The 56,199-nt window shown below is 67.6% G+C and carries 53 protein-coding genes (2 of these 53 running past the window's edge); 24 read left to right on the forward strand and 29 right to left on the reverse strand.

Annotation, left to right across the window (positions count from 1 at the left end; genetic code table 11):
• Positions 1-1,010, forward strand: the 3' portion of a protein-coding gene (locus tag MEU52_RS01880) for a COX15/CtaA family protein (protein WP_238121655.1). 115 nt of this gene lie to the left of the window's left edge; 1,010 of the gene's 1,125 nt are visible here — the last part of the coding sequence; its start codon lies beyond the left edge, outside the window; it ends in the stop codon at positions 1,008-1,010.
• Here MEU52_RS01880 and MEU52_RS01885 read toward each other — a convergent pair.
• Together MEU52_RS01885 and MEU52_RS01890 are read right to left on the reverse strand one after the other, a co-directional pair.
• Positions 995-1,693, reverse strand: a complete 699-nt coding sequence (locus MEU52_RS01885; RefSeq protein ID WP_238121654.1) for an LrgB family protein — start codon at positions 1,691-1,693, stop codon at positions 995-997. The genes MEU52_RS01880 and MEU52_RS01885 overlap by 16 nt on opposite strands.
• On the reverse strand, positions 1,680-2,114 hold the full coding sequence (locus MEU52_RS01890; protein ID WP_238122019.1) for a CidA/LrgA family protein: 435 nt from the start codon (positions 2,112-2,114) through the stop codon (positions 1,680-1,682). Before MEU52_RS01890 ends, MEU52_RS01885 begins: the two co-directional genes overlap by 14 nt.
• Positions 2,115-2,223: 109 nt before the next feature.
• Between MEU52_RS01890 and MEU52_RS01895 the strand changes: the two genes are divergently transcribed.
• Complete coding sequence (locus tag MEU52_RS01895) at positions 2,224-3,141, forward strand: LysR family transcriptional regulator (RefSeq protein WP_238121653.1); 918 nt, start codon at positions 2,224-2,226, stop codon at positions 3,139-3,141.
• 110 nt (positions 3,142-3,251) lie between these two features.
• Here MEU52_RS01895 and greA read toward each other — a convergent pair whose 3' ends face one another.
• A complete protein-coding gene (gene greA, locus MEU52_RS01900; RefSeq protein ID WP_238121652.1) occupies positions 3,252-3,725 on the reverse strand; it encodes a transcription elongation factor GreA in 474 nt (157 codons plus the stop codon).
• A gap of 214 nt (positions 3,726-3,939) precedes the next feature.
• Positions 3,940-7,305 carry a carbamoyl-phosphate synthase large subunit gene (gene carB, locus MEU52_RS01905; protein WP_238121651.1) on the reverse strand — a complete coding sequence of 1,122 codons (3,366 nt, stop codon included), beginning with the start codon at positions 7,303-7,305 and terminating at the stop codon, positions 3,940-3,942.
• A 269-nt stretch (positions 7,306-7,574) separates the two neighbouring features.
• Between carB and MEU52_RS01910 the strand changes: the two genes are divergently transcribed.
• Positions 7,575-8,021 (forward strand): GtrA family protein, encoded by a 447-nt coding sequence (locus MEU52_RS01910; protein ID WP_238121650.1) that lies wholly within the window; start codon positions 7,575-7,577, stop codon positions 8,019-8,021.
• A 6-nt stretch (positions 8,022-8,027) separates the two neighbouring features.
• Here the strand turns inward: MEU52_RS01910 and MEU52_RS01915 are convergent, their stop codons facing one another.
• Both MEU52_RS01915 and MEU52_RS01920 read right to left on the reverse strand, forming a co-directional pair.
• Complete coding sequence (locus tag MEU52_RS01915) at positions 8,028-8,738, reverse strand: hypothetical protein (RefSeq protein ID WP_238124995.1); 711 nt, start codon at positions 8,736-8,738, stop codon at positions 8,028-8,030.
• Positions 8,739-8,859: 121 nt separating this feature from the next.
• The gene (locus MEU52_RS01920) at positions 8,860-9,414 is read right to left on the reverse strand and encodes a DUF2478 domain-containing protein (RefSeq protein WP_238121648.1); all 555 of its coding nucleotides are present in this window, start codon (positions 9,412-9,414) and stop codon (positions 8,860-8,862) included.
• A 238-nt stretch (positions 9,415-9,652) separates the two neighbouring features.
• Here MEU52_RS01920 and MEU52_RS01925 point away from each other — a divergent pair, with 238 nt between their 5' ends.
• Complete coding sequence (locus MEU52_RS01925) at positions 9,653-10,078, forward strand: DUF930 domain-containing protein (RefSeq protein WP_238121647.1); 426 nt, start codon at positions 9,653-9,655, stop codon at positions 10,076-10,078.
• A gap of 21 nt (positions 10,079-10,099) precedes the next feature.
• Here the strand turns inward: MEU52_RS01925 and MEU52_RS01930 are convergent, their stop codons facing one another.
• The 3 genes from MEU52_RS01930 to MEU52_RS01940 all read right to left on the reverse strand — a co-directional run bounded on the left by MEU52_RS01930 (position 10,100) and on the right by MEU52_RS01940 (position 14,511).
• Entirely contained in the window at positions 10,100-10,729 is a 630-nt protein-coding gene (locus MEU52_RS01930; protein ID WP_238121646.1) for a trimeric intracellular cation channel family protein, read from the reverse strand.
• A gap of 243 nt (positions 10,730-10,972) precedes the next feature.
• Complete coding sequence (uvrB, locus tag MEU52_RS01935) at positions 10,973-13,786, reverse strand: excinuclease ABC subunit UvrB (protein WP_238121645.1); 2,814 nt, start codon at positions 13,784-13,786, stop codon at positions 10,973-10,975.
• A 71-nt stretch (positions 13,787-13,857) separates the two neighbouring features.
• Positions 13,858-14,511, reverse strand: a complete 654-nt coding sequence (locus MEU52_RS01940) for a hypothetical protein (RefSeq protein ID WP_238121644.1) — start codon at positions 14,509-14,511, stop codon at positions 13,858-13,860.
• A gap of 213 nt (positions 14,512-14,724) precedes the next feature.
• Here MEU52_RS01940 and MEU52_RS01945 point away from each other — a divergent pair, with 213 nt between their 5' ends.
• Complete coding sequence (locus tag MEU52_RS01945) at positions 14,725-15,087, forward strand: DMT family protein (RefSeq protein ID WP_238121643.1); 363 nt, start codon at positions 14,725-14,727, stop codon at positions 15,085-15,087.
• 4 nt (positions 15,088-15,091) lie between these two features.
• Here MEU52_RS01945 and MEU52_RS01950 read toward each other — a convergent pair whose 3' ends face one another.
• The 4 genes from MEU52_RS01950 to MEU52_RS01965 form a co-directional block, all read right to left on the reverse strand.
• Complete coding sequence (locus MEU52_RS01950; protein WP_238121642.1) at positions 15,092-16,498, reverse strand: 8-oxoguanine deaminase; 1,407 nt, start codon at positions 16,496-16,498, stop codon at positions 15,092-15,094.
• 82 nt (positions 16,499-16,580) lie between these two features.
• Positions 16,581-17,825: a PQQ-dependent sugar dehydrogenase gene (locus tag MEU52_RS01955; RefSeq protein WP_443265817.1), complete on the reverse strand. Its 1,245-nt coding sequence runs from the start codon at positions 17,823-17,825 to the stop codon at positions 16,581-16,583.
• Positions 17,797-18,219, reverse strand: coding sequence for a hypothetical protein (locus MEU52_RS01960; RefSeq protein WP_238121640.1), 423 nt, complete (start codon positions 18,217-18,219; stop codon positions 17,797-17,799). The genes MEU52_RS01955 and MEU52_RS01960 overlap by 29 nt, the downstream gene beginning before the upstream one ends.
• Positions 18,220-18,384: 165 nt before the next feature.
• A complete protein-coding gene (locus tag MEU52_RS01965) occupies positions 18,385-19,008 on the reverse strand; it encodes a glutathione S-transferase family protein (protein ID WP_238121639.1) in 624 nt (207 codons plus the stop codon).
• Between the two features lie 304 nt (positions 19,009-19,312).
• Here MEU52_RS01965 and MEU52_RS01970 point away from each other — a divergent pair, with 304 nt between their 5' ends.
• From MEU52_RS01970 to msrP, 5 genes are all read left to right on the forward strand, one after another.
• Positions 19,313-20,515, forward strand: a complete 1,203-nt coding sequence (locus MEU52_RS01970) for a pyridoxal phosphate-dependent aminotransferase (protein WP_238121638.1) — start codon at positions 19,313-19,315, stop codon at positions 20,513-20,515.
• A gap of 137 nt (positions 20,516-20,652) precedes the next feature.
• On the forward strand, positions 20,653-21,120 hold the full coding sequence (locus tag MEU52_RS01975) for a DUF992 domain-containing protein (RefSeq protein WP_238121637.1): 468 nt from the start codon (positions 20,653-20,655) through the stop codon (positions 21,118-21,120).
• 236 nt (positions 21,121-21,356) lie between these two features.
• Positions 21,357-21,869 carry a DUF992 domain-containing protein gene (locus MEU52_RS01980; protein ID WP_238121636.1) on the forward strand — a complete coding sequence of 171 codons (513 nt, stop codon included), beginning with the start codon at positions 21,357-21,359 and terminating at the stop codon, positions 21,867-21,869.
• Positions 21,870-21,905: 36 nt separating this feature from the next.
• Positions 21,906-22,532, forward strand: a complete 627-nt coding sequence (locus MEU52_RS01985; RefSeq protein ID WP_238121635.1) for a DUF992 domain-containing protein — start codon at positions 21,906-21,908, stop codon at positions 22,530-22,532.
• A gap of 141 nt (positions 22,533-22,673) precedes the next feature.
• Positions 22,674-23,639: a protein-methionine-sulfoxide reductase catalytic subunit MsrP gene (msrP, locus tag MEU52_RS01990; RefSeq protein WP_238121634.1), complete on the forward strand. Its 966-nt coding sequence runs from the start codon at positions 22,674-22,676 to the stop codon at positions 23,637-23,639.
• On the opposite strand, the gene MEU52_RS01995 is transcribed toward msrP, so the two are convergent.
• A complete protein-coding gene (locus tag MEU52_RS01995; protein WP_443265820.1) occupies positions 23,636-24,934 on the reverse strand; it encodes an ornithine decarboxylase in 1,299 nt (432 codons plus the stop codon). The genes msrP and MEU52_RS01995 overlap by 4 nt on opposite strands.
• Before the next feature lie 249 nt (positions 24,935-25,183).
• On the opposite strand from MEU52_RS01995, the gene MEU52_RS02000 reads away from it, so the two are divergent.
• The 4 genes from MEU52_RS02000 (at position 25,184) to MEU52_RS02015 (ending at position 28,062) form a co-directional block, all read left to right on the forward strand.
• Positions 25,184-25,711, forward strand: coding sequence for a hypothetical protein (locus MEU52_RS02000; protein WP_238121633.1), 528 nt, complete (start codon positions 25,184-25,186; stop codon positions 25,709-25,711).
• A 161-nt stretch (positions 25,712-25,872) separates the two neighbouring features.
• Entirely contained in the window at positions 25,873-26,511 is a 639-nt protein-coding gene (locus MEU52_RS02005; protein WP_238121632.1) for a ribonuclease T2, read from the forward strand.
• 25 nt (positions 26,512-26,536) lie between these two features.
• Positions 26,537-27,385, forward strand: a complete 849-nt coding sequence (locus MEU52_RS02010; protein WP_238121631.1) for a 23S rRNA (adenine(2030)-N(6))-methyltransferase RlmJ — start codon at positions 26,537-26,539, stop codon at positions 27,383-27,385.
• A gap of 80 nt (positions 27,386-27,465) precedes the next feature.
• Positions 27,466-28,062, forward strand: coding sequence for a glutathione S-transferase N-terminal domain-containing protein (locus MEU52_RS02015; RefSeq protein WP_238121630.1), 597 nt, complete (start codon positions 27,466-27,468; stop codon positions 28,060-28,062).
• Between the two features lie 71 nt (positions 28,063-28,133).
• Here the strand turns inward: MEU52_RS02015 and MEU52_RS02020 are convergent, their stop codons facing one another.
• Positions 28,134-29,549: an aspartate aminotransferase family protein gene (locus MEU52_RS02020; protein ID WP_238121629.1), complete on the reverse strand. Its 1,416-nt coding sequence runs from the start codon at positions 29,547-29,549 to the stop codon at positions 28,134-28,136.
• A gap of 358 nt (positions 29,550-29,907) precedes the next feature.
• On the opposite strand from MEU52_RS02020, the gene MEU52_RS02025 reads away from it, so the two are divergent.
• Positions 29,908-30,828 carry a hypothetical protein gene (locus MEU52_RS02025; protein WP_238121628.1) on the forward strand — a complete coding sequence of 307 codons (921 nt, stop codon included), beginning with the start codon at positions 29,908-29,910 and terminating at the stop codon, positions 30,826-30,828.
• A gap of 93 nt (positions 30,829-30,921) precedes the next feature.
• Positions 30,922-31,560, forward strand: a complete 639-nt coding sequence (gene tmpT / locus MEU52_RS02030; protein WP_238121627.1) for a thiopurine S-methyltransferase — start codon at positions 30,922-30,924, stop codon at positions 31,558-31,560.
• Positions 31,561-31,598: 38 nt separating this feature from the next.
• On the opposite strand, the gene MEU52_RS02035 is transcribed toward tmpT, so the two are convergent.
• The 12 genes from MEU52_RS02035 to MEU52_RS02090 form a co-directional block, all read right to left on the reverse strand.
• The gene (locus MEU52_RS02035; RefSeq protein WP_238121626.1) at positions 31,599-33,083 is read right to left on the reverse strand and encodes an aldehyde dehydrogenase; all 1,485 of its coding nucleotides are present in this window, start codon (positions 33,081-33,083) and stop codon (positions 31,599-31,601) included.
• A gap of 152 nt (positions 33,084-33,235) precedes the next feature.
• Positions 33,236-33,445: a DNA gyrase inhibitor YacG gene (yacG, locus tag MEU52_RS02040; RefSeq protein ID WP_238121625.1), complete on the reverse strand. Its 210-nt coding sequence runs from the start codon at positions 33,443-33,445 to the stop codon at positions 33,236-33,238.
• A complete protein-coding gene (locus tag MEU52_RS02045; protein ID WP_238121624.1) occupies positions 33,442-34,062 on the reverse strand; it encodes a Maf-like protein in 621 nt (206 codons plus the stop codon). Before MEU52_RS02045 ends, yacG begins: the two co-directional genes overlap by 4 nt.
• A gap of 134 nt (positions 34,063-34,196) precedes the next feature.
• Complete coding sequence (locus MEU52_RS21910) at positions 34,197-36,146, reverse strand: sensor histidine kinase (protein ID WP_238121623.1); 1,950 nt, start codon at positions 36,144-36,146, stop codon at positions 34,197-34,199.
• Positions 36,147-36,374: 228 nt separating this feature from the next.
• Entirely contained in the window at positions 36,375-38,513 is a 2,139-nt protein-coding gene (locus MEU52_RS02055) for an EAL domain-containing protein (RefSeq protein ID WP_238121622.1), read from the reverse strand.
• Between the two features lie 248 nt (positions 38,514-38,761).
• Complete coding sequence (locus tag MEU52_RS02060) at positions 38,762-39,946, reverse strand: vWA domain-containing protein (RefSeq protein ID WP_238121621.1); 1,185 nt, start codon at positions 39,944-39,946, stop codon at positions 38,762-38,764.
• Positions 39,947-39,965: 19 nt separating this feature from the next.
• A complete protein-coding gene (locus tag MEU52_RS02065) occupies positions 39,966-40,883 on the reverse strand; it encodes an AAA family ATPase (protein ID WP_238121620.1) in 918 nt (305 codons plus the stop codon).
• Positions 40,884-40,973: 90 nt separating this feature from the next.
• Positions 40,974-41,774: an FAD binding domain-containing protein gene (locus MEU52_RS02070; protein ID WP_238121619.1), complete on the reverse strand. Its 801-nt coding sequence runs from the start codon at positions 41,772-41,774 to the stop codon at positions 40,974-40,976.
• A 9-nt stretch (positions 41,775-41,783) separates the two neighbouring features.
• Entirely contained in the window at positions 41,784-44,153 is a 2,370-nt protein-coding gene (locus tag MEU52_RS02075) for a xanthine dehydrogenase family protein molybdopterin-binding subunit (RefSeq protein WP_238121618.1), read from the reverse strand.
• A gap of 101 nt (positions 44,154-44,254) precedes the next feature.
• A complete protein-coding gene (locus MEU52_RS02080) occupies positions 44,255-44,812 on the reverse strand; it encodes a (2Fe-2S)-binding protein (RefSeq protein WP_238121617.1) in 558 nt (185 codons plus the stop codon).
• A 151-nt stretch (positions 44,813-44,963) separates the two neighbouring features.
• On the reverse strand, positions 44,964-46,019 hold the full coding sequence (locus MEU52_RS02085) for a bile acid:sodium symporter family protein (RefSeq protein WP_238121616.1): 1,056 nt from the start codon (positions 46,017-46,019) through the stop codon (positions 44,964-44,966).
• 25 nt (positions 46,020-46,044) lie between these two features.
• Positions 46,045-46,509, reverse strand: a complete 465-nt coding sequence (locus tag MEU52_RS02090) for an SRPBCC family protein (RefSeq protein ID WP_238121615.1) — start codon at positions 46,507-46,509, stop codon at positions 46,045-46,047.
• A 206-nt stretch (positions 46,510-46,715) separates the two neighbouring features.
• Between MEU52_RS02090 and MEU52_RS02095 the strand changes: the two genes are divergently transcribed.
• The 6 genes from MEU52_RS02095 (at position 46,716) to MEU52_RS02120 (ending at position 52,413) form a co-directional block, all read left to right on the forward strand.
• Entirely contained in the window at positions 46,716-47,633 is a 918-nt protein-coding gene (locus MEU52_RS02095) for an ABC transporter permease subunit (RefSeq protein ID WP_238121614.1), read from the forward strand.
• Positions 47,633-49,120, forward strand: a complete 1,488-nt coding sequence (gene livM / locus MEU52_RS02100; RefSeq protein ID WP_443265828.1) for a high-affinity branched-chain amino acid ABC transporter permease LivM — start codon at positions 47,633-47,635, stop codon at positions 49,118-49,120. The genes MEU52_RS02095 and livM overlap by 1 nt, the downstream gene beginning before the upstream one ends.
• Positions 49,120-50,043, forward strand: a complete 924-nt coding sequence (locus MEU52_RS02105) for an ABC transporter ATP-binding protein (RefSeq protein WP_238121612.1) — start codon at positions 49,120-49,122, stop codon at positions 50,041-50,043. Before livM ends, MEU52_RS02105 begins: the two co-directional genes overlap by 1 nt.
• Entirely contained in the window at positions 50,040-50,762 is a 723-nt protein-coding gene (locus MEU52_RS02110; RefSeq protein WP_238121611.1) for an ABC transporter ATP-binding protein, read from the forward strand. Before MEU52_RS02105 ends, MEU52_RS02110 begins: the two co-directional genes overlap by 4 nt.
• Position 50,763: 1 nt before the next feature.
• On the forward strand, positions 50,764-51,222 hold the full coding sequence (locus MEU52_RS02115; RefSeq protein WP_238121609.1) for a DUF6867 family protein: 459 nt from the start codon (positions 50,764-50,766) through the stop codon (positions 51,220-51,222).
• 90 nt (positions 51,223-51,312) lie between these two features.
• A complete protein-coding gene (locus MEU52_RS02120; protein WP_238121607.1) occupies positions 51,313-52,413 on the forward strand; it encodes a branched-chain amino acid ABC transporter substrate-binding protein in 1,101 nt (366 codons plus the stop codon).
• Positions 52,414-52,478: 65 nt separating this feature from the next.
• Here the strand turns inward: MEU52_RS02120 and MEU52_RS02125 are convergent, their stop codons facing one another.
• Positions 52,479-53,210, reverse strand: coding sequence for a cytochrome c biogenesis CcdA family protein (locus MEU52_RS02125; RefSeq protein ID WP_238121605.1), 732 nt, complete (start codon positions 53,208-53,210; stop codon positions 52,479-52,481).
• A 205-nt stretch (positions 53,211-53,415) separates the two neighbouring features.
• On the opposite strand from MEU52_RS02125, the gene MEU52_RS02130 reads away from it, so the two are divergent.
• Positions 53,416-54,429, forward strand: a complete 1,014-nt coding sequence (locus tag MEU52_RS02130) for a P1 family peptidase (protein ID WP_238121604.1) — start codon at positions 53,416-53,418, stop codon at positions 54,427-54,429.
• 10 nt (positions 54,430-54,439) lie between these two features.
• A complete protein-coding gene (locus tag MEU52_RS02135; RefSeq protein WP_238121603.1) occupies positions 54,440-55,000 on the forward strand; it encodes a hypothetical protein in 561 nt (186 codons plus the stop codon).
• A gap of 46 nt (positions 55,001-55,046) precedes the next feature.
• On the opposite strand, the gene MEU52_RS02140 is transcribed toward MEU52_RS02135, so the two are convergent.
• Positions 55,047-56,199, reverse strand: partial view of an NAD(P)/FAD-dependent oxidoreductase gene (locus tag MEU52_RS02140; protein ID WP_238121602.1) — the 3' portion only. 92 nt of this gene lie beyond the right edge of the window; only the last 1,153 of its 1,245 coding nucleotides appear in the window; its start codon lies off the right edge, out of view — the gene reads right to left on this strand; its stop codon occupies positions 55,047-55,049.

Consider the following 56,199-nt stretch of genomic DNA (forward strand, 5'->3'; position numbering starts at 1 on the left):
TCATCGCCATGGTGGTGGTGGGCGGCGCCACCCGTCTCACCGAATCCGGCCTCTCCATCACCGAATGGAAGCCGGTGACCGGCGCCCTGCCGCCCTTGTCCCCGGCCGAGTGGCAGGCCGAGTTCGAGAAATACAAGGCCATTCCCCAATACCAGATCCTCAACCAGGGCATGGGGCTCGCCGCGTTCCAGCGGATCTATTGGTGGGAATGGGGGCATCGGCTGCTGGGGCGGCTGATCGGCGCCGCCTTCCTGCTGCCGTTCCTCTATTTCGCTGCCCGCGGGCTGCTGCGCGGCCGCCTGCTGCGGCGCTGCCTCGGCCTGTTTCTGCTCGGCGGCCTGCAGGGCGCGGTGGGGTGGTGGATGGTGGCTTCCGGCCTCACCCTGCGCACCTCGGTGAGCCAGTATCGGCTCGCCGTACACCTCACCCTCGCCTGCCTGATCCTGGCGGCCGTTGTCGCGGTCGCCCGCAGCCTCACGCCCCGGGCCGCCCTGCCCCCGGTCGCCACGCGCGTGCGCTGGGGGGCGCTGGCGCTACTCGCTCTGGTGCTGGTGCAGATCTTCGCCGGCGGACTGGTGGCGGGGCTCGATGCCGGCATGGCCTTCAACACCTGGCCGCTCATGGACGGGCGCCTCATCCCGCCCCTCGACCAGTTGGCGCCGCAGCGGCCCGGCTGGGTCAATCTGTTCGAAAACCCGTTCACCGTGCAGTTCGATCACCGCATGATCGCCTATGCGCTGTGGGGCTTCAGCCTCGTGCACGCGCTCGATGCCGGCCGCGCCGATCCCCGCGCCGCCCGTGGCGCCTGGCTTTTGTTTGCGCTGGTGAGCGTGCAGGCGGGGCTCGGCATCGCGACCCTGCTGCTGATGGTGCCGCTGCCGGTGGCCCTCGCCCATCAGCTGGGCGCGACCCTGGTGCTCGGCGCCGCCGCCATCCATGCCACGGATCTTGCGGCCCGCCGCCCGGAGGAGGCCGGCGTGCCCCTGCTGCGCGTTCAGCGCAGCAGATAGGCGACCACCGGGGCCATCATCACGTTGAACAGCCCCGCCAGCACCATCACCAGGCCGGCGATGGAGCCTTCCTCGCCCCCGATCTGGTGCGCCTTGGCGACGCCGGCGCCATGGGCGCCCATGCCGAACAGCGCGCCCCGCGCCAATGTGGAGCGCAGCGGCATCACCTTCAGCAGGATCTCGCCCAGCGCCGCGCCGACCACGCCGGTGAGCACCACGAACACCGCCGTGAGATCGGGAATGCCGCCGATGTCATCGGACACCGCCATGGCGAACGGGGTCGAGGTGGAGCGCGGCATCAGGCTGAGCTGCACCGTGTGGGAAAGGCCGAGCCAGGAGGCCATGAAGAAGGCGGCCACCATGGCGATGGACGAGCCCACCAGCACCCCCAAAAGCAGCACCGGCCAATGGCGCAAAATCATCGCCCGCTGCTCGTAGATGGGAATGGCGAAGGCCACCGTGGCCGGGCCCAGCATCAGCACCAGCCAATGGGTGGAGCGGATGTAGTCGGCGTAGCGCGCATGGAGGCTGAGGGCGATGAGCCCCACCATGATGGGCGTCAGCAGCAGGGGCGAGGTCCACCAGAACCGCCAGCGACGGCCGATGACCCGGGCGATGAGGTAGCAGCCGATGGTGACTGCCGACCACAGAAGGGTGGCTTCGAAGGGATCAAGCGCCGGCATGATGTGCCTCCCGCCGGGCGCGCCAGCGGTAGCACAGGTCCACCGTCAGCGCCGTGCCGCCCATCACCAGAACCGTGCCCACCAGGATGACGGCGACGATCTTGAGGCCGAGCAGGCCGACGAATTCATGATGGTCCAGCACCGCCATGACCGCCGGCACGAAGAACAGCAGCATCTCGGCGATCAGCCAGTAAGCACCACGCCGCACCGCCGCCGGGCGGATCCAGCCGCTGGCGAGCAACGCCAGCACCACCACCATGCCGACAATGCCGCCGGGCAGCGGCAGTTGCGCCAGCCGGACGATGGCCTCGCCCAGCATCCAGAACAATGCGAGCACGACGATCTGCAGCAGCCCCGAGCGATGGAGCACAGAACGGAAATAAAGGGCGCTGCGCCGGAACGCGCGCGCGGGAGCGGGCATTTTGGTAAACATGGTGGGCACCTCCAGTGCCGACACCGCTAAGATAGTCACGCCCCGACTATAATGAAAATGAATTGACTGAATTCAATTCATTCCATATAGGCATCTTATGGAATTGCGGACGCTCCGGGCCTTTGTCGAGGTGGTGCGCCAAGGGGGCTTCTCCCAGGCGGCCAAGGTGGTGTTCGCCACCCAGCCCACCATTTCCAAGGCCGTGAAGCAGCTGGAGGACGAGCTGGGCGTGCCGCTGCTGGACCGCATCGGCCACAAAAGCATGCTCACCACCGCCGGCGAGATCGTCTATCGCCGCGCCCTGACCATGCTGGCGGAGCGGGATGATCTGGTGGCCGAGCTCGCCGATCTGCGCGGACTGAAGACCGGCTCGCTGCGGCTCGGCCTGCCGCCGCTGGGGGCCAGCACCCTGTTCGCGCCGCTGTTCGCCGTCTATCGCGCCCGCTATCCGGGCATCGACATCCGCCTCACCGAGCAGGGCTCCAAGCGGCTGGAAGAGATCGTGCTGGCGGGCGAGGTGGAGCTGGCCGGCTCGCTGCTGCCCACCACCGACGATTTCGATTTCCAGCCGGTGCGCTGCGAGCCGCTGATGGTGGTGATGCCCAAGGACCACCCCTTGGCGGGTCAGGAGCGCATCGGCATCGGCGCCCTCTCCGCCTCGCCCTTCATCCTGTTCGAGCGCGGCTTCGCCCTTAATCGGGTGCTGGTGGACGCCTGCGAGCGCAACGGCTTCGCCCCCACGGTGGCGGCGCGCAGCGGGCAGATCGACTTCATCGTGGAATTGGTGGGCGCGCGGCTCGGCATCGCCTTCCTGCCGCAGACCATCGCCCGGCAGCGCAGCACCCCGGCGGTGAAGCTGGTGCTGCTGGACGAGCCCGGCACCCAATGGCACATGGCCCTGGTGTGGCGGCGCGGCGGCTATCTCTCCCACGCGGCGCGGGCGTGGGTGGAACTCACCCGGGAGATCTATGGGGCAGAGGGGGGAAGCGGCATGCCCGCGACCCCGGCGCCGTAACCGGGCCCTGCGGGGCGGCTGAAGGCGTCGCACGCAGCCGGCGCTGATGCCGGCCAGATCGGTGCGAACCGACCGCAGGCGCGCCTGCGGTCGGAACCGGTTTCAGACGATCAGGCCCAGCGGACCTCGACGATCTCGAACGAACGGGCGCCCTTGGGGGTCACCACCTCGACGGAGGAGCCCTTCTGCTTGCCGATCAGGGCCCGGGCCATGGGCGAGGAAATGGAGATGCGGCCAGCCTTGGCATCCGCCTCGCTGTCGCCGACGATCTGCCAGACCCTCTCTTCTTCCGTATCCTCATCCACCAGGGTGACGGTGGCGCCGAACTTGACGATATCGCCGGAGAGCTTGGACACGTCGATAACCTCGGCGCGGGACAGCTTGTCCTCCAGCTCGGCAACGCGCCCTTCGTTCAGCGACTGCTGCTCCTTGGCGGCATGATATTCCGCGTTCTCCGACAGGTCGCCGTGGGCGCGCGCCTCGGAAATCGCGGCGATGATCCGCGGACGCTCCACCTGCTGGCGCTGCTTCAACTCCTGCACAAGGGCATCATAGCCCCCGGCGGTCATGGGAATCTTCTCCATGGGTCCTTTCAAGACCTCCCGAAACTGATCAACGCGCGGCCGGCCGCTCGACGGCCCGCCACGCCTGAAATGCACCGTCACCGCAAAACGCACGACGCGCGGCACGGCTCCTCGTGCCCGCCCCTGCGCGCCCGCCGCCAATGGCGTGCTCCGCAAGGGTGATCGCACGACGCAAATGCGCGGGGACGTAATCCCCGCGCGTTCCATCACGCCGTCAGCGGACGGCGGCGCTGCTCCGCGCGAGAGGGTTGTGATCGGCGTGGAAATAATCCTGGAGCGGACGCACCTTCAGGTCGCCCCCCACATAGGCCTTGATCCCCTGCGCCGCCGCGACGGCACCTGACAGCGTGGTGTAATACGGCACTTTCTGCAAGAGGGCGGCCCGCCGGAGCGAGCGGCTATCCGCAAGAGCCTGGGCACCCTCGGTGGTATTGAACACCAGTTGCACCTCGCCATTCTTGATGGCGTCGACGATGTGCGGTCGGCCTTCCAGCACCTTGTTGATCTTGCTGGCGGTCACCCCATGCTCCTCGAGGAAGCGCTGGGTGCCCGAGGTGGCGATCACCTTGAAGCCCAGCTCCTGCAGCATCTTCACCGACGGCAGGATGCGGGCCTTGTCCTGCTCCCGCACCGAGACGAACACCGTGCCGGACTTGGGCACCTTGGTGCCGCCCCCCAGCTGGCTCTTGGCGAAGGCCACGCCGAAGTCGGTATCGAGCCCCATCACCTCGCCGGTGGAGCGCATCTCCGGGCCTAGCACCGTATCGACGCCGGGGAAGCGGGCGAACGGGAACACCGCCTCCTTGATGGCGATGTGGTCGAACACCGGCGGCTTGAGATGGAAGCTCTCGAGCTTCTCGCCGGTCATCACCCGCGCCGCGATCTTGGCGATGGGCAGGCCCACCACCTTGGCCACGAACGGCACCGTGCGCGAGGCGCGCGGGTTCACCTCGAGGACGTAGATGTCGTCGTCCTTGATGGCATACTGCACGTTCATGAGGCCGCCGACGCCCAGCGCCAGGGCCATGGCCGCGGTCTGCGCCTTCAGCTCGTCCAGGATCTTCGGGCTCAGCGAATAGGCCGGCAGCGAGCAGGCACTGTCACCCGAGTGGATGCCGGCCTCCTCGATATGCTCCATGATGCCGGCAACGAACACGTCCTTGCCGTCACACAGAGCGTCGACGTCCACCTCGATGGCATCCGACAGATAGCGGTCGAACAGCAGCGGGTTCTTGCCCAGCACGGTGTTGATCTGGCCGGTCTTGTCGTTGGGATAGCGCGCCTTGATCTCCTGGGGCACCAGGCCCGGCAGGGTCTCCAGCAGGTAATCGCCGAGCTGGCTGTCCTCGCGGATGATCTGCATGGCCCGGCCGCCCAGCACGTAGGAGGGGCGCACCACCATGGGATAGCCGAGCTCGGAGGCCACCAGCCGCGCCTGCTCCACCGAATAGGCGATGCCGTTGGCCGGCTGGCGGATGTTGAGCCGCTCCAGCAGGTGCTTGAACCGGTCGCGATCCTCGGCGAGATCGATGGCGTCGGGCGAGGTACCGAGGATCGGCACATTGGCCGCCTCCAGCGCCTTGGCGAGCTTCAGCGGGGTCTGCCCACCGAACTGCACGATGACACCCTTCAAGGTGCCGTTGGTGCGTTCGCGGTCGAGCAGTTCCAGCACGTCCTCGGCGGTCAGCGGCTCGAAATAGAGCCGGTCCGAGGTGTCGTAATCAGTGGAGACGGTCTCCGGGTTGCAGTTGACCATGATGGCCTCGTAGCCGACGTCCTTGAGGGCGAAGGCCGCGTGGCAGCAGCAATAGTCGAACTCGATGCCCTGGCCGATGCGGTTGGGACCGCCACCCAGGATCACCACCTTCTCCCGGTTCGAGGGGCGCGCCTCATCGGCGGGCACGCCGGCGAACGGCGCCTCGTAGGACGAGTACATGTAGGCGGTGGGCGAAGCGAACTCAGCGGCGCAGGTGTCGATGCGCTTATAGACCGGGCGCACGTCGAGCGCGTGGCGCTGGGCGCGGACATCGGCTTCATGCCGCCCGCTCAGGGTGGCGAGGCGGGCATCGGAAAAGCCCATGCTCTTCAGGCCCCGGAAGGCGCCGGCCGTGGTGGGCAGGCCGAACTTGCGCACCTTCTCCTCGGCATCGACGATGGCACGGATCTCGCCCAGGAACCAGGGGTCGATCTTGCAGGCCGCATGGATCTGCTCATTGGTGAGGCCGAGGCGCATGGCCTGGGCCACATAGAGCAGCCGGTCGGGGGTCGGGGTGCCCAGCGCCGCGCGGATGGCGTTCTTGTCGTCGCCCAGGCCGAGGCCCTCGATCTCGATGTCGTCGAGGCCGCTGAGGCCGGTTTCCAGCGAGCGCAGGGCCTTCTGCAGGGATTCCGGGAAGGTGCGGCCGATGGCCATGGCCTCGCCCACCGACTTCATGGCGGTGGTGAGGGTCGGCTCGGCGCCGGGGAACTTCTCGAAGGCGAAGCGCGGCACCTTCGTCACCACATAATCGATGGTGGGCTCGAAGGAGGCCGGCGTCGCGCCGCCGGTGATGTCGTTGGCGATCTCGTCCAGGGTGTAGCCCACGGCGAGGCGCGCGGCGACCTTGGCGATGGGGAAGCCGGTGGCCTTGGAGGCCAGCGCCGAGGAGCGCGACACCCGCGGGTTCATCTCGATGACGATCAGCCGACCATCCTCGGGATTGACCGCGAACTGCACGTTGGAGCCGCCGGTTTCCACCCCGATCTCGCGCAGCACCGCCAGCGAGGCGTCGCGCATGATCTGGTATTCCTTGTCGGTCAGCGTCAGCGCCGGGGCCACCGTGATGGAATCACCGGTGTGCACGCCCATGGGGTCGATGTTCTCGATGGAGCAGATGATGATGCAGTTGTCCGCCTTGTCGCGGACCACCTCCATCTCATACTCCTTCCAGCCGAGCACACTCTCTTCCACCAGCACCTCGTTGGTGGGGGAGGCATCGATGCCGCGCTCGATGATCTCGATGAACTCCGTCTTGTTGTAGGCAATGCCGCCGCCGGTGCCGCCCATGGTGAAGGACGGGCGGATGATGGCGGGCAGCCCCACCTCCTCCAGCGCTTCCAGCGCCTGGGGCAGGGTCTTGATCTGCCGCGACTTGGGGGTCGACAGGCCGATCTTGGTCATGGCCTCGCGGAACAGCTCGCGATCCTCGGCCTTGTCGATGGCTTCGGCGGTGGCGCCGATCATCTCGACGTCGAACTTCTCCAGCGTGCCCATCTTCTTGAGCGAGAGCGCGCAGTTGAGCGCGGTCTGCCCGCCCATGGTCGGCAGCAGAGCGAAGCCCTTGGAACGGTCGCCGCGCTCCTTCTCGATGATCTTGGTGACGATCTCGGCGGTGATGGGCTCGATATAGGTGGCATCCGCCATGTCCGGATCGGTCATGATGGTTGCCGGGTTGGAATTGACCAGAACGACCCGGTACCCCTCCTCCTTCAGCGCCTTCACCGCCTGGGTGCCGGAATAGTCGAATTCACACGCCTGGCCGATGACGATCGGGCCGGCGCCGATGATGAGGATGGTCTCGAGATCTGTGCGTTTCGGCATGTCGCTTTAGCGCTCTGGCTCATCTTGGCCCCCGCATGCGGCGCGACCCGACGCCACCGGGCGCGGACGCAACATGCTTCAGGCGCAAAAAAAGGGCCGCGGGTCACGCGCCCCCTGCAGGATGGCACCTGCCGCAGGGCGACAGATACGGCTCAAGCCGGCGAGACCCGCGAAAAATCGCGCGTGCCGGCTCTTAGATGGGCTTCCTTAGACCATAATTCCGGGCGACGGAAGACGCCTTGCCCGCTCCTCACGCATGAGAGCCTCCCGTGGTGTTCACAAGTCCGGTGGCCGCGCTCCGCAACGGCATCCGCCGCTACCGCCCCCTGCTGCGGCAGATCCTGTCCTTCGGCTGGGTGGGGCTGGTGGCCACCGGCGCCCATTTCGCCACCCTCGCCTTCACCGTGGAACGCGGCATCGCTGGCCCGGTGACCGGCTCGGTCATGGGCTCGCTGGTGGGCGCAGTGGTGTCCTACGTGCTGAACCGGCTGTTCACCTTCGATTCCACCCGCTCCCACGCGGGGGCCGTGCCGCGATTCGCGGTGGTCGCCCTGGGCGCCTTCGTCCTCAACGCGGTGCTGATGGATCTTCTGGTGCACCGGCTCGGCGTCTATTACCTGGCCGCCCAGGTGGTCGCCACCGGCATCACCCTCATCTGGACCTTCTCCGGCTACCGCATCTGGGCATTCGCCGATCGCTCGCTCCACCGCGGCTGAGGCGCTTCAGCGGTAGTTGATCCAGAACAGGCCGACGGTGGGATTGGCCGCCCGCAGCTTGGCATCGCGCGACGACACCCGGCGCGGACCGGACAGCGGGCCGAGGGCGGCATCCCTCACGGTGGCGGGCAGCGCGAGCTGCAGCCCGACCCGACAGCCGCCACCGATATTGCCAAGCCGGCCGCCCTGCCAATCGGCCACCACGCCGCCGTTCTCACCGCCGAAACCCTGGATGCGGAACGGGCCACCATTGGCCTTCTCCACATCCGCGAGCGAGGTGCCGATGCCGATGCCGTTGACGCTCCAGGCGCTCTCCTCGGTGAAGGAAATGCGGCGGGGCGCGGCCATGGCACCGGGATCCTTCCAGGCGATTTCCATGGCGAGCCCGGGATCATTGGGTAGCACGATGAGGCCGGGGGAGGTGCTGCCATCGGGCGAGGTGATGGTGCCGGTGGCCACGTTCGCCTGGCCAAAATCGGCGGCGAGGTTCACCGCCGTCGTGTCGGGCGCGAACGGCCCGGTGCACTGGAACTGGCGCGGCCCGGCGGTGGGCTTGGGAATGGCGACGATGGTTTCAGAGTAATCGCCGAACGCATCGCTCTGCTTGACGACGCCGGTGCCCCAGCTGTCGGGCGAGCCCTGGCAGGCGGCCAGACCAAGCGCGCCGCCCGCAAGCAGCATCAGGACGCGAAGGCGAACGGGGCGACACAGGTCCATGACGGGCCTCGGGCAGGCGGTGGGATGAACGGCGCGTCGGCACCGCCGGCGAGAGGCCAGCGGCGCCTTGCGAGGTTCATAGCCGGTTCCGCATCCGGCGGCCAGCGGCGCCCGCCCCCGCCTACTCCGCCACCAGCTCAGGCACCCCCGCCCACCACGCCTCCACCTCAGACAGGTGCGCCGGCACCACGCGGGCCATATCGCCGACGAAATCGCCCCACTCCCCCGAGACTGACGGGGACACCGACGTCAGCACCGAGAATTCCGCCGCCACCGCCGCATAGAAAGCCGAAGTCAGGCCGCGCCCCTCCGCCTCCTGCCGGCCAAACTTGGAGAGGATGACGACCGTATCCGCCGCCGCGCCACCCTCCGCGCTCCGGGCGGCGATGGCCGTCTCGACCCCGGCGCAGGCCGCTGCCAGCCCCTCGGGATCCAGACTGCAGCCGGCCGCGCCCGGCCCCAGGTCCTGATGCAGGCGATGGGTGTCGCCGGTGGCGAGATCGAGCAGCATGATGTCATGATGGGAGACACCCGGCGCCATGTCCTCCACCACGCCCAGCACCCGCACGCCCGCCGCCTTCAGCCGTTCCGCCGCGGCGATGAGGAGATGCTGGATCTCCTCCCGGTCACCGCCCTGGACGGCAAGAATCGTGGGTCTGTGCGGCATCTCCGCCATGGCGCGCTCTCAGCTTCAAACGGTTCCGGTAGGGCACCGGCTGGCCCATGCGCCGCCCTCGCCCCTCCGCGACCTATATATAAGCAACAATAGCACTCTCAATCCAAGCCCGATGGCTGGGACCAACCGCCGCGTTGCGCGGCATGGGCGCCACCTGCCCAAACGGTAGGCAGATTTCGTCCCATCCTCGCCACAGATCGTCCCTAAGCAGGACCGAATCGAGGAGGTATCCCACCCCGTGACACGCGCCTTCCGCCTCGCCGCCGCCTGCGCGGCCGGCCTTCTCTGCGCCGGCCTCGCCGCCCTGCCCGCCCTTGCGAAGCCACAGCATGGCCCGAAGCCGCAGCATGACCCCATGATGCTGCATCTGAGCCCGGCCACCCGCGTGGAACAGCGCTGCAACGCCCGCGCCATGGGGGAGATCCAGCGCCAGCACCAGGGCATGCGCCCCGATGAGCTGGTCGCCTATGCCTTCGCCGACACCAAGGTGGGGGCCGACACGGTCTCGGCTCCCGGCGCCGCCGTGCGCAGCGCCGGCCATTGGTACCGCCTTTCCTATCGCTGCCAGACCTCCGCCGACGGCATGGACATCCGGTCGTTCAGCTATGAGTTGGGAAAAGAGGTGCCGCGGGCCGACTGGTCGGCCCATTATCTCGTCCCCTGAGGCGCGGATCCCAGCGCGGGCTCAGTGCAGATCCTGGGTGTAGACGAACTTCGGCATGTGCCAGTTGAAGCGCAGGGCAAGCAGGCGCAAGGCGAGGCCGGCCAGCATCGCGCCGATCATCAGCGGCTCATGCGGCAGGCCCAGCGCCCCGCCGCCCACATAGAGGCCGCCGGTGACGATGGACACGGTGGCATAGAGCTCGGCCCGGAACAGCAGGGGCACGTCGGCACACAGAACGTCCCGCAGCACGCCGCCGACGCAGCCGGTGATCATGCCCGAGGCGATGACGATGATGACCGGCATGCCGAGCCCGAGGGCGATGTTGCAGCCGATGATGCTGAACACCACCAGCCCCACCGCATCCAGGAACAGGAACAGGTAGCGCAGGTGATGCATGTAGCGGGCGATGATGATGGTGGCGAGCGCCGCGCCCGAGGTGATGAGCAGATAGGAGGGATGCTCGATCCAGGTGAGCGGATGGCGCCCCAGCAGCACATCACGCACCGAGCCGCCACCCAGCGCGGTGATGGAGCCCAGCAGGCACACCCCCACCCAATCCATCTGCCGCCGCCCCGCCGCCAGCGCCGCCGTCATGGCTTCGGCGACGATGGCGATGACGTAGAGGATCTTGAAGAGCAGCGCCGTTTCCATGTCCCCGCCTCCCGCCTGTTCTCCCTCGGCTGGGACTACCATAGGGTTGGAACTCGCGGCCAGCACAACGCCGCCGGCGCGGACCAGGCCATGAGCGCACCGCCGGATCCCACAGCGGCCTTCCCCCAGGCTCCGTCGACATTCAACACAGAGGAATGTGGAGGGGGGCTAGATCGGGCCAGAACAGATGGGTGGTCGAGCATCGCCCGCGCCACGGGTGGTGAAGCTCGAGCGAGCCCGACGCTACCCCTTGCGGCGGCCGCCCTTGCGATAGCCCTTGGTGCCGGGATCGGGGCGGGGGCCGGGGCGGAAGCTGTCCTCAGTCAGGGGCACGGCGCGATCGGAGCCGGGGCCCATGTCGTCCAGGGAGGGCTTATGGGCCCGGGAGGCCGAACGCGGCGCGCTATAGGGCGTCTGGGTTTCCGCCAGCCCTTCCAGCGCCGCCTCAAGCTTGGTCTTCGCGCGCGACGGACGCGGCCCGGCGGAAGGGGCGTCTCCAGCCTCCGAGGCCGCCATGGGCGTCTCCGGCGGCGGCAGGCGGGCGGAGCGGGGCCCGGTGGCCGTGCCCGTCACCCGCGGCGCTTCTGGTGGCGCTTCTGGCGCGGCCCGGCCCGCGGACGCGGCTCCGCCCTTTGTCCCCATCTTGCCACCCATCTTGCCACCGCTGCGGGCACGCCCCTTCGCGTTCCCTTTGGCGGCGGTTTCCGGCGGCAGATTGGCGGCGGTGCCGTATTTGCGCGGCCCGCGATAGCCGCCGGTGCGGTCGTCCACCGCTTCCTGCCGCGCCATGGGATCGTCGGCGACGGCGAGCTCGGTGGCCTCCAGGCGGCGGATCTCGTCGCGCAGGCGGGCGGCGGTCTCGAAATCGAGATCGGCGGCGGCGGCGCGCATGCGCTTTTCCAGATCGGCGATGACGCTCTTGAGGTTGTGGCCGAAGGCCGCCCCCTCCTCCATCACCCCCGTATCCACCTGCACGTGATCGCGCTCATAGACCGAGTTGAGAATGTCGCCGATGGCCTTCTTCACGCTCTCGGGCGTGATGCCGTGCTCCAGATTATAGGCCATCTGCTTCTCGCGGCGGCGGGTGGTCTCCGCCATGGCGCGGCTCATGGAGCCGGTGATCTGGTCCGCATAAAGGATCACCCGGCCATCCACGTTGCGCGCCGCGCGGCCGATGGTCTGCACCAGCGAGGTTTCCGACCTGAGGAAGCCCTCCTTGTCGGCATCGAGAATGGCCACCAGCCCGCATTCGGGAATGTCGAGGCCCTCGCGCAGCAGGTTGATGCCGATCAGCGCGTCGAAGGCGCCCAGCCGCAGGTCGCGAATGATCTCGATGCGCTCGATGGTGTCGATGTCCGAGTGCATGTAGCGCACGCGGATACCATTCTCATGGAGATATTCGGTGAGGTCCTCGGCCATGCGCTTGGTGAGCACGGTGACCAAGGTGCGATAGCCCTTGGCCGCCGCCGCCCGCACCTCGCCCAGGAGGTCGTCCACCTGGCTGCGCGCCGGGCGCACCTCCACCGGCGGATCGACGAGGCCGGTGGGGCGGATGACCTGCTCCACGAACACACCGCCGGTCTGGTCCATCTCCCAGGGGCCGGGGGTGGCGGAGACATGCACCGTCTGCGGCCGCATGGCCTCCCATTCCTCGAACCGCAGAGGGCGGTTGTCCATGCAGCTGGGCAGGCGGAAGCCGTACTCCGCCAGCGTCGCCTTGCGGCGGAAGTCGCCGCGATACATGGCGCCGATCTGCGGCACGGTCACATGGCTCTCGTCGATGAAGACGAGGGCATTGTCCGGCACGTATTCGAACAAAGTGGGCGGCGGCTCGCCGGGCTTGCGGCCGGTGAGCCAGCGGGAATAATTCTCGATGCCGGCGCACGAGCCGGTGGCCTCCATCATCTCCAAATCGTAGCGGGTGCGCTGCTCCAGCCGCTGGGCTTCCAAGAGGCGGCCCATCTTGTAGAGTTCCTCCAGGCGCACCTTCAGCTCGGCCTTGATGCCGGTGATGGCCTGGATGAGGGTCGGGCGCGGTGTCACATAATGGGAGGCGGCGTAGACGCGCACGCTCTTCATGTCGCCGCTCTTCTGGCCGGTGAGCGGGTCGAACTCGGCGATGCTCTCGATCTCGTCGCCGAACAAAGAGACGCGCCAGGCGCGGTCCTCATAGTGGGCGGGGAAGATTTCCACCACGTCGCCCCGCACCCGGAAGGTACCGCGGGCGAAATCCGACTGGATGCGCTTGTATTGCAGGGCCACCAGATCGGCCAGAAGCGCGCGCTGGTCGATGCGCTCGCCCACCTTCAGATCGAAGGTCATGGCCGAATAGGTTTCCACCGAGCCGATACCGTAGATGCACGAGACCGAGGCGACGATGATCACGTCATCACGCTCCAGCAGCGCGCGGGTGGCCGCATGGCGCATGCGGTCGATCTGCTCGTTAATGGAAGATTCCTTCTCGATATAGGTATCCGTCCGGGGCACATAGGCTTCCGGCTGGTAATAATCGTAGTAGGAAACGAAATATTCCACCGCATTGTCGGGGAAGAAGCTCTTGAACTCACCATAGAGCTGGGCCGCCAGCGTCTTGTTGGGGGCGAGCACGATGGCCGGGCGCTGCAGCTGCTCGATCACCTTGGCCATGGTGAAGGTCTTGCCCGAGCCGGTGACACCCAGCAGCACCTGGTCGCGCTCCCCGGCGCTCGCCTGGGCGCACAATTCGGCGATGGCCTGGGGCTGGTCGCCGGAGGGGGTGAACGCGCTTTTCATGGTGAAGGCGACGCCGCCCTCGGACTTTTCCGGGCGCGGCGGGCGGTGGGGCACCCAGGTCTGGCCGTTGACCTCCGGCCGGCCGTTCTCGATCAGGCTGGCCAGCGCCTGCACGGTGGCGGAGGCGCCGCCCGATTCGAAATCCATGGCGAGGTCCCCGGGCTCCAGCCCGAGGGACTCGGAGAGGGACTTGGCGAGGGCGGGATCGAGCGCCTGCTGGGGCGCCGGCTCGAAATGACGCTGCGAACGCTCACCGAGCTTTCCGGGACGGGATGCTTTGGCCATGGCGGGAATATGGGCGGCTCCGGCGCCTTCGAAAAGCCCCTGCCTCGTAATCGCTCCCCTCGCCCTCTCAATCAGCTTCCCGAAGGCGACCTCAGGATTGGAACGAAGGAAAACACCAGCCCCTCGCCGGAGAAGCCGAGATCCAGGGTACGTGAGAAGGTTGATTTGATAGTGGGCTCAATCTTGCTCAGCCGCGCGGACACAGAGGCGTCCGAGGCCGCGGCCTGCTTACGCCGAAACACAATGTCGCCAACGTATGTGGCCTGCACCTGATAGATGCCGAAAGCTCTGTTGCGATCGACGGCCGCGCGACAACGACGATCCCGCATCATGCCCTCGAACACCGTCTGCGCCGCAGCTTCCGAGATGGCATATTTGCTGACATGCGTCAGTTTGTACTCGTAGTAATCGGAGACATTGCCAGAGAGGCCTAAAGACACCAGTTTCGTGGACACTCCTCCCAGTTCACCCTGCAGCCGAGCGTCAAAGAGCAAATTGATATCCGCTACAGGGTCGGCCTTGGGATTGGCGACGCCGAAAGCCGAGAGATCAGGGCGAGTATCACAAAGAGGCTCAAGAGCAGTAGGGACATCCCGCCGATTTGTAGGGGCCTCTGCCGCATAATAGATCGAGCCAACATAAATCCCTCGTTGCGGAGGCACCAGTTCGCGCGCACCAAACGATGGGCCACGATCCGTGATGCAACCTCCCAGCAACAGCGACAAGCCCACTCCCACGATGGCTCGCTTCAACATGGTGCCCCCAGAAATACAATTTCTGGTTATATCTTGTATTATATGCAACTAGAGTCAACATCGCGGTTCGCGAAATAGTGATCGCGGCTCACGCGGCCCTGGCGCTCCAACGGCCCCCCTTTCCTCATGCCCAACTACATCCTAGGAAGAGGAGACCTCACTGCGCTTAGGAACAGCGCCACGATGCCCGCCCTCGCCTCCCTGCTGCCGCCGCAGATTGCCCCGTTCGTGCTGCTCATCGCCTCGAACGTGTTCATGACCTTTGCCTGGTATGGGCACCTGAAATTCAAATCGGCGCCGCTGTTCCTGGTCATCGTCACCAGCTGGGGCATCGCCTTTTTTGAATATTGCCTGGCGGTGCCCGCCAACCGGCTCGGCTCCGAGGTCTATTCGGCGGCGCAGCTGAAGACCGCCCAGGAGGTCATCACCCTGGTGGTGTTCGCCGTATTCTCGGCGCTCTATCTGAAGGAGCCGCTGGGCTGGAACCATCTGGTGGGGTTCGCCTTCATCGCCGCCGGCGCCTATTTCATCTTCCACAAATTCTGAGAGGTCAGCCGGCCTGCGCCGCCAGGGTCGCGGCCATGGCGTTGTGGGCGCGGGTCACCGCCGGCAGGTCGATGGTCGCGAGCCGGCCATCGCGCACCACCACCGCGCCGTTGATGACGCTCAGCGCCACCTGCTGCGGGGCGCAGAAGATCAGCGCCGCCACCGGATCGTGCAGCGCTCCGGCATAAGCGGGCGCGCTCATGTCGAAGGCGACAAAATCCGCCGCCATGTCGGGGGCGAGGGCGCCGATGTCGTCGCGGCCGAGCAGGCGGGCGCCGCCCAGGGTGGCCATCTCCAGCGCCTGGCGGGCGGTGAGGGCATCGGGCCCGAAGGCGGCACGCTGCAGCAAGAGGGCCTGGCGCGCCTCCCCCAGCATGTGGCCGCCGTCGTTGGATGCGGAGCCGTCCACCCCGAGCCCCACGGGAATGCCCTCGGCCCGGAACCGTTTCACCGGCGCGATGCCGGAGCCGAGCCGCATGTTGGAGCACGGGCAATGGGCGATGCCGGTGCCGGTGGCCGCGAACAATGCGATGCCGGGATCATCCAGCTTCACGCAGTGGGCGTGCCACACATCCGGCCCCACCCAGCCCAATTCCCGCACATAATCCGTGGGGCTCTTGCCGAAGGTCTTGAAAGAAAAGGCGATGTCGCTGTCGTTCTCGGCCAGGTGGGTGTGCAGCCGCAGCCCCTCGCGGCGGGCCAGTACCGCCGTTTCGCGCATGAGATCCTCGCTCACGGTGAAGGGGGAGCAGGGGGCCAGCACCACCCGCAGCATGGAGAAACGGGCGGGGTCGTGATAGGCGTCGATCAGCCGCCGCGTGTCGGCCATCACGAAGCCCTCGTCCTCCACCACCCGGTCGGGCGGCAGTCCGCCTTGGCTCTCGCCCACGCTCATGGCCCCGCGGGCCGCATGAAAGCGCATGCCGATGCGCCGCGCGGCACGGATGGAATCATCGAGCCGCACCCCGTTGGGGTAGATGTAGAGATGATCCGACGAGGTGGTGCAGCCCGAAAGGATCAGCTCGGCCATGGCGGTGAGGGTGGCGGTCTCCACCATCTGCGGCGTCAGGCCCGCCCACAGGGCATAGAGCGCCCGCAGCCAGCCGAACAATTCGCTGTCCTGGGCCGCCGGCACCGCCCGGGTGAGGCTCTGCACCATGTGATGGTGGGTGTTGACGAGGCCCGGCAGCACCACATGGCCGGTAAGGTCGATCACCTCGTCGGCGCTGGCCGGCAGCTCATGGGCCGGCCCCACCGCGACGATGCGGCCATCCTCCACATAAAGCCCGCCGCCGGGAATCTCGCGGCGCGCGCCATCCATGGTCACCAGCACCAGGGCATTCTTGGCGAGCAGGGTTTTGGCAAGCAGGTTTTTGGCAAGCAGGTTTTTGGCGGGAGAGGTGGGGGCCATGGCAACCCTTGCGGACCTGCGCCGCGCCCAGATGGCGGCGGACGATCCTAGGGCGCAGCCCCGCTTACGCCAACCTGCCGCCTCACTTGTCGGCCACCGGCACCACGCGCAGGATCTCGCCATCCTCGGCATCGGTCGCCAGCCACAGGGCGCCGTCAGGGCCCTGCCGCACATCGCGAATGCGCTTACCCAGGGGCAGACGCTCCTCCCCCAGCACCACGCTACCGCGCAGCTTGACTTCCACCAGCGCTTCACCGGCCAGGGCGCCGATGAAGAGATGTCCCTTGAAGGTCGGCAACAGGTCCGCCGTGTAAAAGGCCGCACCCGAGGGAGCGATGGACGGATCCCAATAGAACAGTGGCTGCTCCATGCCCACCTTCTCGGTTCCCTCGCCGATCTTGGCGCCGGAATAATCCCGTCCGTAGCTGATGACCGGCCAGCCATAGTTCAGGCCCGGCCGCGGCGCATTCACCTCGTCGCCGCCCCGCGCGCCGTGCTCCACCGTCCAAAGCTGGCCGCTCGCCGGCTCAATGGCGGCGCCCTGAACGTTGCGGTGGCCGTAGCTGTAGATTTCCGGCCGGGCGCCGGAGCGGTTGCGCAAGGGGTTGTCGGCGGGAATGCTGCCGTCTGTGTTGATGCGGACGATCTTGCCCACGGTGGTGGAGAGGTCCTGCGCCCGCGTGCGCAAGTCGAACCGGTCGCCGAGCGTGACGAACAAGGTGCCGTCGGGCGCGAACGCCAGCCGCGAGCCGAAATGGTTGCGGCCGGTCCAGGCCGGCTCCTGGCGGAAGATGACGCTCAGGTCGCGCAGCTGGGTGGCATCGGGCGAGAGCCAGGCGCGGGCCACCGCCGTGGCGGCCATGCGCCCGCCGCGCGGCTCCGCATAGCTCAGATAGATGTAGCGGTTGCGCGCGAAGTCTGGATCGAGCGCCACATCCAGGAGGCCGCCCTGCCCCTCGGCCACCACCTCGGGCACGCCGCTCACGGTGGCAATGATCTTGCCCCATTGATCCAGCAGCCGCAGCCGCCCGGGGCGTTCGGTCACCAACAGGCGGCCGTCCGGCAGGAATGCCATGGCCCAGGGATGGTCGAGGCCGGAGGCGAATGGCACCACCCGCACCCGCGCGCCGGCGAACGGCTGGGCCGCCGAAACGCCGCTTGCCTGAGCCGCAGCCGGCAGCGGCGCAGCCGCTCCAACAGTGAGCACCAGCAGGGCGACCGCCAGCGCGGCGATTTTTTGAACAGAACCGCAAGAAGCGCCAGAACCGTCCTTGCCCCTTCGCGACACGCCGATGCCCTCAGCGCCGGCGGGCGCGCACGCGCGCATGGCGCAGGGTCGCGCGGGTGGCCACAAGCAGCAGTCCGCCGATCACCGCAACCCCTGCGAGGGTGGCCGAATGGTCGATCACGCCACGCACCAGCAGCCCCGCGGCGGCCGCCCGCTCGACGCTGAGCACCACCGCCACGGCGCCGATGGCCATCATGAGCGCCACAGTGAGCGCCGCCTGCGCCAAAGCGTCGCCGGCCTTGTGGGCCCGCACCGCGCGGGCCAGCGTATCGGGATCGGCCGCCGAGCGGGTGCCGATCTCCGCGTCGAGCCACGTCGCCGAGCGCGGCAGATCGAAGCCTTCCCCGTGGCCCTGTCCGTGGCCCTGAAGGCCGTGCGAGGACGCGGCAAAACCTGCAACCCGGGGACGATGGGCAATGACCGGCTTGGACATGATGCTCTCACCAAGATGAATCGTGGCTACGCAACGTTCAGTTCGACGAATCAGTTCCGCCGACACAACGGAAGGTCGCGGAAGACTATGGCTGCGCTGCGGCCGCGACAGCGCACACCATGGCAACATCATGACGGCTGCTCACGCCATCGCGAGTTCTCCCCGCTATGCCGCCGCGACAGTTGGGCGCCAGGCCATGTCCACATGCCCGGCGTCCGCCGCCACCCGCGCGAGCCAGGCCCGCACCCGGGGGAAGGTCGCGAGGCTGAAATCGCCCTCTTCCGCCACGTGGGTGTGGGCGTAGAGTGCCAGATCGGCGATGGTGAGCCGGTCGGCGGCGAAGAAATCATGGCCAGCCAGATGGCGTTCCATGATGCTGAGCGCCGCATAGCCCTCCTCCATCCAGCGGTCCACGTCATGGGTGCGCAGCTCGCGGCCGCCGCGCACCTGGGTCAGCCAGAACCGGGCCGCGGCAATGCCGGGCTCATGGCTGTTCTGCTCGAAGAACATCCAGCGCAGCGTCTCGGCCCGATCGAACAGGTCGTCGGGCAGAAACCGCGACCCCTCGGCCAGATAGAACAGGATGGCGTTGGATTCGGCGAGCAGGCGCCCGTCCGCCTCCAGCAGCGGAACCCGTCCTTCGGGGTTCATGGCGAGAAACTCCGGCGTGCGGTGCTCGCCGGCGAAAATGTTCACCTCCATCAGGTGAAACGGCTGCCGCAGCTTCGCCAGCAGCAGCCGCACCTTGTAGGAATTCCCCGACGATTGCGTCGAATAGAGCTTCAGCACGCCCAATCTCCCAGCGCCCGCATCGCGTCACATCCGGCCCTTGCAGGGGCATGTGGCGGCCCCGGAAGGTCGCCGCAAGGGGGAACGCCGGAGTGAGGCCCGCGGCGGGGCATCAAAGCGGCCCCGCGGCGATCCATCACCGGACCGCCCCCCTTTCATTCATGATCATTGCTTGTTCCGCTGCGCGCGCTGAACTAGTGTCCGCCCGCGCCGGCCTGAGCCCGGCGTTTCATCGTGTCCCACCTTGCGCCCTGAGCCGCCGCGGATCCGCCGCCGCGGGCGGGCGCGTCCGGAGCCGCCGGCCATGAGCCTGATCTCGTCCGCCCTGAAGCGTATCAACCCCTCCCCCACCATCGCCATCTCCAACAAGGCGCGGGAGCTGAAGGCGTCGGGCCGGGATATCATCGCGCTGTCGGCGGGCGAGCCGGACTTCGACACGCCGGAGAACATCAAGGAAGCGGCCATCGCCGCCATCCGCCGTGGCGAGACCAAGTACACCGCCGTCGACGGCATCCCGCAGCTGAAGGCGGCCATCTGCCGCAAGTTCAAGCGCGACAACGACCTCGACTACAAGCCCTCGCAGGTCTCGGTGGGCACCGGCGGCAAGCAGGTGCTGTTCAACGCCCTGGTGGCCACCGTGGACGCCGGCGACGAAGTGATCATCCCGGCCCCCTACTGGGTGAGCTATCCGGATATCGTGCAGTTCTGCGGCGGCACCCCGGTGCCGGCGATGACCCGCCTGGAAGACAATTTCAAGCTGCGCCCCGAGGTGCTGGAAGCGGCCATCACGCCCAAGACCAAGTGGCTGATCTTCAACTCGCCCTCCAACCCCTCGGGCGCCGCTTATACCCATGACGAGCTGAAGGCCCTCACCGACGTGCTGCTAAAGCACCCGCACGTGTGGATCCTCACCGACGACATGTATGAGCACCTGGTCTATGACGACTTCAAGTTCGTCACCCCGGCCCAGGTGGAGCCCAAGCTCTACGACCGCACGCTGACCATGAACGGCGTCTCCAAGGCCTATTGCATGACCGGCTGGCGGATCGGCTACGCCGCCGGCCCCGAGGCGCTCATCAAGGCCATGGGCACCCTGCAGTCGCAGTCCACCTCGAATCCCTCCTCCATCGCCCAGTGGGCGGCGGTCGAGGCCCTCGACGGCCCTCAGGACTTCATCGCCGCGAACAACGCGATCTTCAAGGAACGTCGCGACCTCGTCGTGGCCATGCTCAACCAGGCCAAGGGCCTCACCTGCCCCAAGCCGGAAGGCGCCTTCTACGTGTTCCCCTCCTGCGCGGGCACCATCGGCAAGACCACGACCAACGGCGTAAAGATCACCAGCGACGAGGATTTCGCCACCCAGCTCCTGGAAGCCGAGGGCGTGGCCGTGGTGCACGGCTCGGCGTTCGGCCTGGGCCCGGCGTTCCGCATCTCCTACGCCACCGCCACCTCCGAGCTGGAGGATGCCTGCCGCCGCATTCAGCGGTTCTGCGGCAACCTCGTCTGACCCAAAGAGCACGGCGGCCGGAAAAGGAACTGACCCTTCCTTAGAAGCGTTGGCGCGGCAGCAAAGTCTGAGCTATGGCATTGCTGTCGTCTGGCGCTGGACGGAATTCCGCCGGCTTCCCTAGGAGGAACGACATCATGAAGACTGTTTTCAAGGCTGGCCTTGCCGCGGCTGCGCTGCTGGCCATCGGTGCCGTGCCTGCGTCCGCCCAGTCGCGCGTGCAGGTGGGCACGCTGAGCTGCACCCTGTCGCCGAACGTGAGCTTCATCATCGGCTCGATCCGCGACATGTCCTGCAGCTTCAAGCCGCGCCATGGCCGCACCCGCAGCTATGAAGGCACCGTGCGCCGCTTCGGCCTCGACATCGGCGTGAGCGGCAAGGGCGTGCTCGCCTGGGCCGTGTTCGCTCCGAGCTCGAACATCCGTCCGGAGACCCTGCGCGGCTCCTACGTCGGCGCGTCGGCCAATGCCGCCATCGGTGCGGGCCTTGGCGCCAACGTGCTGGTGGGTGGCAACAACAACACCATCGCCCTGCAGCCGCTGTCGGTGGAAGCCCAGACCGGTATCAACCTCGGCCTGACCGTTTCGGACCTGACCCTGCGTTGATCCGAATCGATGCAGCCGGAAGCGTGATTCGCGCCCGCGTGTCGCCTTTTCGGCTGCGTCCGCCCGCTGGAATGCCCTTGCGCCGCGCGGTGCTCTTGGTCCGCGTCCACACGCGCGCCGGAGGTCGGGTTGTGTCCGCAGTCGACCGCTGCTCTGCTCGCTCGACGGAAGGGACATGACAGCACCACCCGCAAGATGCTCCAACCTTCCAACTCACACCTCTTATGGGGGATCCCATGCGTCTCAAGTCCGGCCTCATCGGCCTTGCCGCCATCGCTGCCGCTGCCGCCACGCCCGCCGCCGCGGAAACGCCGAAGGTCCAGATCGGCGTGCTGGTGTGCAATGTCGCCCCGTCGGTGGGCTTCGTGCTCGGCTCGGTGCGTGACCTCACCTGCGAGCTGCGCAGCGCCCGCACCATGCCCTACACCGTGAAGGGCAACTACAAGGGCACCGTGTCGCGCTTCGGCATCGACATCGGCGTGACCTCCGCCAACGTGCTGGCCTGGGGCGTGTTCGCTCCCTCCGTGGACGCCGGCCCCGGCGCCCTCGCCGGCACTTATGTGGGTGTGTCCGCCAATGCCGCCTGGGCCATCGGCGGTGGCGTGAACGTGCTGCTCGGCGGTTCCCACCAGACCGTCGCCCTGCAGCCGCTGTCGTTCGAAGGCATGACCGGCGCCGCCGTGGCTGCCGGCGTCGCCGACATGAAGCTGGAGCAGGTGGCTGCGCCGAAGGCGAAGATCACCAAATGACCTGAAAGTCGTGCACAATGCGGTGAGGAGCTGTTCATGATGCCTTTTCACCCCATGATGCGCGCCGGCCTTATCGGCGCCTGCACGACATTCGCTTTGGCTACGGGCGCCGGCGCACAGCCGGCGCCCGCTGGCGCCTCGACGGCCCCGGGCCAAACGCAGGCGCTGCCGCAGATGAATGTGGACCCGCCGCCTTCCCCGGGCGCGGGCGGCCTGCAGATGCCGAGCGTATCGGCCGGGCTCCTGGAGTGCCGCGGCGATTTCGCCACCGCCACCGGCTTCGGCTCCAGCAGGAAAGTGCGCTGCGAGTTCCGCCCCTCCATGGGCCAGAATCACTATTACATCGGCACCCTGGAGCGCACCGGCCTCGATATCGGCGTCTCCGATCAGGGCAGCATGCTGTGGGGCGTCTTCGCCACGTCGCCCAACATCGATCGCGGCGCGCTGGCGGGGACCTATGTGGGCTTCACCTCCGGCTTCGCGCTCGGCCCGGGCTTCTCGGCCAATATTCTGGCCGCCAAGGACGCCACCCGGCAGATCACACTGCAACCGCTCAGCATTTCGTCCGACAGCGGCCTGAGCCTGTCCATCGCCAGCGCCACCCTGACCCTGGAGCCGTCCACCGCCCTCATCGCCGGCGATCCGCCGCCCTCGCGACGCTGAGATCCGCCGCCTGCTGGCGAAGCTGTGACCGGTCACACGCCGCTGTGACTTGCCGGCGCCGCATGGGGCCCGGATCCTCCCCAGCCATCGACGCCGGTTTTTCGCCGGTGGGCGGGGATGAACGGGACGCGGAGATTTCTCATGCATGTGCGGCGTTGGCGCGGCTGGTCCCTGCCGGAATCGGCAGCGACCCCGGAGGCGCTCTATCTATCCCGGCGCGATCTCATGGCCACGGGAACCGCCCTTCTCGGCGCGGCGACCCTCGCCGGCGGTGCGGCCCACGCCGCGGGCGCCCCCTCCGCAGACGGGGCGGCTCTTTACCCCGCGCAGCGCAATCCGAAATTCACCCTCGATCGTCCGCTGACGCCGGAGGCGCGCGCGTCAACGGTCAATAATTACTACGAATTCAGCTACGCGAAGAACGTCGCCCCCGCCATGGGCCGCTTTGAGCGGCATCCCTGGCGGATCGTCGTCGATGGCCTCGTGGAGGCACCCCAGGAGTTCGATTTCGACGATCTTCTGAAGAAGGTGCAATTGGAGGAGCGGCTGTATCGTCACCGCTGCGTCGAGGCCTGGTCCATGGCCATTCCGTGGACGGGATTTCCCATGAAGACGTTGGTGGATCTGGCAAAACCCACGAGCGGCGCCCGGTTCATCAAGCTCGAGGCGTTCCGCAACCCGAAGGTTGCGCCGAACCAGAAGGACTTCCGTTACCCCTGGCCCTATGTGGAGGGGCTGACCCTGGCCGAGGCGCAGAACGACCTCGCCTTCCTGGTGACCGGGGCCTACGGCAAGCCCGCCCCCAACCAGTTCGGCGCGCCCCTGCGGCTCGCCCTGCCGTGGAAATACGGTTTCAAATCCATCAAGGGCATCGTGCGCTTCACCTTTACCGACACCCAGCCGGTGAGCTTCTGGGAAGAGGTGCAGGGATCGGAATATGGCTTCTGGGCCAATGTGAACCCCAAGGTGCCCCACCCCCGCTGGAGCCAGGCGAGCGAGGAGGACATCGCCACCGGCGAGCGCCGCCCCACCCTGCTCTACAACGGCTACGGCGAATATGTGGCCGGCCTTTATGCCGGGCGCGAGAAAGAGCGCATCTGGTTCTAGCCTTCCGCCCCGCCGCGGTGCTCGGGCTCGGCATATCCCTGGGGGGCATCCCCCGCCTCGAACGGCGCATCCACAGCAACGAAGGTGTCCGGATAAAAGCCGTTGAAGCGCGTGCGCAGCGACAGGGAATAGGCGCCCATGTGGCCGATCTCGATCCAATCCCCGGTGTCCACGCTCGCCGGGAGGAAGAAGGGACGCGAGAGCACATCCACGCTGTCGCAGGTGGCGCCATAGATGCGGAACGGCTCGATGGCCTGCGCCCGCCCCGGGCGCCGCCGCCGGGCGGGATCGGGAATATGGCGCACCGGCAGGAGAATCTTGCCGGTCCAGGAGTCTGAAAGCGACGCCCAGATGCCGTCGTTGATGTAGAGGCGTTGGCCCTTCTTCAACAGAACCCGCACGATGACGGAAAACGCGCGTGCAACGATCACCCGCCCCGGCTCCGCCACCAACGGCATGCCCGAGAAACCATGCCGTTCGACAGCGCCCATGAGACCGGCGACAATCTCCGGCAAGGAGGGCAGGCTCTGTGGTTGGCCGGCCTCCGCCCGCCGGGGGTCGCGGGCATAGGCGGCGGGAAAGCCACCGCCCACGTCGAGACCCGCGATAGGAACGCGCGCCGCCTCACGCACCTCGGCCGCCAGGGCCACCGCCCGCTCGTAAGTCCCGGGGTCCTCCACCTGGCTGCCCACGTGGAAGCACAGGCCGCAGCGCAGACCAACGCCGTGGATCCGCTGCAGCAGCTCCGCCGCATGGCCCGGCGCCGCCCCGAACTTGCGGGAGAGCTCATAGGCCGCCTCGCCCTTGGTGGCGAGGCGCACGAACAAGGTGAGGTCTTCCGGATCGAGATCCAGCGCCCGCACGATGCGCAGGACCTTGGCCACCTCGTCCTCGTGATCGAGGGCCATGGTGCGGATGCCATATTGCTCCAATGCCAGCCGGATGTCGGACTGGGCCTTCACCGGGTGCATGTAGAGCAACTCGGCCCCCGGCGCGGCGGCCCGGGCCGCCGCGAATTCCGCCGGGCTCGCCACATCGAACGCGGCCAGCCCGGCATCGGCCAGGGCATCGAGAACCATGGGCTCGCCGTTGGTCTTCACGGCATAAGCGGTCTTGCCTGGAAAGGCGGACAGGAAGGCCTGGGCATCGGCCCGCAGCACCGCGGGGCGAAAGCAATAGACCGGATGATCCGGCCGCAGCTCCAGCGCCGCAGCGCGGCCGGTGGCGAAGCGGGGCAGCACGGCGGCCGGCTCCGGGCGTTCGTTCCGATCGGCGGCGACGCGAAATGGCGGCATAGGCGGTCCTCACACGTTCCTCGGCAGCGCAGCCAGCCGCTGTGGACTGGTGGCGGCAACCTCCTGACTAGCCCAGCTTTCGGGCAGCGGCGCGACAGACACCCGCCCCGCTCGACAGGGTGGGCGCCAAGGCGTGACATTTTCTTAAGACCTGTGGCTCCGCTGCGCTTGACCGATCGGTTCGCTCGCCCCATCGTCCGCCGGAACGTCCGGCTGGCCCGGCATCGACATCGTTGAGTGGAGAGGACTATGGGTGATCGGACGCGCACTGTGAACGCCACGGCGAAGCGTTCGGGCTCCGCGCCTGCCGCCAACGGCACCCGGCGCATGGCGCGCTGGGCCGCCGCCGCGACGGCCGCGCTCGCCCTGTGCGCCGTGGCGCCACGCGCCGAGGCCGCCAACTGGCTGGAAATGAACTTCTGGCTGTCCGGCCCCAACTATACCGGCCAGATTCCCGCCTGCGACGAGCCCTCCGCCCTCAATCTCATCGCTCAGCGTTTCGCCGAGACGGAGCGCCAGTATTGGTCGTCGAATCTCGCCATCACCGAGTTTTCGCAGCCGAAAGAGATCGCCTTCCGCCCCTGGGGGCCGGAATATCTGCCGCGCCGCTATTGCAAGGGCACCGTCTACACCAACGACGCCCGCAAGCGCGCCATCTACTATTCCATCGTCGAGGACGGCGGCTTCATCGGCGCCAGCTGGGGCGTCCAGTGGTGCATCGTCGGCCTTGATCGCAACTATGCCGATGCGCCGTCCTGCAAGATGGCGCAGCCGTGAGGCTATGGTCGGCGTGGCGCCGGGCCGCCGCTGAGCGCGCAGGCGCGCCCGCGGCCCCGATACCACAGGCCTGCCGCGTCCCAAGCCTCGTTCCAAGCCTCGTTCCAGCACGGCGTCGCTCCGTACCCTTCTGGCGGACGCTGCGCACGGTCGTCCTGGCGTTGGCGACGACGCTTGCACCAGGCATCACCACTCTCGCGCACGCCCAGTCGAACACGCCGGGCGCGTTCGACTTCTATGTGCTCTCCTTGAGCTGGTCGCCCACCTATTGTGAGTCGCGGGGCAGCCGTGCCGCCAACGAGGCGCAATGCGCGGCGGCCCGGCCCTACGCCTTTGTGGTGCATGGCCTGTGGCCGCAATATGAGCAGGGCGCCCCGCAATATTGCCAGGTTCCGCCGCCCTACGTGCCCAACCCTCTGGTGCGGTCGATGCTGGACATCATGCCGAGCCGGGGCCTCGTCATTCACGAATGGAAGAAGCACGGCACCTGCTCCGGTCTCGATGCCGGCGGCTATTTCAACGCCATCCGCGCCGCCCGCGCCAAGGTGACGATCCCCGCCGAATTCACCCATCTCGACGACTACCGTATGGTGTCCCCCAGCGCACTGGAGGCCGCCTTCCGCGCCGCCAACCCGGGGCTGCAACCGGACATGATCGCGGTCGACTGCGACCGGCGTCGGCTGCGTGAGGTACGGATCTGCATGAGCAAGTCGTTCAGCTTCCGCCCCTGCCCGGAGGTGGACCGGCGCACCTGCCGGCTCGACAAGATGGTGATGCCGCCCGTGCGCGGCGGCCGATGAGCCCCGACAGACTGCGCAGGATTCCATGAATTATCGTCACGCCTTCCACGCGGGCAATCCGGCCGACGTGATGAAGCATGCGCTGCTGGCCCGTGTGCTGGCCTATCTGACCAAGAAGGATGCCCCCTTCCGCGTGCTGGACACCCACGCCGGCGCCGGCATCTACGACCTCGACGGCGCCAACGCCCAGCGCACCCTGGAGGCCGACAGCGGCATCGAAGCGCTGCTGGCCGCGCCGTTGCCGGAGAAGGCCGCGGCGCTGCTCGCCCCCTATCTCGACACGGTGCGGGCCCTGCGCGCCGAGGGGCGCCGCCTTTATCCCGGCTCGCCGGCGCTGGCGCTGGCGCTGTCCCGGCCGCAGGATCGCTTCCTGTTCTGCGAGCTGCACAAGGAAGAGCGAGCCAAGCTCGAAAAGCGCATCGGCGACGATGCCCGCGCCAAGATCCTGCCGCAGGACGGCTATCAGGCCCTGTCCGCGCATCTGCCCCCGCGGGAACGGCGCGGCCTGGTGCTGGTGGATCCCCCCTTCGAGGAGGAGGGCGAATTCCACCGCATGGTGGAAGGGCTGAAGGCCGCCCATGCGCGCTTCGCCACCGGCATCTTCATGCTCTGGTATCCCATCAAGAATCTGCGGGCGGTGGACCAGTTCCGCCGCGAGGTGGCCCATCTCGGCATGCCCAAGACGCTGCGGGTGGAGCTGGATTTCGCCGAGGTGCGCAGCCTCGACACCCTGTCCGGCAGCGGCCTCATCATCGTGAACCCGCCCTTCACCCTGGCCGATGAGGCCCGCACCATCCTCACCGCCATCGCCCCCTTGATGGCCCGTGACGGCAAGGGCCGCGCCCGCGTCTCCTGGCTCACCGCCGAGCGCTGACCGGCCCGCGCTTTTGCCATTCAACCAAAGGCGAAAATGCTCTAGGCAGAATCGCCCTTCCTCAAGCCGGATGCCCCCAGATGCGCCTGCGCTATTCCCTCACCTCTCCGTTCGCCCGCAAGGCGCGGCTCGCCGCTGCCGTGCTGGGCCTGCCGCTGGAGCTGGAACTGGCCGACACGCTCAATCCCGACGACACGCTGCGCCGCCAGAACCCGCTCGGCAAGATCCCGACTCTCCTCACCGAGGACGGCGACTGCCTCTATGATTCCCGCGTCATCCTGGCCTATCTCGACATGGTGGCCGGCGGCGGCAAGCTGATCCCGCTGGAGCCCAAGGCCCGCATCGCCGCCATGAAGGCGGAAGCGCTGGCCGACGGGCTCATGGATGCCGGCGTGCTGGTGCTCTACGAAGGCCGCTTCCGCCCCGAGGAAAAGCACGACGCCAAGTGGCTCGCCCACCAGCGGGACAAGATGGCCCGCGCGCTCGAGGCCCTGGAAGCGGCGCCGCCCGCCGCCGATGGCCCCATCAGCGCGGCGGACATCACGCTGGCCTGCGCCCTCGGCTTCCTGGATTTCCGCTTCGGCGGGGAATGGCGGGCCGCCCATCCCCGGCTGGTGGCCTGGCAGACCGCCTTTGCCGCCCGCTGTCCGTCCTTCGAAGAGACCGCCCCGCACTGATCGGAGCGCATGAGATGAAAAAAGGCCGGCGGAGCAGCTCCGCCGGCCTTTTTATTTGGGTGATCGCGGCGTCACGCTCCGACGCGGGGCACCGGCACCAGGAGGCCGCGACGCTGCAGCTCCGCATAGGTCAGATCCAGCACCCGCCAGACGATGGCCACCAGTTCGTCGGCCTCGGCATGGGTGAGGGTGAAGGGTGGAGCCAGGATCATGCCGTCGCGCACGGCACGCATCACCAGCCCCTCGCGGAAGGAGAAATCCCGGCAGATGAGGCCCACCGTGCCCTCCTCGGCGGCGAAGGCGGCGCGGCTCGCCCTGTCGGGGGTCAGCTCCAGCGCACCGATGAGCCCCACCATGCGCGCCTCGCCCACCAGGGGGTGATCGGCAAGTTTCAGCCAACGCTCCTGGAGATAGGGGCCGATGTCGAACTTCACCCGCTCGACCAGCTTTTCCTCATGCATGATCTTGAGGTTGGCGAGCGCCGCCGCGCAGCCGCCGGGATGGCCGGAATAGGTGTAGCCGTGGTTGAATTCACCGCCGTTGGCGATGAAGCCCTCGGCCACCTTATCGCCGACGATCACGCCGCCGAGAGGGAAATAGCCGGAGGTGACGCCCTTGGCGAAGGTGAGGAGGTCCGGCTTCACGCCCATGAACTGGCTGCCGAACCATTCGCCGGTGCGTCCGAAACCGCAGATGACCTCGTCGCAGACCAGCAGCACGTCGCGCTCCCGGCAGATCTTCTCCACCGCCGGCCAGTAGCTGTCCGGAGGAATGATCACGCCGCCGGCGCCCTGGATGGGCTCGCCGATGAAAGCGGCCACATTCTCCGGCCCCGCCTCGTCGATGGCGCGGGCCACCTCATTGGCGGCGAACAGGCCGAATTCGTCCCGGTCCATGGTGCCGCCCTCGGCCCACCAATAGGGCTGCTGCACATGGATGATGTCGGGAATGGGCAGGCCGCCCTGGGCATGCATGGGCGCCATGCCGCCCAGCGACGCGCCGCCCATGGTGGAGCCGTGATAGGCATTCTTGCGGGAGATGAAGATGGTTTTCTGCGGCCGGCCCATAGCCGCCCAATAATGCCGCACCAGCCGCAGCACCGTATCCACCGCCTCCGAGCCGCCGGAGGTGAAGAACACCCGGCTCATGCCCTCCGGCGCCACCCCGGCGATGGCGGCAGCAAGCTCGGCGGCGGCGGGATGGGTGGTTTTGAAGAAGGTGTTGTAATAGTCGAGCTGGCTCAACTGAGTGGCGATGGCCTCGACGATCGCCTTGCGGCCGTGGCCGATCTGCGAGCACCACAGGCCGCTCATGCCGTCCAGGATCTTGTTGCCCTCGCTGTCGAAGACATAGGCCCCTTCCGCCCGGGTAATGACCCGGACCCCTTCGGCATTGAGCGCCTTGGTATCCGAGAACGGGTGCAGATGGTGCGCGGCGTCGAGCGCACGCCAATGGGCTGTCGAGTTGGACAGGGGGGCCGATGACACGATGGAGGCTCTCCAGAGACGAGCCGCACCGGGCAGACCGGGCCTTGCAAACGCAAATCCCGGCACGCCCACGGCACGGAGGGGCGGTATGAAGGATCCGTTCCGCGCCCTGCACCGTTGGAGCGGCAGCGCGCGGCGCAGACCTCCTGCACCTCAGAAGAGGTGAATTCCCATGTCCCGTCAAGAAAGGTGAAACGGCCGCTGGCCCCGCCCTGAGGCGCCCGTTGCACCCCCGGCTGCCGCCCCGAGAGGGACGCGCTAGCAGATTGGAAAATCAGAACATCCCTTTACCTTGGTGCAGGCTCGTGCGATGCCTGCCAAGCTCGTCCTTAGCCTTTGTCCGTGAGCGTCCTCTGCCGTGTCCGTCACCGTTCCTTCCCCCGCGATGGTCCCGCCTGCGGCGCGTGACGGCGCCCCTGCCCTGCCCGTGCGGGTGGTCGTCTTTGGAGGGCACAGCGCCACCTGGAACCAGACCCTCGCGGCTGGTGGGGTGGCGTGGAGCAAAGTGTCCGGCCTGGTGGACGTGATCACCATCAGAGGTTCGCACCGGCCACTCCCGCCTCCGCGCGACGACCTGCGCACCGTCGTCTTGCCGGTGATGGAAAGACATCTGCTGGCTTGCCCGCGGGATCAGCATCATGGCTTGCTCCCCCAGCCCCACGCGGTCCGCACCCTGGCCGACAAGAGCGCGTTTGCGGCCTATGTGATCCGTGAAGGCCTGGAGCGCTACTGCCCGGAAATATTCGCCTCCATCGAGGCCGCCCGGATGCCCTGCACCATCAAGCGGCTCGATCTGAATTCCGGTACCGGTGTCGAGATGGCAACCTCGCAGGCGCAGCTGGAGCGCTTTGCCGCGCGCCCGCCGTGGGCGGGCTTTCCTGTCCTGCTACAGGCCTATGTCCCACATACGCAGGAGTATGTGACGCATGCGGTCTGCCGCGAGGGCCGCATTCTGCTGCATCGAACCTATCGAATGACCCTGAAGAAGGACGTCCTCATCCGTCGTCCCAATTGCACGCAGACCTGCCAGTCCGTCACCCTGACGCAGGCGCAACTGTCGATGCTGGAGAGCTTCCTGCTTCCCCTGCGCTTCAGCGGCCCGTGCAACTTCGACTATGTCATTCGCGAGGATGGCACGGTCTGCGTGTTCGAGATCAACCCTCGGCTCGGAGGGTCGTTGATGGCGGCACAGAACCAGCAGGACCTGGCGGACACTCTGGCCGCCATTGTCCAACATGCTGAGCCGCTTGTGGAAGTCGACGCACGCCTTGCCATGTAACGCCGGCGCTGCATCTGGCGGTTTCCGAGACCTCCCCGCATGCTCTAGTCTGGCGCGCAGGGATACAGCACCGGAAAAGAAAGGCCGTTCCGCATGGAACCGGATTTTTGGCGCACGCGCTGGCTCAATAACCAGATCGGCTTTCACGAAGGCACGCCCAATGCCTTTCTCACCGAACATTTCGACCGCCTCACCCTGGCGCCGGGCGCGCGGGTGTTCGTGCCCCTGTGCGGCAAGACGCGGGACATCGCCTGGCTGCTCGCGCGCGGCTTCCAGGTGGTCGGCGCGGAGCTGAGCCCCATTGCGGTGGAGCAGTTGTTCGACGAGCTGGGCGTCCCCCCGGTGGTCACCGCCTCCGGCCCGCTGACCCGCTACAGCGGCCCCGCCATCGACATCTATCAGGGCGACATCTTCGACCTCGACCAGGCCACGCTGGGCCCGGTCGACGCCGTCTATGACCGCGCGGCGCTGGTGGCGCTGCCCGAAGCCATGCGCCGGCGCTATGCCGGGCACCTGGCCGAGATCACCGGTTCGGCCCCGCAGCTGCTGCTGTGCTTCACCTACGACCAGTCATTGGTGCCCGGCCCGCCGTTCTCCGTGTCACCGGAGGAGACCCACGCCCTCTATGCGGACAGCTACAAGGTCTCGCTTCTGGCCAGTACACCGCTCGCCGGCGGCCTGAAGGGGAAATATGACGCGCTGGAACACGCCTGGCTCCTCCGCCGCCCCTGAATCTGGCGCGGGCCGCTCCGAAGCGGCCCGCGTGGGTGTCACAAACGCGTCCAGACGGTTTTGAGGTCTGAGTATTTCTCCAGCGCGTGCAGCGACTTGTCGCGACCAAAGCCAGACTGCTTCACGCCACCGAAGGGCGTGGTGATATCGTCCGCATCGAAGCAGTTCACATAGACCACGCCAGCCTTGAAGCGCCGCGCCACCTTGTGGGCGGCGCCGAGATCGCCGCTCCACACCGATGCACCCAGGCCATAGATGGTGCCGTTGGCGATCTCCACCGCCTGATCCAGGCCATCGAAGCCGATGACGGATAGTACCGGGCCGAAAATCTCCTGCTGGGCGAGAGCCGACTTGGGCGCCACCCCATCGAACACGGTCGGCGCCACGAACGCCCCGCCGGTTTCCTCCAGCATGGCGGCACCGCCGGTGACCAGGCGCGCGCCCTCGCCAAGGCCGCGATCGATGGCCGCCAGGATGCGCTCCTGATGCTGGCGGCTGACCACCGCCCCGGCGCGGCTGGTCGACAGCAGTGGATCGCCCGGCATCCAGCGCGGCGCCAGGGCCGCGACCCGCGCCACGAGGTCATCGCGAATGCGATTGTCCACCAGCAGACGGGAGGCTGCCGTGCACATCTCCCCTTGATTGAAGAAGATGCCGGACGCCACCGCTTCGGCAACGGCATCGAGATCCGGCACGTCGTGGGCCACCACGAAGGCGGTCTTGCCACCGCATTCGAGCCCGACCCGCTTCAGATTGCTCTCGGCGGAATAGCGCATGAAAAGCTTGCCCACCTCGGTGGAGCCGGTGAAGGCGATGGCGTCCACATCCATGTGGAGCCCCAGCGCCTTGCCCGCCTCGGCACCAAGACCCGGCACCACGTTGAACACGCCATCCGGCAGCCCGGCCGCCTGGGCGAGCTCGGCGAGTCGCAAGGCAGTGAGGGGGGATTCCTCCGCCGGCTTCAGCACCACCGAATTGCCCATGGCCAAGGCCGGCGCCACCTTCCAGGCGGCCATGATCATGGGGAAATTCCAGGGCGTCACGCAGCCCACCACCCCCAGCGGCTCGCGCAGGATGAGCGCGAGATTATCACTGGTGGTGGGCGCCACCTCCCCATAGATCTTGTCGCAGCACTCGCCGTAATAGGCGAAGCAGTCGGCGGTGGCGCGCACGTCGATGGCCCGGGCATCCGCAATGGGTTTGCCCATGTTGAGGGTCTCGGTGAGCGCCAGCTCATCCCCATGAGCCCGGATCAGCTCGGCGAACCGCAGCAGGGTGCGCTTGCGCTCCAGCGGGCGCTGGCCGGCCCAGCGCCGGTCCTCGAACGCCCGACGGGCGGCGCCCACCGCGCGGTCGATGTCGGCGTGGTCACAGGCCGCCACGTCCGCCAGGTGTCGTCCGGTGGCCGGATTGACCGCGGCAAAGGTGCGGCCGGACTGCGCCGGCGCAAACCGCCCGTCGATGAACACGTCAGTCCGGAACGATGGATGGGCTGGAGAGGGGGATTCGACCGACGCCGACATGATCACTCCTGGACCAATCACTGCTGAGCCACAACGCGGGCCGCCCGAAGCCTCGCGCGCCGGCCCCGGCGCCGTCAAGACACGGCCCGAGCCACTGGCGCCAGCGGGCCAAGGAGGAAGGCGCCGCCAGTCCTTTCAGGCGCGCGCTTCGCTCACCGCTGCGGCGCCGTAGGGTCGCCGTCCTCGTCCTCTTCCGCCGTCACCGGAATGGCATAGGCGCCGGAGAGCCAGCGGTTGAGGTCGATGTCGGCGCACCGCTTGGAGCAGAACGGACGATACTTCTCCACCGCTGGCTTGCCGCAGATCGGGCAGGGCTTGGTGCGTGGCACGTCGGCCGCCTCGTTGTCGTTGGCCCCCTTCATTGCGCACGCTCCACCCAGCCGGCGCGAACCGGATAGCCTTCACCGGCCAGCAATTGAATCGTCTCGATCAGCGGCAGGCCGACCACGCTCGTGTAGGAGCCCACCAGCTTCACCACGAAGCTGCCGGCAATGCCCTGGATCGCGTACCCTCCGGCCTTGCCGCGCCACTCGCCACACGCCAGATAATCGTCCATCTCCTCCCGCGAGAGGCGCTTGAAGCGAACGCGGGTCTCCACCAGCCGGCTGTGATCACGGCCCTTCGCATCGACCACGCAGACGCCGGTGTACACCCGATGGGTGCGCCCCGACAGCAGCCGCAGGCAGTCGCGCGCCTCGTCCTGCAGATCGGGCTTGGGCAGAATGCGCCGGCCCACCGCCACCACCGTATCCGCGGCAAGCACCAACGCCTCCATACCGGCCTCGCGGGCACGGGCGGCCACCACCTTGCCCTTCTCCAGTGCCAGGCGCTGCGCCAGGCGCCGTGGCAGCTCCCCGCGCTCCGGGCTCTCATCCAGCTCCGCCGGCATGAGCAGGTCCGGCTCGATGCCGGCCTGGTTGAGCAGTGCGAGCCTGCGCGGCGAGCCGGACGCCAGGACGAGCTTCAATTGATCCGTCACAACCATCTCCCCATGCGGCCGGCGAGGCCGGCGCAAGTGGGCGGCACGCTACTGGAAACGAGGCGGCGTGTGAACGCCGCAGATGACAAAGGGGCGGAGCCGCCTGCCAGCCAGAACCCAGTCGGCACGGCCCCTCACGCCGGCCGCCGCGGGTCTTCCGCTGCAGAGCGCGGATCGGGGGCCACCAGCGGGAGCTCCAGCGTGAAGCACGTGCCACGGGACAGGCCCGCAACAGGGCTCTCGACGGAGATCCGCCCGCCCAGCAGATCGGTCACGATCTGATGCACGATGTGCAATCCGAGTCCGGTGCCGCCGCGCCCCCGCGCCGTGGTGAAGAAGGGCTCGAAGATGCGCGGCAGGATCTCCGCGGGAATGCCGACGCCATCGTCGCGGATCTCGATGGTCACCGCCGTCCGCCCTTTGCGCACGGCGCGCAGGTGCATCGTGCCGTGCCGGCCTTCCGGAAAGGCGTGCTTGAGCGTGTTGTTGAGCAGATTGGAGATCACCTGCGATAGGGGGCCGGGATAGCTGTCCATCTCCACGCCGGGTTCCAGCTCGAGATGCAGCGCGATGCCTTCGCTCGGCGACCATCGGCGCAGACGCGGGTCGGCATCGAGCACCGTCTCCGCGAGGTCCATCTTGCGCCGCGCCACCGTGGCGCGATCGACCGCCACCTGCTTGAAGCGGCGGACCAGCTCCGAGCAGCGCTGGATGGCGTCGCGGGCGAGACTGATATTGCCGTGGCTGGCACCGACGAAATCCGTCAGGTCGGAGCGACGGAGCCCCTCGACCATGCGCCGCTCCAGATGGCTCAGGTCTTCATCCGCCTTGCTCAGGGTCAAGGTGGCACTACCCAGCGGGGTGTTCAGCTCATGCGCCACCCCCGCCACCATCAGGCCCAGGGAGGACAGGCGCTCGGCACGGGCGATCTCCTGCTGCACCTCCTGCAGGTGCCGGTTGGCATCACGCAGATCCGCATTGGCCGCCACCAGCGCCCGCCGGTGGCTGGCCTCCCGCTCCAGGCTCCCGGCCAGGCGCACGCCAATCACCAGCATCATCACCGCGAATACCACTGCCATCACCGACAGCAGGATCTTGGCCTCGAGTTCCTGCCATTCCGCATGGGCCTCATTCATGCGCACCGCCACGTAAAGGGTGGTGCCAGGCCCGGCAATGGTCGACGCTTCGCCGGCGGTGATCAGCCGGTTGCCAAAAGTGACACGGCGGAACAGCCAGTAATGGGATCCCTGCTGCCACTGTCCGTGAGGCTCGGCCTGCATGGACTGCCACAGTTCCGGCAGATCCCTGAAGACACTGCCGCGATCCCCCGGTCGCTGCCACGCCCAGTCGTCCTCCGCCGAGGGCCCACGGATCCAATAGCCATCGGAATTGATCAGGAACAGGGAAAGCGCGGGCTCGTCGCCGGCGATCTTCTGGATCCGTGCGAGCAGGCTGGCCATGGCATAGTTAATGATGACGATGCCCCGCCGCACGCCATAGGGCACCACCGGCGTCGCCACGCGCAGCATGGGCTTGAACGGCTGCTCGACCACGCCGTGCTCCACGTTGAGGTCGATGGCAGAGAAATAGACCGCCTTGGCCGGCAGATCACGGCTGTCCTTGAAATAGGGGCGATCCGCCTTGTCCTGAAGCTCACCGAGGGAGACGATGCCCACCGCCCCGGCCGCCCGATCCACCCGCAGCCGCTCCAGACCCGCCTCGTCCAGCCACCGCACCTGGTCATAATCCGGAGAGGAGGACGCGAAGCTGGCGAAGATGCGTCCGCCGATGCCTTCGGGCGTCAGATCCTGCGGAGGAAGCTGCACCGCGATCGAGCTGAGAAACAGGATATCCCGCCCCAGCCGATCGAGCACGCGCTGGATGATGTCGTCGACGCTGCGCAGCAGATCCTGCCCCCGCGCCGTGCGGGCCTCCCGGGGGCCCTCCTCCACCTGCCACCACAACAAAGGGAAGGCGAGGCCGATGAGAACGGCCCACGGCAGCAGAAACAGCCCAATGCGCTTGCGCTGCCGGAGCAGCAGGGAGATCACGCCGGCCGACCAGCCGATCAGCTCCCGGGCCACGGCCTCAATCCGCCCGGGGCGCGCCGCACTCGCCCCATGGTTTTCGCCCTCGCGAGGGGCCAAAGAGACTCCGGACAGCTCGCCACGCTCAGGAATGTTCGTCACCAGAGCCCCCGCTGCAATACCACCGGTCTGGCGGGGCGCGCGGCGCAGGAGCGCCGCCATTTGCCCGCCCAGCCGCCACCCGCTCTCTCCTTGGCCGCCCGGTAGGGCCACCAGATCCGCCCCCTATGCCGCGAGCCGCTTGAGCAGCGCGCCCAGGCTGTCCGGCCGGCCGAACAGATAGCCCTGGGCCAGGCCGCATCCGTTCTGCCGCAACCACTGCGCCTGTGCCTCGGTCTCCACGCCCTCGGCCAGCACCACCATATTCATGCGGGCCCCCAGGCGCACCATCATTTCAGTAATACTATTGTCCTCTTCCGCATCATCCAAGCGGGCCACAAAGCTACGATCAATTTTTAGCTTTGTCGGCCGCAACGATCGAAGCAATGTCAGAGACGAATACCCCGTTCCGAAATCGTCTATGGCCAACGGAAAGCCGGATGCAGTGAGCTGGTCGAGAATTCCACGCGCGAACTTCTGCTCCTGGACGGCGATGGACTCCGTAATCTCCAGCTCAATGGTGGGAGGCGCCACCCCAAACTCACTGCAGCTGGTTGCAACTTCGGCCGCGAAGACCTCGCGATCGAGCTGGCGCGGCGACACATTGACGGCCAACACGAGATCGAAGCCTTCGGCCATCAGCCGCGCCTGCGCCTCGCATGCCTTACGCAAAATGCGCTGCCCCAGCGGCACGATGAGTCCATTGGCTTCCGCCAGGGGAATGAACTGCCCCGGTGGAATGACCGTGCCATCGGGCTGCGTCCAGCGCGCCAGCACCTCGGCGCCCACGATCTGCCCCGTGCTGAGGTCCACCTGGGGCTGGAACACCACCGAGATCTCGTCCCGCTGCAGGGCCCTGTAGAGGTCGCGGGAGCGGGAGAAGCGGCGCTGCACCTCCTCATCGAGATCCGGCTCGTAGCTCAGCGTCCGCTCGCCGCCGAGCAGGGTCGCGCGCTTCAGCAGCAGCAGGCCGGTGGCCAGCGCGTTCTGCGCCGAACCGTGCACCTGGTCGAGATCGAGGCGCGCGGAATCCACCCCGATGAAGGGCGCGTCATCCACCGCCGCCCCCATCTCGACACCGCTGAGCAATTCGGCACGGATGGCATCCGCGGGCCCGAGCACCGCAAAAGTATCCTCGTAAAGGCGCGCCAGCATGCAGGGCGCCGGAAACAGGTCGGCGAGCCGCGCCGCCACGTTCTTCAGCATCAGATTGCCCTGCTCGACACCCAGCGCCACGCAGCTCTGCGCATACTGGTCCAGCTCCAGGAGCAGCAGCACACGGTTGCGCGGCACCGGCAGATCCAGCGCCGCCTCCAACGCCCGACGCAGGGCATTGCCGTTGGGGATGTTCAGCAGTTGATCCTGATAGGCAAGATGATCCAGGCGGCTGGCCAGGGCGACGTTGACCAGACCGGTGTTGATGTTGGAGGTGAAGACGCCGAGCAGCTCCCGCTCGGTGTCGTCCAACGGCCGGCCGGTCGCCAGATAGGCGGCGGCGTGATCGTGCTCCAGCTCGGTGCCCGCCAGGAAGATCACCTGGCTGTCGTCGCACGCCAGGGATTGGCGGGACGACAGCGCCTCGTGGAGCAGCCCGCGGATCCCGTCATCCTCCAACGCCTCCAACGGCTGGCCGACCGCCTCCTGGAACCGCCCGGCGGAACCGATGATGCGCGCGACACCCGGCTCGCCACTGTCGCCACGCACGCAGACGATCCCATCCGCCTGCACCCCGAACAGGGTGGCGAGCTGCAGGATCATGCGGCAGGCGAAATCCTGGAAGCCCGTAGCCCGGGCCAGCGAGTTGCTGGCTTCAACGATGCCCTGCAAGCCGCGGCGGGCGCGGTTGAGCGCGCGGATCTGCTCCCAGGTGCGCAGATTGCTCACCAGGATGGAATGGAGCCGCGCGTTGCTGAGATCCGTCTTCAGCCAATAATCAGAAATGTCGAACTGTTCGAGGGACATCTGCATGGGCGCCATGCCCGGCTGGCCGGTCAGCAGAATGATGCGGATCTCCGCATTGCCCATGACCTCCCGGATGGTCCGCACGAGCCGCAGGCCGGCGTCGTCGGTTTCCATCACCACATCAAGCAGCACCAGGGCGACATCGCTGCGCTCGGACAGAACCTTGGCCGCCTGCCCGGCCGAATTGGCCGAAAGGAAAACCACCTCCGCGTCGCGGTAGCGAAATCGCGTCAAGGACTGACGCAGCGAGCGTTGAAACAGCTCGTCGTCGTCGACACTCAGGATCACGAAGGAGGGTTTCACGTGACAGCTGACACAGGGGTCGACGCGAGCCTCATCCGAGAATTCGAAAAAGTCGTCCTCCTGATCTCGAGCGCCAGTTCGGACGACGTCACCCGTATGCATGCTCGACCTCCCTCGTACGACGAAAGGCCCCCGCTGCGACAAAATGACTATTTTCTACAACCTAAAGCGCAATTTCGGTTTGAATCAACCGGTTTCTTCTGCGAGCGCTTCCGGCGGCACAGCCCTGCGTGGGGATCTACTTTAGTCTAGACCCTACGGGATACCTCCGTCGAGTCCATCGCGGCAATCAAGCCTTCAAAGCTGGCGAGAGAGTGCACCGGTCGAAAATCGTCCACATGGGGTCGCATGGCGGCGATGCCCTGCGCCTTCGGCGCGAAGCCCTCGAATCGCAACAGCGGGTTGAGCCACACCAACCGTCGGCAATTGCGCTGCAAGCAGGCCATTTCCTCGGACAGGCACCCGTCGGGTTCGCGCTCCAATCCGTCGCTGAACAGAAGAACCACGGGCCCCTGCGCCATGAGCCGCCGCGACCAGCGGCGATTGAACTGGTGGAGATTGGCGCTGATGCGCGTGCCCCCCGCCCAGTCGGACGCCGCCCGCGCCACCGCCGCCAGGGCGGCTTCCGGGTCCCGCCGGGCGAGCGCCCGCGTCACCGGGGTCAGCCGGGTGCCGAACAGGAAGGTCGCCACCGGCCTGCGTTCACCCAGCGCGTGGAGGAAATGCAGGATGGGTTGCGAATAATCGGCCATGGAGCCGGAGATATCCACCAGCGCCACCACCGGCACCGGCTTCACCCGCGCCCGCAGCCACCGCAGCGGCAGCACGGCGCCGCCCGTTGCCGGCGCCTGGCGGAGCATGGCCCGCAGATCGAGCCGCCGGCCCCGCGCCGCCGGCACGAGGCGACGGCTCGGCACCGTCTCCACCGGCAGCCGCAAGGCGGCGATGCGGCGGCGGGCCTCGGCCATCTCCTGCGCGCTCATGGCGGCGAAATCCTTGGTGCGCAATACGTCCTCGCTAGAGGCGAGGCGCCGCGCCTCGATCTCCAGCCGCTCTTCCCGAGGCGGTGCCGTGGGCGCGCCTCCCTGAAGCAGCGCCTCCTCCACCCGCCGCAGAATGGTCTCCCGCCGCCCGCCCGAAAGCGGCACCGCCGCCGGCGACAGCAGTGCCATGAGCTTGTCCTCTCGTCCCCGCCGGCGCCAGAACAGGCGGAAGGCCTGGTGGAACACCGGCATATCCTCATGGCGCGAGACGAACAGCGCGTGCAGGGTCCAGTAGAAATCCGCCCGGTCGCCGATGCCACCGGCGGCCACCGCCTCCACCGCATCCACCACCCGGCCCGGCCCCACCTTGAGGCCGGCGGCGCGCAGGGCGCGGCCGAAATAGGCGATATTGTCGGCGAGCCGCCCGGCTGCCGCAGCCGCAGGCTCCATGGCTACTGCGTCTCCATGGTTATTCCGCCGCCCGCACGGCGCGGCGCGCCTCTTCGATCAGCCGCTCGATGCGCCCCGCGTCGGTCTTGGCGATGTCGTCCTGATATTTGAGCAGCACGCCCAGCGTATCGCCCACCTGGCCGGGATCGAGGGCGACGGCGTCGAGCTCCACCAGTGCCGAGGCCCAGTCGAGGGTTTCCGCCACCCCCGGCACCTTAAACAGATCATCTTTCCGCAGCGCCTGCACAAACGCCACTACCTCCCGCGACAAGGTGGCGCCCACACCCGGCAGGCGGGCGCGCAGAATGGCGAGTTCCCGCTCGGCATCGGGATAATCCACCCAGTGATAGAGGCAGCGCCGCTTCAGGGCATCGTGGATCTCGCGGGTGCGGTTGGAGGTGAGGAGGATGATGGGCGGTGCCGGCGCCTTCACCGTGCCGATCTCCGGAATGGTCACCTGGAAATCGGCCAGCACCTCCAGCAGGAAGGCCTCGAACGCCGCATCGGTGCGGTCGAGCTCGTCCACCAGCAGCACCGGCGGGCCTTCGGGATGCGGCTCCAGGGCCTCCAGCAGCGGCCGGCGCAGCAGATAGCGCTCGGAAAACACATCCGCCGCCATGGCGCCCTTGTCGCTTTCACCCGCCGCCTCAGCGAGGCGGATGGCGATCATCTGCGCCGCATAATTCCATTCATAGACGGCGGCGGACTGGTCGAGCCCCTCATAGCACTGCAGGCGGATCAGCCGGCGCCCCAGCGCCGTGGCCAGGGTCTTCGCCACCTCAGTCTTGCCGACGCCCGCCTCTCCTTCCAGCAGCAGCGGCCGGCCCATGCGCAAGGCGAGGAACAGCACGGTGGCGAGCGGCCGGTCGGCCACATAGCCGGCGCCGCGCAGCAGGCCGATGGTGGCGTCGATGGAGGCGGGAGCGGTTGCTGTCATGACATCAACTTAACCAGAGGCCGGAAGGAACTCGGCGCGACTAGAGGCAAACGGAGGCGTCCCCCTTCGCCGGCCTCCGCGAACGCGGCCTCAGCGGGCCGCCTTCTCCACCGCGCGCTGGGCCATCACCTTCACCAATTGGGCGCGATAGGCGGCGCTGCCGTGCAGATCGCTCATCAGTTCGTCCGGATCGGGAGTAAGAGTGTCGAGGACCTGAGGACTGAAATCGGAGGTGAGCGCCTCCCCCGCCTCGGTCCAGAGGAACACACCCGACTGGCCGGCCCCGGTGACCGCCACCCGCACCTCGGCGGCGGTCTTGGCGACGAACACCCCGGCCATGGCATAGCGCGAGGCGGGGTTGCGGAACTTCATGTAGGCGGCACACTCTACCTGCGGGAAATCCACCCGGGTGATGATCTCGCCCTCCTCCAGCGCGGTCTCGAACAGGCCCCGGAAATAGTCGCCGGCGGGGATCTCGCGCCGGTCGGTCACCACGATCGCATTGAGGGCCAGCACCGCGGCCGGATAATCGGCGGTGGGATCGTCATTGGCGAGGGAACCGCCAAGGGTCCCGCGATTGCGCACCGCCACGTCGCCAATGCCGCCGGCCAGGTCCGCCAGCGCCGGGATGACCTCACGCACAACCGGGGATGACGCAACCTCCACATGGCGGGTCATGGCGCCGATGGCGAGGCCTTCGGCGGTGCGGGTGATGCCGACGAGGCCAGGAATGCGCGAGAGATCGACCAGCGCGCTCGGCTGGGCGAGCCGCTGCTTCAGGGTGGGGAGGAGGGTCTGCCCGCCGGCGAGCAGCTTGGCCTCGCCATCGGCGGCGAGCGCACCCACCGCGTCGGACAGCGCCTCGGGGCGCTGATAGGTGAAGGCGAACATGGGCTCCTCCTATTCCGCGGCGGCGCGCGCGGCGCGAGCCTGGATGATCTCCCACACCCGCGCCGGAGTGGCCGGCATGGGCACCTCCTCGGTGCCAAGGGCCTGGGTGAGGGCGTTGATGACGGCAGCCGGGGCGGCGATGGCGCCGGCCTCGCCGCAGCCCTTGATGCCGAGCGGATTGGACGGGCAGCGGGTCTGCGTCATTCCCACCTGGAATGCCGGCAGGTCGCCGGCCCGGGGCATGGTGTAGTCCATGTAGGAGCCGGTCACGAGCTGACCGTCGGCGTCATAGACCACCCCTTCCAGCAGCGCCTGCCCCACCCCCTGGGCGATGCCGCCATGGACCTGGCCTTCGACGATCATGGGATTGATGACCACCCCGAAATCGTCCACCGCCGTGAAGTTCACGATGGTGGTGACGCCGGTCAGCGGGTCCACCTCCAACTCGCAGACATGGCAGCCGGCGGGGAAGGTGAAATTGGTGGGGTCGTAGAACGCCCCCTCCTTCAGCCCCGGCTCGATCTCCGAGGTGGGGAATTTGTGCGCCACATAGGCGTTGAGGGCCACCTCGGCGAAGGCCAGCGACCGGTCGGTGCCGGCCACGGTGAAGCGGCCGTCCTTGAACTCGATGTCCCCTTCGGAGGCTTCCAGCATGTAGGCAGCGATCTTCTTCGCCTTGGCCTCCACCTTGTCGAGGGCCCGGGAGATGGCCGACATGCCGACCGCGCCGGAGCGCGAGCCGTAGGTGCCCATGCCGAACTGCACCTTGTCGGTGTCGCCATGCACCACGCTCACCTGCTCGATGGGAATGCCGAGCCGGGCGGACACCAGCTGGGCGAAAGTGGTCTCATGGCCCTGGCCATGGCTGTGGGAGCCGGTGAGCACCTCCACATTGCCGGTGGGGTTCACCCGCACCTCGGCGCTCTCCCACAGCCCCACCCCAGCCCCGAGGGAGCCGACCGCCGCCGAGGGGGCGATGCCGCAGGCCTCGATATAATTGGACAGGCCGATGCCCCGGAGCTTGCCGCGCCGCGCCGCTTCCGCCTGGCGGACAGGAAAGCCGGCGTAATCCGAGAACTCCAGCGCCTTGTCGAGGGCGGCGCCATAGTCGCCGGCGTCATAATTCATGATGACCGGGGTCTGGTGGGGAAAGGCGGTGATGAAGTTGCGGCGGCGGAATTGGGCGGAATCCTGCCCCAGCTCCCGCGCCGCCTTCTCGACGATGCGCTCCACCAGGAAGGTGGCCTCCGGCCGGCCGGCGCCGCGATAGGCATCCACCGGCGCGGTGGTGGTGTAGAGCGCATCCACCTCGCAATAGATGGCCGGGATGTCGTATTGGCCCGAGAGCAGGGTTGCGTAGAGATAGGTGGGAATGGACGAGGCGAAGGTGGAGAGATAGGCGCCCATATTGGCGCGGGTGTGCACCCTGAGGCCAAGGATCTTGCCCTCGGCATCGAGCGCCAGCTCGGCATGGGTGCGGTGGTCGCGGCCATGGGCATCGGAGAGAAAGGCCTCCGAGCGGTCGGAGGTCCATTTCACCGGCCGCCCCACCCGCCGCGACGCCCAGGCGCAGACCGTCTCTTCCGCATAGATGAAGATCTTGGAGCCGAAGCCGCCGCCCACATCTGGGGCGATGACCCGGAGCTTATGCTCGGGGGCGATGCCGACGAAGGCGGAGAGCACCAGCCGCGCCACATGGGGGTTCTGGCTGGTGGTCCACAGGGTATAGGCCTCGTCACCGCTGTCATAGTCGCCGATGGCGGCGCGCGGCTCCATGGGGTTGGGCGCGAGGCGGTTGTTGACGAGGTCGATGGTGGTCACATGGGCGGCACGGGCAAAGGCGGCCTCGGTGGCGGCCTTGTCGCCCAGCTCCCACTCGAACGCCGTATTGGCCGGCGCGCAGTCGTGGATCTGCGCGCCCTCCCGGGCATGGGCGAGATCGGCCACCGCGGGCAGCTCCTCATAATCCACCGCGATGGCAGCGGCGGCGTCCTTGGCGGCGTTGAGGCTTTCGGCGATCACCACCGCCACGTGGTCGCCCACATAGCGCACCTTGTCCTTCGCCAGGGCCGGATGGGACCCCATCTTCATGGGGCTGCCGTCCTTGGAATGGATCATCCAGCCGCAAATGAGATCGCCGATGCCATCGGCGGCAAGATCAGCGCCGGTGAGGATGTCCACCACCCCCGGCATGGCCTTGGCCGCGGCGATGTCGAGCCCGCGAATGGCGGCATGGGCGAAGGGTGAGCGCAGGAAATAGGCGTAGGCCTGGCCGGGGCGGTCGAGATCGTCGGTGTAACGGCCCTTGCCGGTGATGAAGCGGTGGTCTTCCTTGCGGCGCACCGCAGCGCCGATGGGCGTGATGGTGGCGGTGCTCATGGCATCCTCCCGAGGCGCCCGGCCCGGACGGCTGGCGCGGCAAAGCTGAGGTCTTAGGGGGCCACGCGACACAGCGCGCCGGCCCGCTGGAACGCGCGCGGCTATTCGGCGGCGAGATCGCGCGGGGCGCCCATGGCCTGCGCACCGGCGGTGATGGCCCTGACGATGTTGTGGTAGCCGGTGCAGCGGCACAAATTGCCGTCGAGATTGTCGCGGATGGTCGGCTCGTCGAGGCCGGGGCCGAAGCGCGCCACCAGATCCACCGCGCTCATGATCATGCCCGGGGTGCAGAAGCCGCACTGCAGGCCGTGATGCTCGCGGAACGCCTCCTGCATGGGATGCAGGGTGGTGCCCTGGGCAAGGCCCTCGATAGTGGTCACCGCGCGGCCATCCGCCTGCACCGCAAGGGTGGTGCAGGATTTCACCGCCTCGCCATCGAGATGCACCACGCAGGCGCCGCACTGGCTGGTGTCGCAGCCCACATGGGTGCCGGTGAGATCGAGCGCCTCGCGCAGGAACTGGACCAAGAGGGTGCGCGGCTCCACCACGGCGGAAACGGCGCGTCCGTTCACCGTGAGCGAGATGGCGATGGTGGCAGAAGCATTGTGACGGGCCTGGGCAGAATCCTGGGTCTGCACAGAAACGTGCGCCTGGGTCATTCCTCACCTCCGCGGGGTCGAAGCCCCTTTTGCGGCACGGAGTTGGTCTCCGCGTCCGCCTCCGGCGTGTCGCCGGACTGAAGTGAACCCAGTGTGCGGCCGCAGGCAGCGCGCGGTCAAGCGGCGCCTGCGGCCAGGATCGGGACGGCGTTCAACCCACCTTGCGGTCGTCGTCCGGCGGTTCGTCGGCCATGAGCGACGGCTCGGCGGCCTCTTCGGTGGCGATGGCCTCCAGCATGTCCCCCTTGGCCGCCCGGCGGCCGGCGATGACGCCCACCACCACCAATTGGAAGAAGTGATAGATCATGATGGGGGTGATGATGAGAGAAAGCTGCGGCGAGGTGCCGAACATCACCTTGGCGATGGGCAGGCCGGTGGCCAGAGATTTCTTGGAGCCGCAGAACAGCACCGCCGTGGTGTCGGGATGGTTGAAGCCCACCAGCCGGCAAAACACGTCCAGGAGCGCATAGACCACGAAGAACAGCGCGGCCGCGCCGACGATGATCTCGATGATGATGGCCGGGCTCTGGCCGCTCCACACGCCGGCGACGACGCTGTCGCAGAAGGCGTTGTAGACGATGGCGAGAATGACCACCCGGTCCGCCACCTTCACGATCACCTTGTGCTTTTCCACGAAGGAGAGCAGCAGCGGCCGCACCAATTGGCCGGCCACCAGCGGCAGAATGACGATGATGACCAGCTTCAGAATCACGTCGCCCAGCGCCATGGAGCCGCCGGTGGCGTGGAGATACCAAGCCATCAGCAGCGGCGTCACGAACACGCCGATGAGGCTGGAGATGGAGGCGTTGAAGATGGCCACCGCCACATTGCCCTTGGCGAGCGAGGTCATCGCCACCGAGGACGAGACGGTGGAGGGCAGCGCCGCCAGGAAAAAGAAGCCGATGCCCACCTCTTCCGGCATCAGCCGCGAGATGAGCGGCATGGCCAGCACCACCACCAGCGGAAACAGCGCGAAGGTGGCGAGCTGCACGACGATGTGGAGCTTCCAGCGGGTGGCGCTCTCCAGCAGCCGGCGTGTGGCCAGCGAGATGCCGTAGAGGAAGAAAATGAGGCCGATACCCCAGGTGGCGGCGCTGTCGGCATGCAGCACGCCGCCGGTCGTCCCCGGCTCCGGCCAGAGCAGGGCGAGAACAACGACAGCGACAAGGGCGGGCAGGAACGGATCGATTTTCAGGCGCTTGAACATGGTCCCGGGGCAGCAGGCGTGAATGTCATGGACCCTGGACCGTTTCGCCACCTACGGCCACAGCGAAGTTCTGGAAGAACGTGTCGGCCATTTTTTTCGCTGCCCCGGCCACCAGACGCTGTCCGAGCTGAGCCAGCTTTCCACCGATCTGTGCTTCGGCGGTATAGTCCAACTTGGTCCCTGAATCCGTCTCGGTCAACCGCACCTGGGCGCCGCCCTTGGCGAATCCGGCAACGCCGCCCTCCCCTTCCCCAGAAATCCGGTAGCTTTCAGGCGGCATCAGATCGCTCAATATGACCGTGCCTTTGAACTTGGCCTTCACCGGCCCGATCTTGGCCACCACCAGGGCTTTCAATTCGCTGCCGGACACCTGCTCCAGTTCCTCACAGCCGGGAATGCAGGCTTTCAGCGTGTCGATGCTGTTCAACGCCGCCCACACCGCCGCGCGGGGGGCCGGAATCTCGACGCTCCCATTCATTTCCAGGGCCATGGCGCTCCTCCATCCGCGTCTTGAGACGCTGTCATGGCAGCATGGTGCGCGCTCACGTGCGGGGCGTGAAGATGTTCGTGCGCTGTTCGCACGAGAATTGTCACTCCGGCCGGGCCGGGTTATGAGTCGATAAAAGAGCTTCGCCCAAACATCGTGCAGGATGAATTTGTAGGCGCAGCCACCAGACAAGAGGGGTCCAGCGGCGGATGGATATCTTCCTCCAGCAGCTCATCAACGGATTGACCCTTGGGTCGATCTACGGCCTGATCGCCATTGGTTACACCATGGTGTTCGGCATCATCGGCATGGTGAATTTCGCGCACGGCGACGTATTCATGGTGAGCGCCTTCATCGGCCTCATCTGCGTGCTGCTGCTCACCACCGTGGTCGGCATCAGCTCCATCTTCCTGGTGCTCGCCATCACGCTGGTGGTGGCCATGCTGTTCACCGGCCTCACCAGCTGGGCCATCGAGCGGGTGGCCTACCGCCCCCTGCGGGGCTCGTTCCGCCTAGCGCCGATGATCTCGGCCATCGGCATGTCCATCTTCCTGTCCAACTTCGTGCAGGTGGCCCAGGGCCCGCGCAACAAGCCGTTGCCGCCGCTGGTGCCGGACGTGATCGTGCTGATGGAGCGCAACGGCTACCAAGTCACCCTCGCCTACAAGCAGATCATCATCATGGCGGTCACCGCCGGCCTGCTGTTCGGCTTCTGGTGGCTGGTGCAGAAAACGCCTCTGGGGCGGGCCCAGCGCGCCTGTGAGCAGGACCGCAAGATGGCGGCGCTGCTCGGCATCAATGTCGACCGCACCATCTCCCTCACCTTCGTCATCGGTGCCGCGCTCGCCGCCGTCGCCGGGGTGATGTACCTGATGTATTATGGGGTGGTGAACTTCGCCGATGGCTTCGTGCCGGGGGTGAAGGCCTTCACCGCGGCGGTGCTGGGCGGCATCGGCTCGCTGCCCGGGGCCGTGCTCGGCGGCCTTCTCATCGGCCTCATCGAGACTTTTTGGTCCGCCTACTTCTCCATTGAATACAAGGATGTAGCGGCCTTTTCCATCCTTGTGGTGGTGCTCATCTTCATGCCCCAGGGCCTGCTGGGCCGGCCGGAAGTGGAGAAGGTGTGATGGCGGCGCCGCACGCCTCCGACCTCTGGGAAGATGACGATAAGGCGCCGCAAGTGACAATCCCCCCCGTGGCCCCCACGCCCCGGGAGGCGGCGCTGCTGCCGGCGCTGAAGGACGCGGTGGCCAGTGGCATCATCACCGGGCTCCTGCTGTTGCCCCTGGTGGGCTTCCGCGCCACCGAAAGCGGCTCCGGGCCACTCACCCTCACCTATCGCTTCGGCCTGGTGGCCGTGCTGGCGGCGGTGGTGGCGGGGCTCCGGCTGGTGCTGAACCTCACCGTGTGGCATCCGGACCGCCGGCGCGCGGGCAAATCCAGTTCGCCGCTCGCCATCCGGCTGCGTGCGGGCGTGGCGCCATTGCTCAAGCCCGCCTTCTTCGCCCTCGCCCTCGCCTATCCCTTCCTCGCCATCCTGCTGTCCGGCGGCCTTTCCCCCAGCCGCTATTGGGTGGATCTCGGCATCTACATCCTCACCTATGTGATGCTCGGCTGGGGCCTCAACATCGTGGTGGGCCTCGCCGGCCTTCTCGACCTCGGCTACGTGGCGTTCTACGCAGTGGGCGCCTACACCTTCGCACTGCTCTCCACCTCAGTGCCGCTCAACGCCTTCTTCGATGCCCATGTGGCGGAAGGCTTCTGGGCCTCCTGGTCGTTCTGGGTGTGCCTGCCGGTGGCGGGCATCCTTGCCGGCCTGTGGGGGGTCATCCTGGGCTTTCCGGTGCTGCGGCTGCGCGGCGATTATCTCGCTATCGTCACTTTGGCTTTCGGCGAGATCATCCGTCTGGTGCTCATCAACTGGGTGTCGCTCACCAATGGCGGCGCCGGGATTTCCTCAATCCCGCCCGTGACCTTCTTCGGCATGTCGTTCGACCGGGACGACACCGGCTTTGCCGCGGTGTTCGGGCTGTCCTTCAGCCCCATGCACCGGATGATCTTCCTCTATTTCATCATCCTGGGCCTCGCCGCGCTCACGGCGCTGGCCACCATCCGGCTGCGGCAGATGCCGGTGGGTCGGGCCTGGGAGGCGCTGCGCGAGGACGAGATCGCCTGTCGCTCGCTTGGCATCAACACCACCTTGACCAAGCTCACCGCCTTCGCCACCGGCGCCATGTTCGGCGGCTTCGCCGGCGCCTTCTTCGCGGTGCGGGTGCGATTCGTCTCGCCGGAGAGCTTCACCTTCATGGAATCGGCGGTGATCCTCGCCATCGTGGTGCTGGGTGGCATGGGCTCGCAGATGGGGGTGGCCGCGGCGGCGGTGCTGCTCATCGGCGGCATGGAGATGCTGCGCAACCTCACCTTCCTGAAATCGGACTTCCTGTTCGGCTCGGATTTCGACCCCGCCCTCTACCGCATGCTGATCTTCGGCTTTGCCATGGTGGCGGTGATGGTGTGGCGCCCGCGGGGCCTCGTCGCGACCCGCATGCCGACCATTTTCTTCAAGACGCGCAGGGCGGTGTCCGGATCTCTGGTGAAGGAGGGGCACGGCTGATGAATGCGCTCGCCCCCCATTGGGATCGCGACCCAATCCTCAAGGTCGACCACCTGTCCATGCGCTTCGGCGGCCTTGTCGCCGTGGGCGACGTCACCTTCCGCGCCGGCCGCGGCGAGGTCACCGCCGTCATCGGCCCCAACGGCGCCGGCAAGACCACGGTATTCAACTGCATCACCGGCTTCTACAAGCCCTCCACCGGGCGCCTCGCTTTGATGCACGGGGGGCCGGCAAGCGACGATGAGCTCGATGCCCTCACCACCGGCGGCCTGGCCTGGAGCCGCACCGTCAACGGCGCCACCTACCTGCTGGAGCGCCTGCCGGACCACAAGGTCTCCGCCCGCGCCAAAGTGGCCCGCACCTTCCAGAACATCCGCCTGTTCTCGGGCATGACGGTGCTGGAAAACCTGCTGGTGGCGCAGCACATGTCGCTGACCCAGGCCGGGCTTCTCAACCCCGCGGCGCTGTTCAACCTGCCGTCCTGGCGGCGGCAGCAGAAGGAGGCGGTGGAGCACGCCCTTTACTGGCTGGAGCGCATCCATCTCACCGCCCGCGCCGATGATCCCGCTGGCGACCTGCCCTATGGCGACCAGCGGCGCCTGGAGATCGCCCGCGCCATGTGCACGCGGCCGGCACTGTTGTGCCTCGACGAGCCGGCGGCCGGCCTCAACCCGCGCGAATCCGCCGAGCTCAATGCCCTGCTGCTTGGCATCCGCAAGGACCACCAGACCTCGATCCTGCTCATCGAGCACGACATGAGCGTGGTGATGGAGATTTCCGACCACGTGGTGGTCCTCGAATATGGCCGCAAGATCGCCGACGGCACGCCAGAGGCGGTGCGCAACGATCCCAAGGTCATCGCCTCTTATCTCGGGGTGGAGGACGAAGCCGAGGCCGAAGCCGAAATGGGAGCCCCCGCATGAGCGCGCCGCTGCTGGCCGTGCGGGGGGTCGAGACCTTCTACGGCAACATCATGGCCCTGAAGGGCGTCGACATGGACGTCAACGAGGGGGAAATCGTCACCCTCATCGGCGCCAATGGCGCCGGCAAGTCCACGCTGATGATGACCATCTGCGGCGCGCCCCAGGCGCGGGCGGGCGCGGTCACCTTCGCGGGGAAGGACATCACTCGCCTGCCCACCCACGAGATCATGCGGCTCAAGATCGCCCAGTCGCCGGAAGGCCGGCGGATCTTCCCGCGCATGACCGTCTACGAGAATCTGCAGATGGGCGCCGCGGTGGAAGGCGGCACCCATTTCGAGGCGGATCTCGAACGCATGTTCGAGATGTTTCCCCGCCTCAAGGAGCGCATCGGCCAGCGCGGCGGCACCCTCTCCGGTGGCGAGCAGCAGATGCTGGCCATCGCCCGCGCCCTCATGAGCCGGCCGCGCCTGCTGCTTCTGGACGAGCCCTCCCTCGGCCTCGCGCCACTGGTGGTGCGGCAGATCTTCGAGGCCATCCGAACCCTCAACCAGACCGAGGGGCTGACCGTGTTCCTGGTGGAGCAGAACGCCTATCATGCGCTGAAGCTCGCCCATCGCGGCTATGTGATGGTCAACGGGCGCATCACCCTGTCCGGCACCGGCACCGAGCTTCTGGCCCGGCCAGAGGTGCGGGCCGCCTATCTTGAGGGAGGCCGCTGACATGACCCATGATCCGGGCCGCCCGTCCTCGCCGCTGCTGATCGGCCCCCTGGTGCTGCTGGTGGTGCTGGCGCTGGCCGTCGCGGTGGCGCCTGCCGTGCTGATGGGCCCCTCGCTGGGCGACTTCCTGCTGGTTTCGCTGATCCTCGGGGGAGGCGCCGCCTGGCTGACCGGCAAGGCGGTGGCCCGGGGCTGGGGCTCGCTGCTCCACCTGCTGGTCTACTGCATCCTGCTGGCCGCCGCGGTGCGCTTCGCGCATTTCGCTCTGTTCGAAGACGCGCTGTTCGAACCTTTGACCTCCCTGGTGGAGGTGCTGTTCCTGATCGCGATCGCGACGCTCGGCTTCCGGGCGGTGCGCAAGCAGCAGATGAGTGTTCAATATGGGTGGATGTTCGCACCCTCCGGCTTTCTGAGCTGGCGCCGCCAGGCGGGCGGCAGCGCGCCCGAGGTTGCCGGTTGAAGTTCTGGGGTCCTGGACCGCGGCACAACGGGTGCCCGGCCCAGCAGCATCGGATCGCGGGTCGATCCGCTATACGAGGGGAGAGATCAGATGAGGAAGCTCTTGTTGGCGTCGCTGGCGCTGGGCGCCGGCCTCGCCCTGGCGGGACAGGCCAGCGCCCAGGTGAAAATCGGCGTCGGCGGTCCCATGACCGGGTCGAACGCTGCCTTCGGCGCCCAGCTGAAGACCGGCGCCGAGCAGGCGGTGGAGGACATCAACGCCTCCGGCGGTATTCTCGGCAAGAAGATCGAACTCCTGGTCGGTGACGATGCCGGCAAGCCCGAGCAGGGCAAGTCCGCCGCCAACAAATTCATCTCCGACGGCGCGACCTTCGTGATCGGTCACTTCAACTCGGGCGTCTCCATCCCGACCTCGACCGATTACGAGGAAGCCGGCGTGCTGCAGATCAGCCCGGCGTCCACCAACCCGACCTTCACCGAGCGCAAGATGTGGAACACGTTCCGCACCTGCGGCCGCGACGACCAGCAGGGCTCGGTGGCCGGCGACTACATCGTGAAGAACTTCAAGGGCAAGAAGGTCGCCATCGTCCACGACAAGACCCCGTACGGCAAGGGTCTCGCGGACGAGACCCAGAAGGCCATGAACAAGGGCGGCATGAAGGAAGTGCTCTACGAGGGCATCAACCCCGGTGAGAAGGACTATTCGGCCCTCGTCTCCAAGCTGAAGGCCAATGGCGTCGATCTCATCTATTTCGGCGGCCTGCATCCGGAAGCCGGCCTGATCGTGCGGCAGATGCGCGACCAGGGCATGAAGACCGTGCTCTTCTCCGGCGATGGCATCACCGACAAGGAGTTCTGGACCATCGCCGGCCCCGGCGCCGAAGGTACACTGATGACCTTCGGCCCCGATCCGCGCAACAACCCGGCCGCCAAGGACATCGTCGCCGCCTTCAAGGCCAAGGGCGTCGATCCGGAAGGCTATGTGCTCTACTCCTACGCGGCCGCCCAGGTGATCAAGCAGGCGGCGGAAGCGGCCAAGTCCCTCGACCCCAAGAAGGTGGCGGACAAGATCCACTCCGGCATGACCTTCGAGACCGTGCTCGGCCCGCTCGCCTTCGACAAGAAGGGCGACATCACCAAGCTCGACTACGTGGTCTATGAGTGGAAGGACGGCAGCTACAAGCAGCTGTGACCAGCCCGGGCGTAGCGCCTGGTCCCATCAGGAAGCCCGCGCTCCGGCGCGGGCTTTTTGTTTACTCAGCCGAGCGTGGAGAGCACCGGGAAGGTCTCGATCAGCCAGTAGCTGGCATGAGCGATCCAGCCGGACATGAAGGCGATGCCGGTGAGCACCAGCAGCGCGCCCATCACCTTCTCCACCACCGGCAGCATCTTGCGCACATGCTTCAGGCTGGCCAGGAACGGCCGCACCGCCATGGCCGCCAGCAGGAACGGCACGCCGAGGCCGAGGGAATAAGTGGCGAGCAGCAGAGCGCCCTTGGAGACGGTCGCCTCGGAACCGGCCACGGCAAGGATGGCTCCCAGCACCGGCCCCAGGCAGGGGGTCCAGCCGAAGGCGAAGGCGAGGCCCATGACAAAGGCCCCCCACAGGCCGGACGGCTCGTTCACGTGTGGCCGGGCGGTGCGATGCAGGAGATGGATCTTGAACACGCCCAGGAAGTTGAGGCCCATGACCAGAATGGCGAGGCCCGCCACCATGGACAGAATATCGAGATGGGCCCGCAGCAGGTCGCCGAGGGCCGAAGCCCCCGCCCCCAGCAGCACGAACACCACGGTGAAGCCGCTGACGAACAGGGCTGCGCCCACCATGGCGCGGCGGCCCACCTCCTTCACCGGCTCGTCGCCCGCCAGATCATCCAGCGTGCTGCCGCCGAGAAAGCACAGATAGGGCGGCACCAGCGGCAGCACGCATGGCGACACGAAGCTCACGAGGCCGGCCAGAAAGGCGGCGGGAAGGGTAACGTCGGTCATGGAACCCTGACGCAGGACGAAAACGACATGTGGCGCCCGTCATGGGCCGCCCGGGCGGCCGCGGCAAGCCGCACATCGCCGCGCTCGCCCGCTTGTGAGCGGCGCCGGGCGCAGTTCCCGTCCCCAAGGCAGGCGGCAAAGATGGCCGCAGCCCATTCCCTCGACGCGACAAAGCACTCTAAAACAGTGCCGATGGAGGGACCCGATGCGCAACCTCATTACCGATGTCGCGGGCCTGAAGGTGGGCCATGCCGAGCATCTCGCCCATGCCACCGGCGTCACGGTGGTGGTGTGCGACGCCCCCACCGTCGCGGCCGTTGACGTGCGCGGCGGCGGTCCCGGCACGCGGGAGACCGACCTGCTGGCGCCCGTCGCCACCGTGGATGGAGTCGACGCCGTGGTGTTGTCCGGCGGCTCGGCCTTCGGCCTGGATGCGGCGGCGGGCGTCATGGGCGCCCTCGCGGCCCAGGGGCGCGGGTTCGCCGTGGGCGATGCGCGGGTGCCCATCGTTCCCGCCGCGGTGATGTTCGATCTCCTCAACGGTGGCGACAAATCCTGGGGCGAGGATCCGCCCTATCGGGCGCTGGGGCGCGCCGCGGTGGCCGCCGCCGGGCTCGACGTGCCGCTCGGCAGCGTCGGCGCCGGGCTCGGCGCCACCACCGCCACCGTCAAGGGCGGGCTCGGCTCGGCCTCGGCGGTGCTGGCCTCGGGCCATGTGGTGGGCGCCATCGTGGCGGTCAATGCAGTGGGTTCCCCGCTGTTCGGCCCCGGTCCCCACTTCCGAGCCGCGCCCTACGAGCGCGATGGCGAGTTCGGCGGCCTCGGCCTGCCCGGACGCATCCCCGACGAAGCCCTGGCGCCCGCCCTCAAGGGGCACCTGCCACGTACCGCCACCACCATCGCCGTTGTCGCCTGCGATGCGATCCTCAGCAAGGCACAGACCCAGCGTCTTGCCGTCATGGCTCAGGATGGGCTCGCCCTGTCGCTGTTCCCCATCCACACCCCGCTCGACGGGGACTGCGTATTCGCCCTCGCCACCGGCCGCCGCGCCCTGGCGGAGCCGGTGGTGGACCTGACCCGTCTTGGCGCATGCGCAGCCACGGTGCTGGCGCGGGCGGTGGCGCGGGCGGTATTCACCGCCAAGGCGCTGCCGGTCCCCAATGCCCAGCCCAGCTGGCGGGACCTCTATGGTGCGCCCGCCGCCACCCTCCAGCCCTGAAAGAAAATTCATGAGCGAGACCCGTTCCGCCGTTCCGCCGAGCGCCGCTCCAGGCCCGGGTTCGACTTCCGCGCCCAAGACGCGCACCCGGCGCCGGCCGCCGGACAATCCCGGTCTCGGCGGAGCCCTGATGGTGGTCTTCTGGTGCGCCTGCGGCATCACCGCTTTGCCGCTGGCCGGGCTATTCGCTCTGGTGGCCAACACCGGCGTGTCGGGCGCCTCCTGGGCGCTGACCGAAGCCTTCGCCGGCGCGACCCTGCAGGCCCATGTGTTGCGCCTCGGCCTTTGGCCGCAGCTGGTGCTGTTCGCCTGGGGCATTAGCTTCGTGGTGCTGACGGTGATGCGCGCGCGCATCACGCTGATGGTGGCGCCGGTTGTGCTGGCGGCCTGGGTGGCGGTGAGCGCCTATTGTCAGTTCGCCATGCGCGCGGCCATGGCACCGGACGGCGCCACCCTGGCCGATTTCGCAGCGCTGACGCCCGGCATCCTGGCCCAGGTGGTGGCGACCGCCGCCCTGTTCGGCTACTTCCGCGACGGCGCCCGCCCGAAGGCCTATTACAACCGCGGCTGAGGCGCACCGACCGGGCGGGCGGCTGCCGGCCGTCCGCCCCGCCGCTTTACAGAAAGCGACGCGCGGAAAACGGCTTGGGATCGGTGAAGGGGGTGTCCCCGGCCATCATCTGTGCCAGCAGCAGACCGGTGACGGGCCCCAGCGTGAGCCCCCAATGACCGTGGCCCACGGCCAGATGAAGGCCCGCCAGGCCCGGGGCCGGGCCGATGATGGGCTTGGAATCGGGCAGTGCGGGCCGCCGCCCCAGCCATGGCTCGCTCTCGCGCACCGCACCGAGGGGCAGCAGCTCCCGCGCCATGGGAATGTCCTGCTCCACCTGCCGCGGGGTCGGCGCCGCATCGCGCCCGGCGAACTCCACACCGGTGGTGAGGCGAATGCCATAGCGGGTGTTCTGCAAGGCATAGCCGCCGGCTACGTCGACCACCGCCCGCCCCAGCTGCAGGCCCTGTTCAGGCGCCAGATGCACGTGATAGCCGCGCTTGGAGATCAACGGCAGCTGGATGCCGAGCGGCGCCAAAAGGTCGAGGCTCCAGGGGCCGAGACACACCACCGCCTCCTCCGCGTCCACCGGCCCTTCTGCGGTTTCGGCCCGCCAGCGCGGACCAGCACGCCGCAGGCTGCGCGCATCCCCTGAAAGCAGCAGTCCCCCGCGCCGCTCGAACAGCGCCGCATAGGCCTTCACGAGGCCGCCGGGGTCGGAGCAATTATCGCAATCGTGCCAATGAATGGCATGGGTGAAGCGTGGACGCAGCGCCGGCTCCAGGGCCAGGGCCCCGGCGGTGTCGTGCACCGTGTAGGCCACCTTCAAATCATCGGCGAGCGCGCGTTCGGCGGTCGTGGCGGCGAACAGCGCCGGCGTGCGGTAGAGCTTCAGCCATCCGGTGGGGGCCAACAGATCCATGGCCCCGGCTGGCTCCGCCAGAAGGTGGTGCTCGGCGCGGGCACGGGCCAACAGGGGCCGCAGCTCCCGCGCGGTGGTGACGAGCGCTGCCGGCGCCGATTTCTGGAAATAGGCCCATAGCCAGGGCGCCAGGGCCGGCAGATCCGCGAGGTGGTAATTGCTTTCCGGCGCCTGCTTCAGCGCGTGGCGCAGCAACACCAGAGGATCGTGCGGGAAGGCCACGGGAAACAGCGCACTGCCTTCGATGCAGCCGGCGTTGCCGAACGAGGTCCCTTCCCCCGGCGGCGCGTGATCCATG

Origin of the sequence: Xanthobacter sp. NM-25 (genome assembly GCF_022138605.1) — a bacterium.
Lineage (GTDB): Bacteria > Pseudomonadota > Alphaproteobacteria > Rhizobiales > Xanthobacteraceae > Xanthobacter.

Excerpts from the sequence above, each read along its gene's own strand:
- MEU52_RS02110 (WP_238121611.1), top strand. The coding sequence starts at position 50,040 with ATGAGCGCGCCGCTGCTGGCCGTGCGGGGGGTCGAGACCTTCTACGGC.
- msrP (WP_238121634.1), top strand. The coding sequence starts at position 22,674 with ATGCATGTGCGGCGTTGGCGCGGCTGGTCCCTGCCGGAATCGGCAGCG.
- MEU52_RS02130 (WP_238121604.1), top strand. The coding sequence starts at position 53,416 with ATGCGCAACCTCATTACCGATGTCGCGGGCCTGAAGGTGGGCCATGCC.
- MEU52_RS01885 (WP_238121654.1), bottom strand. The coding sequence starts at position 1,693 with ATGCCGGCGCTTGATCCCTTCGAAGCCACCCTTCTGTGGTCGGCAGTC.
- MEU52_RS02010 (WP_238121631.1), top strand. The coding sequence starts at position 26,537 with ATGAATTATCGTCACGCCTTCCACGCGGGCAATCCGGCCGACGTGATG.
- uvrB (WP_238121645.1), bottom strand. The coding sequence starts at position 13,786 with ATGGCCAAAGCATCCCGTCCCGGAAAGCTCGGTGAGCGTTCGCAGCGT.
- MEU52_RS02120 (WP_238121607.1), top strand. The coding sequence starts at position 51,313 with ATGAGGAAGCTCTTGTTGGCGTCGCTGGCGCTGGGCGCCGGCCTCGCC.
- MEU52_RS02105 (WP_238121612.1), top strand. The coding sequence starts at position 49,120 with ATGAATGCGCTCGCCCCCCATTGGGATCGCGACCCAATCCTCAAGGTC.
- MEU52_RS01920 (WP_238121648.1), bottom strand. The coding sequence starts at position 9,414 with ATGGCGGAGATGCCGCACAGACCCACGATTCTTGCCGTCCAGGGCGGT.
- MEU52_RS02095 (WP_238121614.1), top strand. The coding sequence starts at position 46,716 with ATGGATATCTTCCTCCAGCAGCTCATCAACGGATTGACCCTTGGGTCG.
- MEU52_RS01895 (WP_238121653.1), top strand. The coding sequence starts at position 2,224 with ATGGAATTGCGGACGCTCCGGGCCTTTGTCGAGGTGGTGCGCCAAGGG.
- MEU52_RS01915 (WP_238124995.1), bottom strand. The coding sequence starts at position 8,738 with ATGGACCTGTGTCGCCCCGTTCGCCTTCGCGTCCTGATGCTGCTTGCG.
- MEU52_RS02000 (WP_238121633.1), top strand. The coding sequence starts at position 25,184 with ATGGGTGATCGGACGCGCACTGTGAACGCCACGGCGAAGCGTTCGGGC.
- MEU52_RS01930 (WP_238121646.1), bottom strand. The coding sequence starts at position 10,729 with ATGGAAACGGCGCTGCTCTTCAAGATCCTCTACGTCATCGCCATCGTC.
- MEU52_RS01975 (WP_238121637.1), top strand. The coding sequence starts at position 20,653 with ATGAAGACTGTTTTCAAGGCTGGCCTTGCCGCGGCTGCGCTGCTGGCC.
- MEU52_RS02075 (WP_238121618.1), bottom strand. The coding sequence starts at position 44,153 with ATGAGCACCGCCACCATCACGCCCATCGGCGCTGCGGTGCGCCGCAAG.
- MEU52_RS01955 (WP_443265817.1), bottom strand. The coding sequence starts at position 17,825 with ATGCGCGCGTGCGCGCCCGCCGGCGCTGAGGGCATCGGCGTGTCGCGA.
- livM (WP_443265828.1), top strand. The coding sequence starts at position 47,633 with ATGGCGGCGCCGCACGCCTCCGACCTCTGGGAAGATGACGATAAGGCG.
- MEU52_RS01890 (WP_238122019.1), bottom strand. The coding sequence starts at position 2,114 with ATGCCCGCTCCCGCGCGCGCGTTCCGGCGCAGCGCCCTTTATTTCCGT.
- tmpT (WP_238121627.1), top strand. The coding sequence starts at position 30,922 with ATGGAACCGGATTTTTGGCGCACGCGCTGGCTCAATAACCAGATCGGC.
- MEU52_RS01980 (WP_238121636.1), top strand. The coding sequence starts at position 21,357 with ATGCGTCTCAAGTCCGGCCTCATCGGCCTTGCCGCCATCGCTGCCGCT.
- MEU52_RS02135 (WP_238121603.1), top strand. The coding sequence starts at position 54,440 with ATGAGCGAGACCCGTTCCGCCGTTCCGCCGAGCGCCGCTCCAGGCCCG.
- MEU52_RS02035 (WP_238121626.1), bottom strand. The coding sequence starts at position 33,083 with ATGTCGGCGTCGGTCGAATCCCCCTCTCCAGCCCATCCATCGTTCCGG.
- MEU52_RS02060 (WP_238121621.1), bottom strand. The coding sequence starts at position 39,946 with ATGGAGCCTGCGGCTGCGGCAGCCGGGCGGCTCGCCGACAATATCGCC.
- MEU52_RS02070 (WP_238121619.1), bottom strand. The coding sequence starts at position 41,774 with ATGTTCGCCTTCACCTATCAGCGCCCCGAGGCGCTGTCCGACGCGGTG.
- MEU52_RS01960 (WP_238121640.1), bottom strand. The coding sequence starts at position 18,219 with ATGTCCAAGCCGGTCATTGCCCATCGTCCCCGGGTTGCAGGTTTTGCC.
- MEU52_RS02090 (WP_238121615.1), bottom strand. The coding sequence starts at position 46,509 with ATGGCCCTGGAAATGAATGGGAGCGTCGAGATTCCGGCCCCCCGCGCG.
- carB (WP_238121651.1), bottom strand. The coding sequence starts at position 7,305 with ATGCCGAAACGCACAGATCTCGAGACCATCCTCATCATCGGCGCCGGC.
- MEU52_RS02085 (WP_238121616.1), bottom strand. The coding sequence starts at position 46,019 with ATGTTCAAGCGCCTGAAAATCGATCCGTTCCTGCCCGCCCTTGTCGCT.
- MEU52_RS02015 (WP_238121630.1), top strand. The coding sequence starts at position 27,466 with ATGCGCCTGCGCTATTCCCTCACCTCTCCGTTCGCCCGCAAGGCGCGG.
- MEU52_RS01985 (WP_238121635.1), top strand. The coding sequence starts at position 21,906 with ATGATGCCTTTTCACCCCATGATGCGCGCCGGCCTTATCGGCGCCTGC.
- MEU52_RS02115 (WP_238121609.1), top strand. The coding sequence starts at position 50,764 with ATGACCCATGATCCGGGCCGCCCGTCCTCGCCGCTGCTGATCGGCCCC.
- MEU52_RS01995 (WP_443265820.1), bottom strand. The coding sequence starts at position 24,934 with ATGCCGCCATTTCGCGTCGCCGCCGATCGGAACGAACGCCCGGAGCCG.
- MEU52_RS01950 (WP_238121642.1), bottom strand. The coding sequence starts at position 16,498 with ATGGCCCCCACCTCTCCCGCCAAAAACCTGCTTGCCAAAAACCTGCTT.
- MEU52_RS02065 (WP_238121620.1), bottom strand. The coding sequence starts at position 40,883 with ATGACAGCAACCGCTCCCGCCTCCATCGACGCCACCATCGGCCTGCTG.
- MEU52_RS02080 (WP_238121617.1), bottom strand. The coding sequence starts at position 44,812 with ATGACCCAGGCGCACGTTTCTGTGCAGACCCAGGATTCTGCCCAGGCC.
- MEU52_RS01945 (WP_238121643.1), top strand. The coding sequence starts at position 14,725 with ATGCCCGCCCTCGCCTCCCTGCTGCCGCCGCAGATTGCCCCGTTCGTG.
- MEU52_RS01970 (WP_238121638.1), top strand. The coding sequence starts at position 19,313 with ATGAGCCTGATCTCGTCCGCCCTGAAGCGTATCAACCCCTCCCCCACC.
- greA (WP_238121652.1), bottom strand. The coding sequence starts at position 3,725 with ATGGAGAAGATTCCCATGACCGCCGGGGGCTATGATGCCCTTGTGCAG.
- MEU52_RS02125 (WP_238121605.1), bottom strand. The coding sequence starts at position 53,210 with ATGACCGACGTTACCCTTCCCGCCGCCTTTCTGGCCGGCCTCGTGAGC.
- yacG (WP_238121625.1), bottom strand. The coding sequence starts at position 33,445 with ATGAAGGGGGCCAACGACAACGAGGCGGCCGACGTGCCACGCACCAAG.